This is a genomic window from Nocardia arthritidis NBRC 100137 (genome assembly GCF_001612765.1).
GTDB lineage: Bacteria > Actinomycetota > Actinomycetes > Mycobacteriales > Mycobacteriaceae > Nocardia > Nocardia arthritidis.
Genome location: NZ_BDBB01000021.1, coordinates 1 through 55,996 on the forward strand (window position 1 = coordinate 1; position 55,996 = coordinate 55,996).

General features: G+C 68.5%; 55 protein-coding genes, 1 tRNA gene and 1 pseudogene (1 of these 57 cut by a window edge). 35 read left to right on the forward strand and 22 right to left on the reverse strand.

Features of this window, described 5'->3' with window-relative positions; all coding sequences use genetic code 11:
- Positions 1-5,920 (reverse strand): fatty acid synthase subunit beta domain-containing protein (locus NA8_RS16875; RefSeq protein WP_174550093.1); only part of this gene is annotated, 5,920 nt, incomplete at its 3' end.
- Between the two features lie 386 nt (positions 5,921-6,306).
- Here NA8_RS16875 and NA8_RS16880 point away from each other — a divergent pair.
- From NA8_RS16880 to NA8_RS35765, 3 genes are all read left to right on the forward strand, one after another.
- Positions 6,307-6,388, forward strand: a tRNA-Leu gene (locus NA8_RS16880).
- Entirely contained in the window at positions 6,350-7,504 is a 1,155-nt protein-coding gene (locus tag NA8_RS16885; protein WP_218019475.1) for an IPT/TIG domain-containing protein, read from the forward strand. The genes NA8_RS16880 and NA8_RS16885 overlap by 39 nt, the downstream gene beginning before the upstream one ends.
- Positions 7,505-7,722: 218 nt before the next feature.
- On the forward strand, positions 7,723-7,914 hold the full coding sequence (locus tag NA8_RS35765) for an IPT/TIG domain-containing protein (protein ID WP_084466873.1): 192 nt from the start codon (positions 7,723-7,725) through the stop codon (positions 7,912-7,914).
- 288 nt (positions 7,915-8,202) lie between these two features.
- Here the strand turns inward: NA8_RS35765 and NA8_RS16890 are convergent, their stop codons facing one another.
- The 4 genes and pseudogenes from NA8_RS16890 to NA8_RS16905 form a co-directional block, all read right to left on the reverse strand.
- Positions 8,203-8,457: an ESX secretion-associated protein EspG gene (locus tag NA8_RS16890; protein ID WP_063051355.1), complete on the reverse strand. Its 255-nt coding sequence runs from the start codon at positions 8,455-8,457 to the stop codon at positions 8,203-8,205.
- Positions 8,458-8,567: 110 nt separating this feature from the next.
- Positions 8,568-8,783, reverse strand: a pseudogene (locus tag NA8_RS32915) (transposase); the annotation flags it as partial.
- 122 nt (positions 8,784-8,905) lie between these two features.
- On the reverse strand, positions 8,906-9,103 hold the full coding sequence (locus NA8_RS16900) for a ferredoxin (protein ID WP_063051357.1): 198 nt from the start codon (positions 9,101-9,103) through the stop codon (positions 8,906-8,908).
- Positions 9,104-9,115: 12 nt separating this feature from the next.
- Positions 9,116-10,300 carry a cytochrome P450 gene (locus NA8_RS16905; RefSeq protein ID WP_063051358.1) on the reverse strand — a complete coding sequence of 395 codons (1,185 nt, stop codon included), beginning with the start codon at positions 10,298-10,300 and terminating at the stop codon, positions 9,116-9,118.
- 229 nt (positions 10,301-10,529) lie between these two features.
- Between NA8_RS16905 and NA8_RS16910 the strand changes: the two genes are divergently transcribed.
- A complete protein-coding gene (locus NA8_RS16910; RefSeq protein WP_063051359.1) occupies positions 10,530-11,252 on the forward strand; it encodes a TetR/AcrR family transcriptional regulator in 723 nt (240 codons plus the stop codon).
- 586 nt (positions 11,253-11,838) lie between these two features.
- Here NA8_RS16910 and NA8_RS16920 read toward each other — a convergent pair.
- Positions 11,839-12,444, reverse strand: a complete 606-nt coding sequence (locus NA8_RS16920; RefSeq protein WP_084466875.1) for a TetR/AcrR family transcriptional regulator — start codon at positions 12,442-12,444, stop codon at positions 11,839-11,841.
- A gap of 201 nt (positions 12,445-12,645) precedes the next feature.
- On the opposite strand from NA8_RS16920, the gene NA8_RS16925 reads away from it, so the two are divergent.
- From NA8_RS16925 to NA8_RS16945, 5 genes are all read left to right on the forward strand, one after another.
- On the forward strand, positions 12,646-13,437 hold the full coding sequence (locus NA8_RS16925; RefSeq protein WP_169810517.1) for a fumarylacetoacetate hydrolase family protein: 792 nt from the start codon (positions 12,646-12,648) through the stop codon (positions 13,435-13,437).
- The gene (locus NA8_RS16930) at positions 13,437-14,210 is read left to right on the forward strand and encodes an MBL fold metallo-hydrolase (protein ID WP_063051363.1); all 774 of its coding nucleotides are present in this window, start codon (positions 13,437-13,439) and stop codon (positions 14,208-14,210) included. The genes NA8_RS16925 and NA8_RS16930 overlap by 1 nt, the downstream gene beginning before the upstream one ends.
- Positions 14,207-15,724 carry an amidohydrolase family protein gene (locus NA8_RS16935; protein WP_063051364.1) on the forward strand — a complete coding sequence of 506 codons (1,518 nt, stop codon included), beginning with the start codon at positions 14,207-14,209 and terminating at the stop codon, positions 15,722-15,724. The genes NA8_RS16930 and NA8_RS16935 overlap by 4 nt, the downstream gene beginning before the upstream one ends.
- A gap of 123 nt (positions 15,725-15,847) precedes the next feature.
- Positions 15,848-16,087 carry a hypothetical protein gene (locus NA8_RS16940; protein WP_063051365.1) on the forward strand — a complete coding sequence of 80 codons (240 nt, stop codon included), beginning with the start codon at positions 15,848-15,850 and terminating at the stop codon, positions 16,085-16,087.
- 565 nt (positions 16,088-16,652) lie between these two features.
- Complete coding sequence (locus NA8_RS16945) at positions 16,653-17,156, forward strand: hypothetical protein (protein WP_157106750.1); 504 nt, start codon at positions 16,653-16,655, stop codon at positions 17,154-17,156.
- A 285-nt stretch (positions 17,157-17,441) separates the two neighbouring features.
- Here NA8_RS16945 and NA8_RS16950 read toward each other — a convergent pair whose 3' ends face one another.
- Entirely contained in the window at positions 17,442-17,780 is a 339-nt protein-coding gene (locus NA8_RS16950) for a hypothetical protein (RefSeq protein WP_063051367.1), read from the reverse strand.
- Between the two features lie 582 nt (positions 17,781-18,362).
- On the opposite strand from NA8_RS16950, the gene NA8_RS16955 reads away from it, so the two are divergent.
- The 6 genes from NA8_RS16955 (at position 18,363) to NA8_RS16975 (ending at position 22,204) form a co-directional block, all read left to right on the forward strand.
- The gene (locus NA8_RS16955) at positions 18,363-19,652 is read left to right on the forward strand and encodes an FAD-dependent monooxygenase (protein WP_218019476.1); all 1,290 of its coding nucleotides are present in this window, start codon (positions 18,363-18,365) and stop codon (positions 19,650-19,652) included.
- Between the two features lie 128 nt (positions 19,653-19,780).
- Positions 19,781-20,179: a GlcG/HbpS family heme-binding protein gene (locus NA8_RS16960; protein WP_063051369.1), complete on the forward strand. Its 399-nt coding sequence runs from the start codon at positions 19,781-19,783 to the stop codon at positions 20,177-20,179.
- Complete coding sequence (locus NA8_RS16965; protein ID WP_063051370.1) at positions 20,179-20,433, forward strand: hypothetical protein; 255 nt, start codon at positions 20,179-20,181, stop codon at positions 20,431-20,433. Before NA8_RS16960 ends, NA8_RS16965 begins: the two co-directional genes overlap by 1 nt.
- A gap of 72 nt (positions 20,434-20,505) precedes the next feature.
- Positions 20,506-21,066 (forward strand): putative immunity protein, encoded by a 561-nt coding sequence (locus NA8_RS16970; RefSeq protein ID WP_063051371.1) that lies wholly within the window; start codon positions 20,506-20,508, stop codon positions 21,064-21,066.
- A gap of 104 nt (positions 21,067-21,170) precedes the next feature.
- On the forward strand, positions 21,171-21,317 hold the full coding sequence (locus NA8_RS33835; RefSeq protein ID WP_157106751.1) for an NIPSNAP family protein: 147 nt from the start codon (positions 21,171-21,173) through the stop codon (positions 21,315-21,317).
- A 245-nt stretch (positions 21,318-21,562) separates the two neighbouring features.
- Positions 21,563-22,204: a class I SAM-dependent DNA methyltransferase gene (locus NA8_RS16975; protein WP_063051372.1), complete on the forward strand. Its 642-nt coding sequence runs from the start codon at positions 21,563-21,565 to the stop codon at positions 22,202-22,204.
- Positions 22,205-22,409: 205 nt separating this feature from the next.
- On the opposite strand, the gene NA8_RS16980 is transcribed toward NA8_RS16975, so the two are convergent.
- Positions 22,410-22,631, reverse strand: a complete 222-nt coding sequence (locus NA8_RS16980; protein WP_063051373.1) for a DUF6011 domain-containing protein — start codon at positions 22,629-22,631, stop codon at positions 22,410-22,412.
- 76 nt (positions 22,632-22,707) lie between these two features.
- Positions 22,708-23,349, reverse strand: coding sequence for a maleylpyruvate isomerase family mycothiol-dependent enzyme (locus NA8_RS16985; protein WP_063051374.1), 642 nt, complete (start codon positions 23,347-23,349; stop codon positions 22,708-22,710).
- Between the two features lie 71 nt (positions 23,350-23,420).
- Here NA8_RS16985 and NA8_RS16990 point away from each other — a divergent pair, with 71 nt between their 5' ends.
- The 4 genes from NA8_RS16990 (at position 23,421) to NA8_RS17005 (ending at position 26,679) form a co-directional block, all read left to right on the forward strand.
- Positions 23,421-24,347, forward strand: coding sequence for a MerR family transcriptional regulator (locus NA8_RS16990; RefSeq protein WP_063051375.1), 927 nt, complete (start codon positions 23,421-23,423; stop codon positions 24,345-24,347).
- 256 nt (positions 24,348-24,603) lie between these two features.
- A complete protein-coding gene (locus NA8_RS16995; RefSeq protein ID WP_157106752.1) occupies positions 24,604-25,020 on the forward strand; it encodes a hypothetical protein in 417 nt (138 codons plus the stop codon).
- 166 nt (positions 25,021-25,186) lie between these two features.
- The gene (locus NA8_RS17000) at positions 25,187-26,143 is read left to right on the forward strand and encodes a serine/threonine-protein kinase (protein WP_169810518.1); all 957 of its coding nucleotides are present in this window, start codon (positions 25,187-25,189) and stop codon (positions 26,141-26,143) included.
- A gap of 113 nt (positions 26,144-26,256) precedes the next feature.
- Complete coding sequence (locus tag NA8_RS17005; protein WP_063051378.1) at positions 26,257-26,679, forward strand: hypothetical protein; 423 nt, start codon at positions 26,257-26,259, stop codon at positions 26,677-26,679.
- 114 nt (positions 26,680-26,793) lie between these two features.
- On the opposite strand, the gene NA8_RS17010 is transcribed toward NA8_RS17005, so the two are convergent.
- Positions 26,794-27,717, reverse strand: a complete 924-nt coding sequence (locus NA8_RS17010; RefSeq protein WP_063051379.1) for an SDR family NAD(P)-dependent oxidoreductase — start codon at positions 27,715-27,717, stop codon at positions 26,794-26,796.
- A 141-nt stretch (positions 27,718-27,858) separates the two neighbouring features.
- On the opposite strand from NA8_RS17010, the gene NA8_RS17015 reads away from it, so the two are divergent.
- Entirely contained in the window at positions 27,859-28,722 is an 864-nt protein-coding gene (locus NA8_RS17015; RefSeq protein ID WP_084466877.1) for a helix-turn-helix transcriptional regulator, read from the forward strand.
- Positions 28,723-28,827: 105 nt separating this feature from the next.
- Here NA8_RS17015 and NA8_RS17020 read toward each other — a convergent pair whose 3' ends face one another.
- Positions 28,828-29,439, reverse strand: a complete 612-nt coding sequence (locus NA8_RS17020) for a TetR/AcrR family transcriptional regulator (protein WP_063051380.1) — start codon at positions 29,437-29,439, stop codon at positions 28,828-28,830.
- Between the two features lie 77 nt (positions 29,440-29,516).
- Here NA8_RS17020 and NA8_RS17025 point away from each other — a divergent pair, with 77 nt between their 5' ends.
- The 4 genes from NA8_RS17025 to NA8_RS17040 all read left to right on the forward strand — a co-directional run bounded on the left by NA8_RS17025 (position 29,517) and on the right by NA8_RS17040 (position 33,098).
- Entirely contained in the window at positions 29,517-30,524 is a 1,008-nt protein-coding gene (locus tag NA8_RS17025) for a GlxA family transcriptional regulator (RefSeq protein ID WP_063051381.1), read from the forward strand.
- Positions 30,525-30,626: 102 nt separating this feature from the next.
- Positions 30,627-31,349, forward strand: a complete 723-nt coding sequence (locus NA8_RS17030; protein WP_063051382.1) for an alpha/beta fold hydrolase — start codon at positions 30,627-30,629, stop codon at positions 31,347-31,349.
- 41 nt (positions 31,350-31,390) lie between these two features.
- Positions 31,391-32,356, forward strand: coding sequence for an alpha/beta hydrolase (locus tag NA8_RS17035; protein ID WP_063051383.1), 966 nt, complete (start codon positions 31,391-31,393; stop codon positions 32,354-32,356).
- Positions 32,357-32,375: 19 nt separating this feature from the next.
- Positions 32,376-33,098, forward strand: a complete 723-nt coding sequence (locus NA8_RS17040; RefSeq protein WP_063051384.1) for an alpha/beta fold hydrolase — start codon at positions 32,376-32,378, stop codon at positions 33,096-33,098.
- A gap of 182 nt (positions 33,099-33,280) precedes the next feature.
- Here the strand turns inward: NA8_RS17040 and ilvD are convergent, their stop codons facing one another.
- Positions 33,281-34,987 (reverse strand): dihydroxy-acid dehydratase, encoded by a 1,707-nt coding sequence (gene ilvD / locus NA8_RS17045; RefSeq protein ID WP_063051385.1) that lies wholly within the window; start codon positions 34,985-34,987, stop codon positions 33,281-33,283.
- 130 nt (positions 34,988-35,117) lie between these two features.
- On the opposite strand from ilvD, the gene NA8_RS17050 reads away from it, so the two are divergent.
- On the forward strand, positions 35,118-35,498 hold the full coding sequence (locus NA8_RS17050; protein ID WP_084466886.1) for a helix-turn-helix domain-containing protein: 381 nt from the start codon (positions 35,118-35,120) through the stop codon (positions 35,496-35,498).
- Here NA8_RS17050 and NA8_RS17055 read toward each other — a convergent pair.
- The 4 genes from NA8_RS17055 to NA8_RS17070 form a co-directional block, all read right to left on the reverse strand.
- A complete protein-coding gene (locus NA8_RS17055; RefSeq protein WP_063051386.1) occupies positions 35,495-36,088 on the reverse strand; it encodes a ClpP family protease in 594 nt (197 codons plus the stop codon). The genes NA8_RS17050 and NA8_RS17055 overlap by 4 nt on opposite strands.
- Positions 36,089-36,158: 70 nt before the next feature.
- Positions 36,159-36,764, reverse strand: a complete 606-nt coding sequence (locus NA8_RS17060; protein WP_040865262.1) for a ClpP family protease — start codon at positions 36,762-36,764, stop codon at positions 36,159-36,161.
- Between the two features lie 200 nt (positions 36,765-36,964).
- Positions 36,965-38,551, reverse strand: a complete 1,587-nt coding sequence (locus tag NA8_RS17065) for a hypothetical protein (RefSeq protein ID WP_063051387.1) — start codon at positions 38,549-38,551, stop codon at positions 36,965-36,967.
- A 420-nt stretch (positions 38,552-38,971) separates the two neighbouring features.
- Entirely contained in the window at positions 38,972-39,562 is a 591-nt protein-coding gene (locus tag NA8_RS17070) for a TetR/AcrR family transcriptional regulator (protein WP_063051388.1), read from the reverse strand.
- A gap of 106 nt (positions 39,563-39,668) precedes the next feature.
- Between NA8_RS17070 and NA8_RS17075 the strand changes: the two genes are divergently transcribed.
- Positions 39,669-40,877, forward strand: coding sequence for an acyl-CoA dehydrogenase family protein (locus NA8_RS17075; RefSeq protein ID WP_063051389.1), 1,209 nt, complete (start codon positions 39,669-39,671; stop codon positions 40,875-40,877).
- 53 nt (positions 40,878-40,930) lie between these two features.
- Positions 40,931-41,929, forward strand: coding sequence for a phosphotransferase family protein (locus tag NA8_RS17080; RefSeq protein ID WP_063051478.1), 999 nt, complete (start codon positions 40,931-40,933; stop codon positions 41,927-41,929).
- Between the two features lie 16 nt (positions 41,930-41,945).
- Here NA8_RS17080 and NA8_RS17085 read toward each other — a convergent pair whose 3' ends face one another.
- Positions 41,946-43,211: a lipase family protein gene (locus NA8_RS17085; RefSeq protein WP_157106753.1), complete on the reverse strand. Its 1,266-nt coding sequence runs from the start codon at positions 43,209-43,211 to the stop codon at positions 41,946-41,948.
- 121 nt (positions 43,212-43,332) lie between these two features.
- Positions 43,333-43,917, reverse strand: coding sequence for a DUF8176 domain-containing protein (locus NA8_RS17090; protein WP_245663878.1), 585 nt, complete (start codon positions 43,915-43,917; stop codon positions 43,333-43,335).
- Positions 43,918-44,352: 435 nt separating this feature from the next.
- On the opposite strand from NA8_RS17090, the gene NA8_RS17095 reads away from it, so the two are divergent.
- Entirely contained in the window at positions 44,353-44,676 is a 324-nt protein-coding gene (locus NA8_RS17095) for a YbjQ family protein (protein WP_217999093.1), read from the forward strand.
- Between the two features lie 6 nt (positions 44,677-44,682).
- Here NA8_RS17095 and NA8_RS17100 read toward each other — a convergent pair whose 3' ends face one another.
- Positions 44,683-45,492 carry an APH(3'') family aminoglycoside O-phosphotransferase gene (locus NA8_RS17100; protein ID WP_084466879.1) on the reverse strand — a complete coding sequence of 270 codons (810 nt, stop codon included), beginning with the start codon at positions 45,490-45,492 and terminating at the stop codon, positions 44,683-44,685.
- A gap of 134 nt (positions 45,493-45,626) precedes the next feature.
- Between NA8_RS17100 and NA8_RS17105 the strand changes: the two genes are divergently transcribed.
- Positions 45,627-46,127 carry a MarR family winged helix-turn-helix transcriptional regulator gene (locus tag NA8_RS17105; protein WP_063051391.1) on the forward strand — a complete coding sequence of 167 codons (501 nt, stop codon included), beginning with the start codon at positions 45,627-45,629 and terminating at the stop codon, positions 46,125-46,127.
- Between the two features lie 9 nt (positions 46,128-46,136).
- Positions 46,137-48,707: an MFS transporter gene (locus tag NA8_RS17110; protein WP_063051392.1), complete on the forward strand. Its 2,571-nt coding sequence runs from the start codon at positions 46,137-46,139 to the stop codon at positions 48,705-48,707.
- A gap of 213 nt (positions 48,708-48,920) precedes the next feature.
- Here NA8_RS17110 and NA8_RS17115 read toward each other — a convergent pair whose 3' ends face one another.
- On the reverse strand, positions 48,921-49,940 hold the full coding sequence (locus tag NA8_RS17115; RefSeq protein ID WP_063051393.1) for a crotonase/enoyl-CoA hydratase family protein: 1,020 nt from the start codon (positions 49,938-49,940) through the stop codon (positions 48,921-48,923).
- A gap of 107 nt (positions 49,941-50,047) precedes the next feature.
- Between NA8_RS17115 and NA8_RS17120 the strand changes: the two genes are divergently transcribed.
- Both NA8_RS17120 and NA8_RS17125 read left to right on the forward strand, forming a co-directional pair.
- Positions 50,048-50,647, forward strand: a complete 600-nt coding sequence (locus NA8_RS17120) for a TetR/AcrR family transcriptional regulator (RefSeq protein ID WP_063051394.1) — start codon at positions 50,048-50,050, stop codon at positions 50,645-50,647.
- A 221-nt stretch (positions 50,648-50,868) separates the two neighbouring features.
- The gene (locus NA8_RS17125; RefSeq protein WP_063051395.1) at positions 50,869-51,771 is read left to right on the forward strand and encodes a cutinase family protein; all 903 of its coding nucleotides are present in this window, start codon (positions 50,869-50,871) and stop codon (positions 51,769-51,771) included.
- Between the two features lies 1 nt (position 51,772).
- Here the strand turns inward: NA8_RS17125 and NA8_RS17130 are convergent, their stop codons facing one another.
- A complete protein-coding gene (locus tag NA8_RS17130) occupies positions 51,773-52,222 on the reverse strand; it encodes a MarR family winged helix-turn-helix transcriptional regulator (RefSeq protein ID WP_245663879.1) in 450 nt (149 codons plus the stop codon).
- Between the two features lie 94 nt (positions 52,223-52,316).
- Between NA8_RS17130 and NA8_RS17135 the strand changes: the two genes are divergently transcribed.
- Entirely contained in the window at positions 52,317-53,099 is a 783-nt protein-coding gene (locus NA8_RS17135) for a dioxygenase family protein (protein WP_063051396.1), read from the forward strand.
- 240 nt (positions 53,100-53,339) lie between these two features.
- Here NA8_RS17135 and NA8_RS17140 read toward each other — a convergent pair whose 3' ends face one another.
- Positions 53,340-53,708: an Rv3235 family protein gene (locus NA8_RS17140; protein ID WP_063051397.1), complete on the reverse strand. Its 369-nt coding sequence runs from the start codon at positions 53,706-53,708 to the stop codon at positions 53,340-53,342.
- Positions 53,709-54,069: 361 nt separating this feature from the next.
- On the opposite strand from NA8_RS17140, the gene NA8_RS17145 reads away from it, so the two are divergent.
- A complete protein-coding gene (locus tag NA8_RS17145) occupies positions 54,070-55,317 on the forward strand; it encodes an alpha/beta hydrolase (protein ID WP_169810519.1) in 1,248 nt (415 codons plus the stop codon).
- A 102-nt stretch (positions 55,318-55,419) separates the two neighbouring features.
- Positions 55,420-55,996 carry the 5' portion of an LLM class flavin-dependent oxidoreductase gene (locus NA8_RS17150; protein ID WP_063051399.1) on the forward strand. Its footprint extends 518 nt past the window's final position, so 577 of the gene's 1,095 nt are visible here — the first part of the coding sequence; the start codon lies at positions 55,420-55,422; its stop codon lies off the right edge, out of view.

Below are 55,996 nucleotides of genomic sequence, written 5' to 3' on the forward strand. Positions count from 1 at the left end.
CGGCCTGCACGGCGGCGTCGATGGCCGCGTCGACCGAGGCGGCGTCGCCCAGCGCGCCGGAGACCAGCCCGCCCAGATCACCGCCGCGCACGCTGGTGCCTTCCCTGGTGCCCAGCGACACCTCGGCGGTCACGTGGCTGGCCCACCCGTCACCGAGTTCCCAGACCTTCGTGACCCGATCCGCGATGGCGGCCGGACGCTTGCCGGACGGGCCGAACACCTTGCGCAGATGATCGCCGATGGCGTCGGTGAGCACCGTGCCGAAGGGACGGTAGGTGCGGGCGAGCCGCTCCACCGTCGCCGACAGCGCACCCATGTCGGCGTCGGCGGCACCGTCGATCGCGCCGAGCGAGAGCTCGGAGCCGAGGTCGACCAGCAGCTGGTTGCGCCGGGAGGACACACCGTCGCACAGGCCCTCGATGGTGTCCACGGGGCCGATCTGGTCCAGCCGCAGCTTGGTCCACAGCGCGATCAGCACGCGGGTGGCGTCGGCGGCGGTGAACGCGATGTCGTCCGGACGCGGACCGCCCGAACTCGGGGCGGGCGCGGCCACGGGAGCGGCGGCGACGGCCGCTGCCGGAGCCGCGGTGGCCGCCTGCTCCTCGACGGGCTCGTCGACCGGCGCGGGGTCGGTGTCGGTCGCGTAGACGATCGCAGCCTCGCGCTCGAGGTTGAGCACCTCGACCGTGGCGTCGCCGAACGCGGGCAGCTTCAGCGTCTGGCTGGCCAGGTTGGCCACCGTCGGCGTGGCGCCGAGACCGATCTCGACGAACCGCTCGACGCCGAGACCGCCCTGCGCGGGATCGGTGAACAGCAGATCCTGCGTCTCGATCCAGCGCACCGGGCTGGCGAACTGCCAGGCCAGCAACTCGACCAGCACCACGCGACACAATTCGGTCGGCCGCGCCGCCCAGCTCTCGAAATCGGCCAGCACGGCGGCGAGTGGCTCGGACGGCACCAGGTCCGCGATCTCCTGGACGAACGCCCGCTCCAGCGTAAACAGCCGGGGCACCAGGTTCGGGATGTAGCGGCCGACGAGGACCTCCGGGCGCAGATCCACCGGAAGCAACTGCTCGAGCTTCTGCCGGAACTCCGGAACGCCCTTGCGCAGCACCGTCGAGTGGAACGGCACGTCGATGCCGGGAACAAGGATGAACGCCCGCTTGCCACCGAATTCGGCGCGGCGGCGGTCGATCTCCTCCTCCAGCGCGTCCAGTCCGGCCACCGTGCCCGCGATCGCGTACTGCGACCCGCGCAGGTTCAGGTTGACCACCTCGAGGAACTCCCCGACCCGCTCGCTGACTTCGTTGACGAAGCCGACGACCTCCGCGTCGGGCAGCCCGATCTGCGAGGGCCGGATCGCGGCCATCCGGTAATCGCTGCGGCCCTGCGCGTCGCGCGGCACCAGCTCGTGCATCGCGGAACCGCGCTGGAACACCACCTCGAGCACCGCCTCCAAGGGAAGCACCCCGGCGACGGCGGCGAGCGCGTTGTACTCGCCGACCGAGTGGCCCGCCAGCAGCGCGTCCTCGACGAATGCCCCGGCCTCGCGCAGTTCCGCCACCTGGGCGACACCGAGAACCGCCATGGCGACCTGGGTGAACTGCGTCAGGTGCAGCACGCCGTCCGGGTGCCGGTGTTCGACGCCCCGCGCCTTCAGATAGGTCGGGTTGTCGCGCACCACAGCGAGAATCGAGAAGCCGAGCGCCGCGCGGGTGTGCTTGTCCGCACGGTCCCAGATCTCCTTGGCCGCCTTCGACCGGGAGCGAGCGTCCAGCCCCATCCCCTTGCGCTGAATGCCCTGTCCGGGGAAGGCGTATACGGTCTTCGGCGCCGCGGTGCGACCGGTCGCGGTCATCACCAGTTCGCCTTCGGTCCGGCAGGAGACCTCGACGATCTCGCTGCCCGCGTCGACCGCGACGCGCTCGACGCGCACATCGATCTGCGCGCCGGGGCGGACCATACCCAGGAACCGGGTGGTCCACGCGGTCAGCGACCGCGCCGGAGTCGAAGCGGCCGGATCGACCGCAGACACGACGTGCTGCGCGGCGGCCGACAGCCACATGCCGTGCACGATCGGGCTGCCGAGCCCGGCGAGCTTCGCGGCGGAATCGCTGGTGTGGATCGGGTTGTGGTCACCGGAGACGGCGGCGAAGGCGTGCATGGTGCGCGGCGCCACGATCGTGACGTCGCGACGACGCCTGCGCGGGGTGTCGGTGGCCGCGTCGGACACCGTGCCCGCCGCGCGCGGCGGATCGGTCAGTTCGCCCGCGCCGTTGCGCCCGCGGATCGCGAAGCGCTCGGTGAGCGTGGCCAGCACCGGCATCGACATCCCGGTCTCGGGCTTGTCCAGCATGGCGGTGATCCGCACGTGCACTTCGACGACGCGGCCGAGGTCGGTGTCCAGGGTCTCCCCGGCCTCCGCGCGCACCGCCAGCACGCTGGTCTCGGCGGGCAGCTCACCGGCGAGGTGCACCTGGTGGTCCAAGTGGACCAGGTCGAGCATGCCCTCGATGACGCTCTCACCCTTCGCGGTGCGGGTCGCGCCGAGCACCGCGAACACGGCGGGCCAGCAGGCGCCGACCAGCACGTCGGGCACGGTACGGCCGAGCGTGCTCAGGGTGGCGGGCAGGCCGGAACCGGTGACGCCGGCGTGGTCGGCGATCAGATCCGGCATCCAGGCCAGGTTCACGTGCGCGACCTTGCCCTTGACCTCGGGAAGATCCTGGCCCGCGGCGACCGCGAGCAGCGCGGCCATTGCCTCGTGGGCGTCGGCCTCGGTGACCACCGGGGCGCCGCCGTTGTAGACCGAAGTCGGCACGGTGATCCGGATGCGCACCGCGTTGTCCGCCAGCAGCGGGACGGTCAGCTCCAGATAGCTGTTCTCCGGCTCGGGGCCGGTGGTCTCGGCGAGTGTCGCGCCGCTGGGCGGATGCACCGCGCCCTTCCCGTCGACGATCCACTCGGACAGGTCGCCGAGCCGGTGCACCGGGCTGATCGTGGTGCGCCCCGCCCACTGGACGTCCGGGGCGGCCAGCACAGCGTCGATCGGGCCGCTGGTGACGCCCGCCGTGCGGCGCGCGTCCACCGCGGCGGGCGTCACGCCCGCACGCACCAGCGAGTACGCGGTGTCCTGTTCGAAGCGGTCGAGCAGCTCGCCGACCGGCTCGTCGACCCGGGTGATGCCCGCCACCGCGACGGTGCCGGGAATGACGCACACCTGATCGGCCGAGTAGCGCGGATCGTGCGCCTGCCACAGCGAATCCGAGCGCCACCAGCGGCGCACGTCGCCGTCGACGACCGGCACGAAGTTCACCGGCTTGCCCGGCGTCTTGCACAACGCGATGAAGAACGGGATGTCGGCCGGGTGCAGCACGGTCTGCGCCGCCGCGGGGTAGGCGTCCTTCAGGGTGCACAGCGCCGCGACCGGGTCTTCGAAATCGTCGTCGGCGGAGAACAGCGTCGCGATCTCGCCGCGGTCGGCCGGGTGCAGCCGGGCCTCGGTGCGGCGCATCATCTCCGCGAACCGTTCGCGCCACGTGATGTCCAGCCACACCGAGCTGGTGGCCTCCGCGATCGCGTCGCCCAGGTCGCTGCCGCAGTCGAAGTCCTTGCGGCGGTCCAGCCCGACCGCGAGCTCGACGTAGCGCTCCAGCCAGTCCTGGTAGGTCATGGTGGTCAGATCGCCGAAGTACGGCTTGGCGGTGGCGTTCAGCGCCGCGATGATCTCCGCGCGGCGCGCGGCGACCGCGTCGGCGTCGCCTGCCACCTCGTCCAGCAGGCGGCCGGTGCGTGAGGCGGCGTTGTCGATCTCGTGGATGTCGGCGCCCAATTGGCTACGGCCCGAGGCCATCCCGCCGGACGCGGTGCCCGCGCCGACCCACTCGGGGGTGCCGGGGGTGTCCACCAGCAGTTGCTTGACCTCTGGCGCGGTGGTGGCCTCGAGCGTTGCCATCGCCGCCGTGCCGACCAGCACGCCGTCCAGCGGCATCACGGGATAGCCGTGGCGGACAGCCCACTGGCCGGTGAGATACTCCGTCGCGCGCTCGGGGGTTCCGATGCCACCGCCGACGCACACCACCACGTTCGCGCGGTTGCGCAGCTCGGCGTAGGTGTCCAGCAGCAGGTCGTCCAAGTCTTCCCAGGAGTGGTGGCCGCCGGCCTTACCACCCTCGATGTGCATGATCACCGGGTAGTCCGGCACCTCGTCGGCGATTCGCAGCACGGCCCGGATCTGGGCGACGGTGCCCGGCTTGAACGCGACGTGGGAGATTCCGACCTCGGTGAGTTCCTGGATCAGCGCGACGGCTTCCTCCAGCTCGGGGATGCCCGCGGTCACGATGACGCCGTCGAACGGGGCGCCTGCCGCGCGGGCCCGCTGCACCAGCCGCTTGCCGCCCAGCTGCAGCTTCCACAGGTAGGGATCGAGGAACAAGGAATTGAACTGCACCGAGCGACCCGGGTGCAGCAGCTTCTTCAGCTCGGTCACCCGGTCGGCGAAGATCTGCTCGGTCACCTGTCCACCGCCGGCCAGCTCCGCCCAGTGGCCCGCGTTCGCCGCGGCCGCGACGATCTTCGCGTCGACCGTGGTCGGGGTCATGCCCGCGAGCAGGATCGGCGAGCGCCCGGTGAGCTTGGTGAAAGCGGTCTCGACCACGATGCGCCCGTTGGGCAGCCGCACCGGGCGCGGCGCGAACGCCGACCACGGGGTCGCGGGCTCCGGCGCTGCCCCCGGCGTGAGCAGGCTGCGCTGTCCGGCGCGGGTGGCGGCCGCGACCATGCCGAGGCCGGTGCCCTTCAACGTGCCCGATGTGACGCGCGACAGCAGATCACCCGGGCCGAGGTCCAGAATCCATTGCGCGCCCGCGGAGATCACGCCCTCGACGACCTCCACCCAGTCGATCGGATCGACCAGGATCTGCCGCGCCAACCGGCCCGCCAGCTCGGCGTCCAAGCCGCACTGGGTGGCCCAGCTGCGCACCAGGTCGACGGTGTCGGACAGCGCCGGGTGGTGGAACGCCACGTCGACGGCCACGTCCTCGAAGACCGGAGCGAACACCGAGCCGCCGCGCACCTTGGCGTCGCGCTCGCGTGCCTGCTCGTCGTGCATCTGCGCGCACCGCTGACGCACCCGCTCCAGCTGCGCGGGAGGGCCGGAGAGCACCGCGCGCCGACGTCCGTTGCGGATCGAGACCACCACGGACGCGGCGGGATCGGCCCCCTCGCACACCTCGGCCACCACGGTGCGCAACTGCTCGGGATCGACATTCGACACCGCGACCATCGGCGAGCGCTCGCCCACCGGCATCAACCCACGCCGCCGCGCCACCAGACCCGCTGCGGCGCCGATCATCTGGGCCACCGCGAGCAGCTCCGCGTCACGGGCGCCACTTGCTTCGACCGCCGCGGCGGCGAGCAGGCCCTGCGAATGCCCGACGACCGCGACCGGCGCGTGCTCGGCCGGATCCAGGCCTTGCAATCGCAGCGCCCGCACGGCCGCCACCTGGGTCAGCATCACGCCGGGCATCGACACGGCGGCAGAACGCAGCACATGCTCGGGCGGAGCCGCGGAGGTCTCCCCCTCATCGGTGTCGGCCAGCTCGTTCTCGAGCATCCAGCCGATCGGGTCGAAGCCGACCGGACGCACCACCAGCATCTGCGCGGCCACCGGCTCGAGCAGCGTGGCCGCCTCGTTGACCAGCGCGGTCAGCTCCGGCTCCAGCGCGCTGTCGCGCCCGATCTCCTCCAGCTCGCTCAACCACTGCGCACCCTGCCCACCGAAGGCGAGCGCGTACGGCACGCCGTCGAGCAGACGATCCAACAGCGGCGACCGCGCCCCGCCCGACGCGGCCTTCCCGGCGGCGGCTACCGCCTTCGTGCTCTGTCCGGACTCGGTCTTGGTGCTCTCGTTGATCGTCAAGACGCTTCGACTTCCTTCTCCATGCGACATGCCTCGGCGACACGCCGGTCCCTACCGGTTCACGAGTGATCGCGGGTGATCGGCCTGATACGGGCGAGAATGGCACAAAATCATGAGGAAATCCTCACGTTTGCCTCCACGGATAGCCGCTACTTAGGAGTATTCGTGCACGTACGTACCAGAATAGCGGTGAACATGACCCTCCCTCATGTTTGAACCCGCTGGTCCATCGCGTTACCAACGCGTACGAAACATGAGCGCCCCTCATGTTGGCGTTGTCCAAATCGTTATAATCCCAGGTAAGGTTACTGACGAGTACGCCACACCCTCCCAATGCTTCGTAATGGGCGAATCGCCCGGTAGAGTTTGGACGGTCGTACCATCAAGCGCGAGTGGCGAAATTGGCAGACGCGCCAGATTTAGGTTCTGGTGTCCACGGACGTAGGGGTTCAAGTCCCCTCTCGCGCACAGATCTCCGTCGTTTCGTTCACCGTCGACTCCGCGACGCAGATCACCGCGGTCTCTCCCGCCGGAACCGGGACGGTGCAGGTTACCGCCACCACCACGGGCGGCACCACCAACGGCGTCGCATACACCTATATTCCGGTTCCCGCTCTGACCACAGTGGTCCCGAATTCGGGGACCGCAGCGGGCGGAACGACGGTCGTCCTCACCGGAACTGACCTGACCGGAGCGACCGCAGTCGATTTCGGTGCGACACCGGCAGCTTCGTTCACCGTCGACTCCGCCACCCAGATCACCGCGGTCTCTCCGGCGGGCACGGGGACGGTACAGGTCACCGCCACCACCGCGGGTGGGACCAGCAACGGCGTCTCCTACGACTACGTCCCGGCCTTGGTTTCGGCGTTCCCCTTCCAGGGGCCGGAAGCAGGCGGAACTCAGGTCTTACTCACCGGGAATGGCCTGACCGGAGTCACCGCGGTCACCTTCGGCGGCACACCGGCTACCTCGTTCACCGTCGACTCCGATACGCAGATCACGGCCATCGCACCCGCGGGGACGGGCGCCGTACAGGTCACCGCCGCTGGTCCGAATGGCGCCAGCAACGGTGTGTCCTACACCTATATCCCGGTTCCCACCCTGACCTCGGACAGCCCGACTTCCGGGCCCGAAGCGGGCGGAAACACGGTCATCCTGACCGGAACGGGTCTGTCCACTGGGTCCGCGGTCATGTTCGGCGGCACACCGGCCACATCGTTCACCGTCGACTCCAACACGCAGATCACCGCGACCGCCCCAGCGGGGACGGGCAGCGTGCAGATCACCGTCATCACGGCGGGTGGAACCAGCAATGGTGTCGCGTACACCTATATTCCGGCTCCCACCCTGACCAGCGCGGCCCCGAATTCCGGGGCGGCAGCTGGTGGCACGACGGTCGTTCTCACCGGAACGGATCTGACGGGAACTACCGCAGTCGATTTCGGTGCGACACCGGCAGCTTCGTTCACCGTCGACTCCGCGACGCAGATCACGGCAGTCTCGCCCGCCGGAACGGGCACCGTGCAGATCACCGCCACGACAGGAGGTGGGACCAGTAACGGCGTCGCCTACACCTTTGTCTGACAGGTGATTCGGCTGGGCCGTCGGCACAATGTGCTGGCGGCCCGGTCTCGTATCTGGTTCCTTGGCCTCTGCTCGGCCACGCCACCTGCGGTGGGATGCGGTGAACCGGACGCGTTGCTCAGAAACCGGTTCTAGGGCGTAAATGGAAAGGGCGGGCCGCCAACAAAACTCGGGCACCACACGGTGCAGAGGAACATTCAGCAATAAGGGGCAGCGCCATGCCTACCATCAATTCCCTCTCCCCAACGTCTCGCCCCGCGACAGGGGGTACCAGCGTCACGATCACCGGTACCGGCTTCGCCGGCACCACAACCGTGTGTTTCGGTACCACCGCAGCCAGCATCAGCATCGATTCCCCCACTCAAATCACTGCCATCGCTCCCCCGGTTCGGCCGGAACGGCGCAGGTGACCGTCACCGGCCCGGGTGGAACCAGTAACGGCGTCAACTACACCTACATCTGACAGCTGATGCCGCTGGGCCACCGACAAGTTATTGTCGGCGGCCCGGTCTCGTTGGGATGCGGCCGAGCGACATGCCGACGCACAGGTCCAGGCTGGGCGGCGATGTCGGCTGGTCGGCCCTCGATTCGTCCCGCAATTGGGGGTCGTTGGCCGCAGCGCTCAGCGACTCCGACCGTGGCTGTGGTCAATACGGTAAGTGGACGCCGTCTCGCACTTCCGTAAACGGTCCGGCTGATCATCTGAAGAATTGCTCGAACTGCTCGCGTGGTGTCGGCCGCCAAGCGTCGCGGACCGGCGGGCGTGGCCGCGTCAGCTCCTCGGCTGTGGCCTGCACTTGCTTGCCCCGCCCCGCGCCGCATCTGGGGAACACGTCGACCACCGTGCGCGCCACCTCTGCGGCGGGCAGCAAGGTCAACACCACATCGCCGTGTTCGTGGCCGGGACCCGGTTCCTGCACCGCGACCGCGCCATGCTGACTGCAACCCGGCATGCGCACGCAGCTTGCGGTCGCGGCGGGCGCCGGCGAACCCGACCAGTTCCACTCGGGCCTCCGGCGCCAGCAGCACTTCGACCGCACGCAGCAGATCGTCATCGACCTGCGGGCAGCGCCCGCCGCACGGCCTCGGCGTAGGTGGTGGAGCCGTCGCGGGCGACGATCTCGACGCCGGGTTGTTCGCGCAACCAGTCGGCGAGGGTGTCGGCCTTGCGGTCGGGCAGCACGTCGATGCGAGCGTGGGTGTCGGCGTCGATCACGACCGTCGAATACGTGTGCCTTCGGCGCAGCGCGAAATCGTCGACCCCGACCGCTTTCGGGATCGGACATGACGAGGATTTCGGTCCAGAAGTAGTCCGACCTGTGTGTTCGAAGCAGCGCAGTTGCCGCACGGCGGTCATCCCGGCGGTGGATTCCCCGACGACGATGACCAGGCCGGACGCGCTCACGGTTGCTCTCGCAGGACAGCCACCGGGCAGGCACCGATGGCGGCTCGGGCGGCAGCGAGGTGTTCTTCGGGGATGTCGGCATCTTGGAACCGGTAGGTCAATTCCCCGGCGTCGCCGAGTTCGAATACGGCTGGGGCCTGCGCGGTACACATGCCGTGGCCTTCGCAGCGTGGGTAGTCGACGGAGATCTTCATGGCAGGTGTCTTTCAGGCTGGGACGAGTTGCAGGGGAAGGTGTTCGAGGCGGTGGATGATGTTGTTCACCGCCCACTGTGGTCGGCCGGTGATGTGCATGCGTTCGACACGGTCAAGAAGGGCTGTGAGGATGGCTTGGGTCTCCAGCCTGGCCAGGCCTTGGCCTGCGCAGCCGTGGGTGCCGTGGCCGAAGCCCAGTTGGCGGGACGCGTCGCGGCCGATGTCGAAGGTGTCGGGAGATTCCCATTCGAGGTGGTCGCGGTTGGCAGAGGCGTAGAGCACCACCACACGGGCTCCGGCCGGAATCGTGCCGCCGGACAGCTCGACATCACGGATTGTTTTGCGGGAGAACGCCCGCAGCGGGGAGTGGTAGCGGACGACCTCGTTCACCGCGTTGGCGAGCATGCTCGGGTCCTGCCGCAGCAGCTGCCACTGCTGCGGATGCGACGCGAACAGATACAGTGCGCTCGAGATCGCGCTGATCGTGGTGTCCAGCGACGGCGCCAGATAGTCGATCATCATGGCCGGACACTCGGTGTGGGCGATCTTGCCTTCGTCGGCGGCGTGCAGGATCTCCTCCCCCACGCTGCCGGGCAGCAGATCCCGGTCGCGGGCGAGGCGGCGGGTGAACCGGATCATTTCGAAATTGGCCGCAACGGTGCGGACCGATTGACCGTTGATCGGCCCGAGCGCGTCGAAGGTCGCTCCGGCCCACCGCAACAAATGCTCGCGGCCGTGTTGGGGCCAGCCGATCAGATCCGGGACCACCGACATCGGCAGGGCGGTCGCCAGCTCGACGCCGTCGATCCGTCCCCGCGCCACGGCCGCGTCGACCGCCGCGGCGGCCAGCCGATCGATCGTCTCGCGCATCGCGCGCAGCGCCTTGGGCGTCAACCGGCGACCCAGCAGCGCACGCCGACGGCTGTGGTCCTGGCCGTCACTGTTGAGGGTGGTGCCGCGTGCGAGCCGGTTGGCGAACGGATTCAACCCGACACCGTTGCCGGAGATGAAGGTCTGGTCATCGAGGAGGACCTGCTTGCACTCGGCGTAGCGCGGTAACGCATACACCCGCTGCCGTGACAGCCACACGACCGGACCGAGTGCGCGCAACCTGGCGTAATGCGGGTACGGGTCCTCGATCGCCTGCCGCGAATAGATATCCGGCCGGTAACTGGGTGTACCAGCGGCATTGTGCATACGAACTCCTCAACGCCAACGATCGTCGCAAGGCCGGGTTCCGCCTGATGACCTGCTCGTCCCGCCACGTCCGTGCGCGAAGCGGGTGCTGAGGGCGGTCGCAGCGGATGTGTTCAGGATCGCAGCGTAACCATTTCATTGATTTCATGTCAATGACATGAAATCAACTTGTGTTCGCGCGGGTAGCGGCCCAGTATCGGACCAGGGATGGGTGGCAGAAGGGATACCGATGACCGCGACCACAGGCAAAGTCCGCGCGACGATGCGCGCCGCGCGGGCTGCCGAGACCCGCCAGCGCCTGCTCGATGCCGCGGTCGAACTGTTCTCCGAGCACGGCTACGACGAGGTGGCCGTGGCCGACATCGCCAAAAACGCCGGAGTCGCGCACGGGCTGCTGTTCCACTACTTCGGCAACAAACGCGGCGTGTATCTCGCGGCCTTGCGTGAGGCCTCCCACCGGATCGTGCAAGCGCAGGGGCTGCGTACCGACCTTCCCGCTGCGGGGCAGATCCGCGCCGGATTCCGCGCCCACCTCGACTATCTCGCCGCACATCGTGGGCTGGCGCTGCGATTGGTGTTGGGAGGGCGCACTGCCGACCCCGACGCGTTCGAAGCCTTCGAAGCAGGCCGGTGGCGAACGATCGAAGGGTGGTCGGCTTTGCTCGGGCTCGACCCCACAGTTCCCGCGCTGCGCATGATGCTGCGCGCAGCGGCGGGTGCAATCGATGAGGCCACTGTCTACTGGCTACAGAACGGCGAACCCTTCGACACCGAGTCCATGGTCGATTCCCTCATCCCGATGGTGGTGGCCGGATTGCGCGCCGCCGCCCAACTCGACTGCCGCCTGGACATCGACGGGGCGACTCAGGCATTGCTCGATGCTGTTCGTGGCACTGATCGCGACATAACCCGCACCGCGGGGCCGCGCATCCGAGGCACGTCACGGGCGTGATTTCTCCGGCGGCACAAGCAGACTGTGGGCCGGACTTGGTGGGCCAGCCAGCCGAGATCGATCGGAGCGACGGCGCTACCGACGCGGGCCAGGATGACGGTGTGCCGATCGGGCACCTAGAGGCCGTAGGCGCGGGGGTCGGCGAAAGCGATGGCCAACTGCTGGAGTTCGGGCTCGATGTATTCATCGAAGTAGGCGATGCAGGCGCCCAGCCAGGGGTCGCGGGAGACGTCTGTGCGATGGCTTCAGGCGTCAGGCACACGCAGCGCTACCGGCGGGCATCACCGCACCGAGGGTGCTGATCACCGAACTCTTCACCCCGCGCCCGCGGAACTCGGCGTTCACACGCCCCGCCCCCACTGTGTATGCGGCGGCGAAGCCGTGCCGCTATCTCAGCGGCTACTTCTCCGACCACGGTGCCCGGGATTTCACCGCGCACCGGGCAGTGCCCACGTCGCTCGACGTCGACACCGCCGATTCCGGTTCAGGTCCGGGCTGCCCGGCGGCGCAGGCGGCGGTCACTGTCCGCGCAAGCCGCCCGCGCGCCGAGCGGTTTGCCTCCAGCGACGGATTGCACAGGCCTGGATCAGTCCGTGGGCACCGCGTAGCCCGCGCTTTCGATGCATGCCACACAGGTCTCGAACAGGAGATCTCTGACCTGTTGCTTCTCGATCGACTCACTGCTGGCCCACCCCGAGGAACATTCGATGACCAGCGCACACCACCCTTGCAGGGCGAGCATCAGCAGCGGTGAGGGTTCCTCGATGCCCAGACCGGAGGTGATCCTGTCGATCTGCGTTCTGAGGTTGCGATCGACGATCGCTTCAATCGCCGGATCGACGCCTCGGCCTGGCCGGTAGAAGACATTCATCGCGTCCGAGGCGCGCGCGACGTGCTCGAGGTATGCCTCGATGCCGGCTCGCAGTTGCTCGCGCAGGGACAACTCGACCGGCCCCGCGGTCGCTTCCAGCACCCGGTCGGCCTCCATTTCCACGACCGCGGCCAGCAGCGCCGTCTTGCCCGGAAAGTAGTGGTAGACCAGCGCGCGGGAAATCCCCAGATCCGCGGCGATCGCTTCGAGAGCGGTGGCATCGAAGCCTTCTCGGGCGAAGTGCTCGGCAGCGGCGCGCACGATCTGCTCGCGCCGATCTCGAGTGCTCAGCCGACCGGACCGACCAGCGTTGTTAGACATGAGTCCAATACTATGCCTAGACTATTAGAATAAAGTCCAATAAGCGAGGAGGTCGCGATGAAGGTCGGACGCGCCGGGCCACTACTGGTGGGATTCGACGAGCAGCGCCAGCGATGGGTCGACATCACCGCGGTAGCGGGCAATGACCTGATCGCTTTCCTGGCAGGCGGCGCGGCCACGGCCGCCCGGGCGCGTGAGCTGATGCACGCCGCCACCGAGGCGGCCCCGACCCCCGGCGGTCTACCGTTCGAGCCCACCTCGCTGCGCGATTTCTCATTATGGGAAGAGCACATGATCGCCGGCGCGCGTGGACTGGTCAACAGCTTCGCTCCGCTGCCGGTCCGGGCACTGGTGCGTGCGTTCGAGACGATCACCCGCTCGGACTTTCCCCCGCTCAAACCCAAACGCAACTTCCGGGCCGAACCGCAATTCTATTTCGGCAACCATCACACGATCGTGGCCGATGGAAGCGTGATCTCCTGGCCCTCCTACAGCAACGCCCTGGATTTCGAACTCGAACTGGGCGTCGTTATCTCCCGCCCGGTGCGTGACTGCTCGCCGGAGCAAGGACGGGAGGCGATCGGCGGTTTCGTGGTTTTCAACGATTGCACCGCACGCGACACCCAGTGGCGAGATGTGCGCGGTAACAGCCTCGGCGGGATGGTCAAAGCCAAGAGCTTCGCCAGTGCGATCAGCGCCATCGCTGTAACGGCCGACGCCGTCATCGATCACTGGCAGGCGTTGACAGGACGGGTCCGGGTCAACGGCGAAACATTCTGCCAGACCTCCGCCGAAGGGCCGGTCCATGATCTCGGCGACATGGTCGCGTATGCCGCGCGTGGCGAAACACTCGAGGCAGGTGCACTGCTGGGTACCGGTACCTTCCCCGGCGGTTGCGGGCTGGAATCGTCGCGGTTCCTGCGCCGCGGCGACGTCGTCGAGTGCGAAATCGCCGAGATCGGCTCGGTCACCGTCACCTACGGCAGCCTTTGATGACCGCTGAATGCGAACAGGTCGGCGACGGGACATATTTCGTGCGCACACCGCTGGTCAACTGGGCAATTCTTGTCGATGGCAGCGATGTGGTCCTGGTGGACACCGGTTATCCAGGCCAGCTACCGCTGGTTCTTGACTCGATCCGGGCCCTGGGTAAGAACCCCCGCAACCTGGCTGCCGTGCTCATCACCCACGCCCATATCGACCACCTCGGCAACGCCCAGCATCTTGCCGATACCTACGGCACACCGATACTGATGGCAACCGCCGAACTCGCTCACGCTCGTCGTGAAAGCCACCACGCCCTCACGCCGGCCGGGCTGGCGATGAATCTGTGGCGGCCACGGGTGGCGCGCTGGACCGCCGCGGCGTTGCGGGTCGGTGTGCACCACACCCATGGGGTCGACCAGCCACAACCGTTCCCGACACCCGGTGCCCTCGATCTCCCCGGCCACCCCGTTCCCGTCCTCACCCCGGGCCACACCCCTGGGCACTGCGTGTATCACCTCCCGCAGCGCGGTGTCGTGATATCCGGGGACGCGCTGGTCACCGGCCACATGGCTACGCGACACCGCGGGCCGCAACTGCTGCCGGCGATGTTCGACGACAACCGCGACACCACCATCGCGGCGCTCACACAGATCGGTGAGCTTCCCGGCGAGCTGCTCCTGCCCGGGCACGGGCCTCTGCACCGGGGTCCGCTCGCCGAGGCGGCCGAGCGCGCCAGGACCCTCGCCCGCCCGCACTCGCACTGTGGAGCACACCGATGACCTCGATCCTGGTCCGCAACGGACATCTGCTGACGATGGACCCCGCCCTCGGTGAGCTGCCCACCGCTGATCTGCTGATCGAAGACGGCCTGATCCGCCGGATCGGCGCCATCGACGACACCACCGCCGGCACCACCATCGATGCGACCGACCACATCGTGCTGCCCGGCTTCGTCGACACCCACCGGCACATGTGGCAAACACAGCTCCGCGGAACCATGGCCAACGGCACCCTGCTCGACTACACCGCCATGGTGCGCGGAATCTACAGCGCCTGCTACGGCCCCGAAGACGTCTACCTCGGCACTCTCATGGGCTACCTGGATGCGCTCAACGCGGGCACCACAACCCTGATCGACCACAGCCACATCATGAACTCCGCCGAACACACCGACGCGGCGATCACAGCATTCGCCGACTCCGGCGCAGGCGGGGTGTTCTGCTACGGATTGTTCCCCAACCCCGAACGCGGCAAGCCCGACGACATCTCTCGCGTCCTCCATCCCCCGCCCCGGCTCTGGGAGCAGGCGCGCCGGGCGCGCCAGACCCATTTCTCCCCAGGCAACACCGGCCGCATCAAGTGGGGGATGGCGCTCACCGAACTGGAGTTCTTTCCACTCGAATACTGCCTGCGTGAGCTGCGCCTCGCTCGCGAACTCGGCTCCCACAAGATCTCCGCCCACGTCGGTTTGGGTGAGGCCAGTCGGCCCACCCGCTTCATCGAGCGGCTGGCCGCCGCCCGCGCGCTGAGTGACGACCTGCTACTCGTGCACGGGTGGAGTTTGACCGACCGCGAGCTGGAACTGATGGCCGAAGCCGGTGTCACCTTGTCGGTCACGCCCGAGACCGAACTTCAGATGGGCATGGGTTTTCCTGCACTCACCCGATTCACCCGGGCAGGCGGTCGAGCCGGGCTGGGCGTGGATATCGCGTCGAATCAAAGTTCGGACATGTTCACCCAGATGCGGCTCGCGCTGCAGGCCACGCGCGGACTGGACAACCTCGCTCTCGAGCAGCGGCGGTTGTTCCCGCAGCGGCTCAACATCACCGTCGCCGACGTACTGCGCTCGGCGACGATCGAGGGGGCGCACGCGCTGGGCCTGGCCGAGGAGGTCGGCAGCTTGTCGGTCGGCAAGCGAGCCGATCTGATCATGATCAGCAAGCGCGATATCAACATGGCCCCGGTCGGCGACGCCACCGCCGCAGTGGTTCTCTACGCCAACGTCGGCAACATCCGCACCGTGATGTGCGACGGCGTCCTACGCAAATTCAACGGTGTTCTGGTGCGCAACGACCTGGCGGATCTGACCGATCGGCTACTCGCCTCCAGCGAGCGAGTCCTTCGGAATTCCGCCGCCTTCGACATCGACGAACGGGTCCGAGCTGCGCGGCAGATTTTTCCCATCGACCGCCGCTCCAGTATCGAGCAGCGCCTCGCAGCCAGAATATTCCGAACACCATTCGAACGGCTCCACAAAAACCTCATCGAATACGCGCTCGACCGGAGCCATTGAACACATGCCCCCACCCTGTAGCACTCGACGATCCGCGGATCGAAAAATGAGCACGAACCCCGTGGCAGACCTCAGTAGGCGATCCCGGCTGACGATTGCGCCTCCTAGCGGGGGTGAACAGGCATGACGACCGACAGATGGTTCCCACCCCTCGGTGAGGTGCATATACGGATCTGGCTGGCCGGCCAGTCCTTCGACTACACGGTCGCCGCTACAGCAGTCCACAATTTGATCGAAGACTGGACGCAAAAGAGTTGGTGCACAATCGAACTGATCCGCGACACCATCGAAGTGCGTGGACCGCTGCCGCGCCTGCCGTGTGAACGTCTGTTCCTCGGGCCGTCGACGTCTCCTCAGGACTAAGAGATAACCCCTGAGTTTCCTCTGGCCTGTGTTCGAGTGTCCGGCTGGGAGCCGGGGGTTTCGTGTGTCCTGAGCTGGTTTTCGGATTTTGATCAGAACTCGGGACTCTGAAGTAGATTCGGCCGGTCCGAGGTTCTGCGGTCCGAGGTTCTGCGGTCCGAGGTTCTGCGTCCGAGGCGAGGGTGTCGAGCTGAGGCAGTGATGACGATCTCGTCTATGGACTCTGCTCCGTCGGAACGGAGGCCGAATCCTCGATGGGATCACCGTCACCACGCTGAATTGGCGTCCGGGCATATTCCTGGAGCTGACGCGGCTACGTTCTCCGGACTTGCCTGGTTGAGGGTCAGGGCGGTGCTGTGACGAAGCACCGCATCTACCGACCGAGCATCCGAGCTGAACGATTGGCGAGCGCGCGGTATGCGGCAGATCAGTGTTGGCCCGTCGAGCACCGAACGGGGTGGGAACTAGCCGGCACGTGCCCGGACCGTCCAGTAGGGTCGCGCCGGTGGGTAGCGATAGCCGTTACGCGGCATACGAAGCCGACCTGTGGGAACGACTGGCTGCGTTGCTGCGCTCGACCGAGGACGCCGAAAACTTCCGCGCCTGCCGCGAGTCCGGCCATCAGGAAGCAGGGCTGTGGATGCTGACGCACCTGCTGCTCGAGCAGCAGGTGCCCATCAGCGACCGAACACGCGCCGAGATCGAAGTACTCGCCGAGCAATGGGGTGAACGACTGGCCCGCCACGACGAAATCATCGCGTGCGTCCGGGGTTCCGATGATGGAGCTTCCATCCGGCTGCTCCCGGATGATCGGTCGGCGCCGGTCCATCCAGCCCGGATCGGCCTTACGGACTCTGCCCTGACGGGTCTGCTCGTCGTCCCGTGGCTCGAATGCCTGCGCTGCGGACGAGTGCTGGCGCGAGTCCACGCGCAGGAGCCGTGGGGAGATCTTCGATATCTGCCTGCTCATTACGTCGTTTGGCGTCACACCGCATCGGACGATGTACTCCAGGTCTTCGACGAGTCCGACCTGCACAACGCCTTCGAATCGCTGCTTTCCTGTAGCTGATCTCCTGAACCCGGCATCGCCGGAAATACAAGTATGGGGCGGCAACTGGACGCCGACCGCTCAACCCGGTGACAAATATCCTGCCGAAGTGTCGGATGCCACCTCGGCAGACATTCATCGCGATGTCGGCGTTGGAAGCTCGACCATTCTGGCCTGCTTGGACGAGACGATCTCCCGGCGGCACCCATCATCATGGCCAGCGAATGCGAGTAGCAGTACGAGACCGAGTCGGCAGGCGGCTGCGGGCGCGGGCGCGGGCGCGGGCGATCTTCGCCCCGCGCCCGCCTAGCCGTAGGTCAGACCGCTGTGCGAGTCGGCGAATCCGTCGGAGCCGGCGTAGCCGGTATGCCCCGAAGCGTGGACGCCGAGGAGCGGGTGCAGCAGGCTCTTGGCTTCGAGACCCAGCGTGTAGGGCGCCTGCGCGCCGCGCACCTGATCCGGGCCGCTGGAATGGATCGCGGAGACGGTGGCGATGGTTTCCAGCGACAGCAGCGGTGGCCGGCCGCCGACGCCCGTGACGGCCGCCGCACCAACAGCGCGTCGTCCATGGCTTCGCTCCGAAGAGCTTGTCTTTGCCTGCGCGCGCAAGCGCTGTTTCCAGTCGTAGCCGAGGTTGCGATGCAACTCGATCCTCCAGCAGCTGAGCCAGCCGTTGGTGTCTGCTTCAAACTCCGCAATCGCCCCGCAAATTACTCCAGAAAGAACACCGGGCGACGACCTCCCCGTTTCTGCGCGAATTTATCAACGCGCAACTTCTGGAGCGCAGCAAAGCAGCGTAGGATTCAACTAGGTCGGGACTGTATCTGGAGCCCTATCATGTTCGAGAGAAAGAATTCACACACGAAGTTCGCCCGGTTGGCGGCCGCCACCGGTATAGCCGCTGTTGCTGCGATTCCGGTCGTCGCAGCTGCGGCGCAAGCGCCCAGCGCCCGCGCAACGACGCCCACCTCTGCAACCCAACTCGTCGACAGCCCCGGCTGGGGTAACGGTGGCGGTTGGGGTCACGGCGGTGGCTGGGGTCACGGCGGTGGCTGGGGTCACGGCGGTGGCTGGGGTCACGGCGGTGGCTGGGGTCACGGCGGTGGCTGGGGTAACGGCCCAGGCTGGGGGAATCCCGGCTGGTGGAATTGGAATTGGTTCAACCCACCCGGATGGGGTGGCTGGGGCAGCTTCTAGCGCCGGTGACCGAGCCCGGACACGCACAGCGTGCCGGGCTCGGTCGCATCAAGTGCCGCTCATGTGAAGTCAGTTTCGACCAATCGGGCTGGAGCCGGTGACGAGATGAAGATTGTGTGTGTCGGTGGCGGGCCGGCCGGGTTGTACTTCGCCATTTCGATGAAGCGGCGCGACCCGGCGCATGACATCACGGTGATCGACCGCGATCCCGTCGGATCCACCTATGGCTGGGGCGTCGTGTACTGGGACGACCTGCTCGACATTCTGTATCGGAACGACCCCGACAGCGCCCGGGGGGTGCGCGCCGGCTCGGTTCTATGGCGTGAACAGGCAATCCATGTGCGCGACGACCAGACCGCGCACTTCGGGGGCTACGGGTTCAGCATGGGGCGCGCGGCATTGCTGGACGTACTTTCCCGCCGGGCGAGTGACTTGGGCGTCGATGTCCAGCACGGGCAAGAGGTCCACGATCTGTCCGGCTTCGTCGACGCTGATCTCATCGTCGCCGCCGACGGCGCGAACAGCCGGGTGCGGCAGCTGGGCGATCCTCGTTTCGGCACGTCCGTCACACTCGGCGAGAATCGATATATCTGGCTCGGTACGGACAAGGTTTTCACCCGCTTCACCTTCGCCTTCGAGCACACCTCAGCCGGTTGGATCTGGTTCCATGCCTACCCGTCGGTTGCCGGAAAAATCAGCACTTGCATCATCGAGTGCCAACCACAGACTTGGCATGGACTGGGATTCGATTCCCTGGACAACTCGGCGAACTTGCGTGTTCTCGAGAACATATTCACGCGCCTACTCGACGGTCACTCGTTGATCAGCAAGACGCGAGGCGAGTTCGCCAGGTGGAGCCGCTTTCCCGAGATAACCAACAAGACCTGGTATCACGACAACGTGGTGCTACTCGGCGATGCAGCGCACACGACGCATTTCACCATCGGCTCGGGCACCCGGTTGGCAATCGTCGACGCCGTCGTGCTCGCACAGAGCCTGTACGAACATGCCGAGGTCGCCGACGCGCTGGAGAACTACGAGGCGCAGCGGCGCGCTGCGCTGCGCCCGATACAGGCCGCCGCCCGTACCAGCATGATCTGGTTCGAACACGCCGACCGATATCTCGACCGCAGCGCCGTGCAGTTCGCCTATGCGATGGCGGCTCGGCACGGGCCACAAATGCCGTGGCGATACCAGCGACACCTGCTCACCCAGATACCCGTGGTGCGCAAGATCCGGCGTGGCATCGACTCCGGACAGCGGTGGTGGCGGGCTGCCCGCCGGGGGGAACTCGCGATGTACCAGGCGCGTCGGTCATGACGGCACTCCGGCAGGTTTCGTCACGGTGATCTCACTCGGGCGGCTGCTCGGGAGGGTTGCGGCCAGGGGCGCCGCTCAGGTCTCGGAGGCATTCCTTGTGTACGGGTTCGTACGGCATTCTGGACACCATGACGATCTCGCTCGAGCGGGCCGATTCCGTGGTTGCCGCCGCCCGCCGCGCTGCGGCCGAGCACCGGGAAACCGTCACGATCGCAGTGGTCGATGCCGCCGGCAAGCTGATCGCATTCGCACGGATGCCCGGCGCCTCGCTGCCTACCATCGACTCCGCCCAACACAAAGCTGCCGCCGCGATCGCGCTCGGCTTCGACACTATTCAGATGGCCCCACTCAACGACCCGGGTCATCTGTTGCCCGGGGCCGTGTCCTCTGACGATCCGTTCGTGCCACACGGTGGTGGGGTGCTCATACGCGCGGGCGTAGTCGCTATCGGCGCCCTCGGGGTATCCGGCGCGACAACCCCGATCGTCGATCACAAGATCGCGTCGGCGGCCGTCCTTTCGGACTGATGAATGGGGAACGTCGTCGGGAACACGGTCAGCGCGAAGAGTCGGAAAAAGACGAGCTGACCGGTGTGTTCGTCGGGGCAATTTCGACTGTGCTGCCGCAGCTGCAGGCGCTGGTCGATGACACCGGCGCCGACGAACTATTGGTCAAGACCGATCTGTACAGCCCGAGCGAACGATGCAGATCTTACGAGCTGCTGATGAACAACGAGGCATACCCGCTTACAGCGGTCAGATCATCACCAACGTCTCCTTGACACATCCGGTTCCACTCGAGTCCGAAGGCCAGGGGCTGATCGCTGTCCAGCACTGTGGTCGAAGATGGAGCCATGGCAGAGGAAGCGAGCGAGATTGCTCTGAGCGTGCAGGATCTTCGTGAGGTCACCGCGTTCGCCGCCAACTGTGCGCAGGTGGCAGTCGAGATATTCGAGGCGGATCAGCCGGGCGACTCGCGGCCTCGTGACGCGATCGACGCTGCGTGGGAGTTCGCTCGGGGTGGTAAGCGAGGAAAACTGCTGCGCGACACGGCTTGGGCGGCGCTGAAGGCATCCAAGGACGCGGATACCGCGGCTGCGCGGGAGGCGGCCCAGGCGGCGATGTCCGCGGCTGGCGCGGCGTACTTGCATCCGTTGGCCAAGGCCACCCAGGTCAAGCACATTCTCGGGGCAGGCGCTCACGCGGCGAGAGCGGCCGAGCTTGTCGCCGGTGACGATCGGAGCGTAGGCGCCCAACACGTCGAGCAAGCAGCACATCGTGCGACGCCAGCCGTGGTTGACGTGCTCAAACGCTTTCCGGCGGCCCCGGGTGGCGGTGGACGGGTCGGTGAGTTGATCCGCATGCTGGACGCCGCCCTTCGGCACGATGACCCCGAGGCCGAACCGGGCGAGTAGTTGCGGCGCCGGTCCGCCATCGGCAGACAGCCGATTTCCGCACCGACGGCTGGTGGTTCTCAGGTCACCGGCCTCGTTTCCTCGACCCGAACCACGCCGGCCGGATGGTGATCGTCGAGGAGTGGACCAGCGCGCAGGCACTCGCCGAACACTTCACGACCGCGCACTCCCGACACGTGAAGCAGGTGCTCGAATTCGTGCTCGCCGAGCCGATGATCATCCGCAAACTGGTCGCCGCCTCCACCGGGTGAACGTCGAGAGCCCCGCGCCGGAACCCCGACCGACAATTGCCATGTCACGGGTCGGGGTTGCGGACCGGGGCGAGACAACGGATTCGGAGTGGCCCGCAGGTCGGGAGCGATTCGCCGTCACAGGGCGGAGCCGAGGTTGCGGATATCTGACCTGGTGCGCCGCGGAACTCGGATTATGTTGCGAGACAGATGATTTGGCGTCCTACCTGAAGTCGTGGTGTTCGGAGGCCCTAGTGTGCTTGCTTGTGATCGAACCCTCCTCGCACCTTCGCGCGACGGCAGATGCCTACGATGCCGTCGCCGTCCGCTATGCCGAACTCCCCCGCGACGATCTCGAGGCCATCGCCCTGGATCGCGCGGTGCTCGCCGCGTTCGCCGAGCTCGCGCGGAGCACTGATCCCGGACTCGTCGCCGAACTCGGGTGCGGCCCCGGACCTGTGACCGCGCACCTGCGAGACCTGGGACTGGACGTCTTCGGCGTCGACCTGTCACCGGTGATGATCGAGCTCGCCCGCGAGACCTACCCGCAGTTGCGGTTCGAGGTCGGTTCCATGGACGCCTTGGACCTGGGTGACGGCGAACTGCGCGGCATCGTGTCCTGGTACTCGGTCATCCACGCCCCGCCGCAGGTCATCCCCTCGTACTTCGCCGAGTTCCATCGGGTGCTCGCCGCTGGTGGACATCTATTGCTCGCGTTCTTCGAATCGGAGAGCGAGCCGGTGACGGTGTTCGACCACAAAGTGACGGCAGCCTACCGGTGGCCGATCGACGACCTCGCAAGGCTGGCCCGCGCCGCCGGATTCGTCGAAATCGGCCGGATGCTGCGTGAACCGTGCGAGAACGAGCGGTTCCGCCGGGGCCATCTGCTGATGCGCCGAGGCGGGTAACCCGTCTGGAACACCGGTGCGAGCCGGTGGCCGATACAGCGGCTGCGATCGGCTCGACCGCTCCACCGTCGGAACGGCGACGGCGCACTGCGCTTCAGCGAGACCTTCTCCGATGCCACCCCTATCGCGGCCGCCATCATGCGCACCTGACCGGGGACCGATCAGCTGAGCCCGCCGAGGTTGCCGACTGGCGACCGCGTCGCACTCACGCCGCGACGTCGAACAACGTCAGTTCTTTCGGATTCCACTCTTTCGGATTCCACTCTTTCGGATTCCACGCGGACTCGGCGCGCAGTTCGGCACGCTCCCGGGCGGCGCAGGTCGGTCCGATTCCCTGGGCGACCGATTGCGGTGACAGGAGCCAACCGTGACAGCGACGGCAATGGGCGACCAGTCTCACCGTGGGGCGGTCATCAATGGTGGCCACTTCGTTCTCCTCTGGCCAGGCGACTACGTCGTCAGTCTGGCACGAGGCACCGACATGAACTCCGAATTCTCATCGGCTAGTGGGTGTTCAGCCGCGGGACGCCCTCGCCCGTGAGGTGTTCCTGCCCGGCGCGGCGACCGGTGACCAGCAGGAGCAGTGCGGCGGCCGGGCCTTCGACGAGAGGTCCGGAACCGGCGGCCCATCCGGCGTCGGTGGCGACGAGGTGATATCGCGACAGCTCGCGGGCTCGGAATCCATTCGTGGCCCAGGCTCTTTCTAGAGCCGATCGCGTCGCATCGACGGGCATCTGCCGGGTGATGCCGAGGGGCACCGCGATGTCCTGGCCGTGTACCAGCAGGTCCATCAGCCGATCGGCGGCAGTGGTGCCGATCGGCGTCGAGCGCAGAGTGATTCCCTCGCGCAGCGCGGCGAGCAGCTGTGCCGGAGTGGTGCGGTCGGCGAGACGGATCGCGGTCTCCCGGATGGCGCGGTCGAAGTCGCCACGGGCGCGCAGCACGTTGACCAGGATCCAGCCGAGGCCGGGGTTCGCGGAGAGCACGATGTGGGCGACGACATCACGAACCCGCCAGCCCTCGCACAGGGAACTGCGGTTCCAGTCGGACTCCGACAGAGTCTCCAGCAGTTCGATCAAACTCGCCCGTTCAGCGACGACCGCTCGCCACAGCTGGTCGGTCGTCATCGTCGCGCTACCGGTCATCAGCGTGCTCCTTCTCCGCAGGGGTGTTCCAGTACGGTAGGAACTCCACCCGGGTGGAGGTTCCAGCAATTGTGACCGACGACACACGACATACCGGCTCGGTGAGCATCGGGGAGTTGTCGCGGCTGACCGCCGTGCCGGTCCGCACCATCCGCTTCTACTGCGATCACGGGATCTTGGATTCGCACCGCACCACCGGGGGGCACCGGATCTTCGATCCCGGCACCGCGGTCGATCGACTGCTGCTGGTGCGCAGGCTGCGTGCGCTCGGCGTCTCTTTGACCGCGATAGCAGACGTCCTCGCAGGCACCGTCTCCCTCGCCGACGCGGTCGCCGCCGAACGTCGTGCGCTGGACACCGAACTGACCGCGTTGGCATGGCGGCGTGCCTCGTTGCGGGCTGTCGAAGACGCCGCGTCAACTCAACGGGCCGCTCGCTTGGAAGTGCTGGCCGCAGTCCAGGACCGCCACCGCACACACGACGCGATTGTGGCGTTCTGGCGACGCGTGCTCACACCCATTCCACCGGGCCTGCTCGACGAGTTCGTCACGATGAACGTGCCCGACCTACCGGACGACCCACCTGCCCATCACATCGCCGCTTACGCCGAACTGTTCTCTCTCACTGCGGATCCCGCGCTCCAGGCCGCTATGTCACGCCAGTTCTGGCGATCGAACCGGACCGCCATCCGCCACCGGAGTGAACTCCTCACCGGGGTCGCTGAGGCATGCCAGGCCGCCGGTCACCGGCTGCTCACCCACCAGCCGCCTCGGCCCGGCCCCGAGCTCGACCAGTTCGTCGACGCCCACGCCGCCGCCCGCGGCACCCGCGACACGCCACAGTTCCGCCACGAACTGCTCAGCGGCGCAACCGACGCCGATCACCGCATCCACCGCTACTGGCACCTCACCGACCGAATCACCCGCACCCCCACCGTCGGCGCCGCGCATCATTGGCTCTACCTCGCACTCACCCGATCCGTCGACGCACCCGGCTGACCGCGCGGCGCCGGGAGCACCTCGACGTCCGCGCCTCGACTCGACGCGGCCTGCCGATGTGCGCATCCCGGTGGAACCTCGGGGACCTGGAGAGCTGAGACGCGGCAGGCAGTGACGACCGCCGGACGCGGACGACACTCAGGAGGCCGCGGGATGGTGTCGCCCGGTCCTCCGTCTGCGCAGCTCCGGCCGCATAGCTGCCGATTGACCACAGCCGCATGAGATCCCGCACACGTCCTGAGGAAAGATGATGACCATGACCGCATCTCGACTGTTTCGTTCGTTGGTGGGTGCCGTGCCCGCGGTGCTCGCCGTCGTCAGCTTCACCGCGGCCGGAGGGGCCGCGACCGCCCAAGCCGCGCCCGGCATTCCTTCGGTCCCCGGTGTCGTGCAGCGCCTGCAGATCGCCCCTGGCCAGAACCACATCGAGGCCAGCGGCAACGTCGCCCAGGGCAAGGCCGACAGCTACTCCATCGCCACGGCGCCGGGGCAGCGCCTGAGCTTCGACGTCACCGGCAATGCCCGCGTCTCGGTGGCCCCGCTGATCGGGCCGCAGGTCGCCAACGAGGTCCCGCATGCCGATCTCGTCGCCGACGGCAACGACTACCAGGTCGTCGTCTCCTCCGCCGACGGCGGGCCGGCCGGCTACACCCTGACGATCACCGCCGTCTGACGCTCACCCTGCTGCCTGCCGGCCTGAGGTGTTCGCATCACGAACCTTCAGGTCGGCGGAAAGCGTACCCACCGGCTCCGACGGGCGCCTGCGACGACGCAGTGCCGTTGCGCACACGTGGGTGAACCGCGGCGTGCGACCCCTGGCGGCGAACTATGGTGAGGCGGTGCTGCTAGAACCAGGTGACCAGTTCGCGGGATTCGTCGTGCGGGGCCCGCTCGGACACGGGGGCAGCAGCGCGGTGTACCTGGCCGAGGATCCGGAATGGTCGCGGCCGGTGTCGCTGAAGATTCTGGGGCCCGAAGACAGCCGGTCGCCCGAGGCGCGCGCTCGGTTCGTGCACGAGTTCGACATCTTGTCGGCGCTGCGGCACCCCGACATCGTGCGGATGTACACGCACGGTGAAACCGACGGCAGGCTGTGGTCGGCGCACGAGTACGTGGCAGGCGCGACGGGCTCGACGCTGGTGCCGCATCGGCACCCGGATCTGCGGCAGGTGCTCCACGTGCTGCGGCATGTCGCGGCCGGACTCGACTTCGCCCACGCCAACGGGGTGGTCCATCTCGACGTGAAGCCGGCGAATGTGCTGGTCGGGACGGACGAGCCCGCGACGGTCAAGATCTCGGACTTCGATTCGGCCCGATGGCTGCACCGGCCCGAACCGCCTTTGGCCTCCAATGGTTTCGTCGTCGTGTCGGTGCCCTACGCCGCGCCGGAGCTGCTACGAGCGGACACCGTGTTCCCGGCGACGGACCAGTACGCACTGGCCTGTTCGGCCGTCGAACTGCTCACCGGTCACACACCGTTCGCTCGCGCGAACCTCATGGCCACCGCCGAGGCCCAGGCGCACGAGCCGCCTCCCCCGCTCTCCGCGCGCCACCGCTGGATCCCGCCCGAAGTCGACGCGATCCTGCACCGGTCGCTCGCCAAGGACCCCGGTGACCGCTACGACTCGTGCGGCGAGCCCATCCGCCTGCTCACCGAGGCACTCCGCGACATCGATCCCCGGCCCCTCGCTCCCATACTGAACCGCTTGAAAGTGACGTTCACACGATCGCAGCTGAGGAATGTCACCGTCGGACGGATCGGTGGCAAAGCGTTCAGCAATCGCCTCATGCACTGAGGAAGGTAGTGCCATTCGCAACCATCCGCTCGACCCGTAGCCTCGCCCCCATGTAGTGCGCTGGTTTTGCCGGTTCCCTTGCGAGCAGCCGGTGCGGCGGTCACGCTGAAAGTATGCGGACCCGCGATATCGAGGTCGGGTGCACCTATATGGTGCTGGTCCCGCAGCGCCTGCCGCGCAGTCGATACCCCGATTGCGACCAGCCGGGCTCGCTCACGTGGGCGTGGTCGTGGCTGCGCGGCGGCCGGTTCCGGCTCACTGTCACCAGGGTCGATCACACCAGCGATCCGACCACCGTCGAGGGCCTGCGGATCACCGCGAACTCGCGCATCGCCGTGATGCTGACTCCCGAGCAAGCCGATGCCCTCGGATTGCCGGACGGAGTGTTCCGGGTGCGTGGGACCTTGTTCGACGGCGAGGACCGGCCCGTGCGCCTGCCCGAGGTCGAACCGCTGCGGGTGCCGGCCCGCTGGCTGCGACCGGTCGAGCAGCCCTGCTTCACGCACCGCGACATCGATTGCTTCCCCTATTTGTGAACTGAGCCGCGATCGGCGGGTCACTCCACGCCGGGACTGCCTGCCTGCTTGCTTCGCGGTCGGCCGGCGGTCCCACCGGCCAGGAGTCCCTGGCGAGTCGGACGGATTCTCGGCTCACGCGGCGTAGGGCGCGATGAAACGCTCCAGGGCGTCCCAGAGTTCGGCTTCGCGCCGCGGGTCGTACGACTCCTCCGACGAGCGGGTCACCCGGTCGCGGTCGACATAGGCGCCGGTCGGCGCGGCGGTGGCGCCGAGGACGACGTCCGCGAGACAGCGCCCGGCGGCAGCGGGGCTGGTCGCGAACCGCGTGCGGGTCAGCACCGGCAGGACACGGCGCATCGCGAACCGGGACGCCGGACCGGCGTTGCGGGCGAGGTCGGTGCCGGGGACGAATCCCGGGTTGAAGCCGACGACATCGATCCCGGCCCGCAGGCGGCGCGCGTACTCGTGGACGAGGTAGATGGCGGCGAGTTTGCTCGTCGAGTACGCGGTGCGTCCGGCGGCGGTGCTGCGGGGCTCGGGAAACCCGCCAGGACGGGCGAGGACATCGGGCGACCGCCAGACCGGGCCGGGCACCATTCCCAAGTTGTGCGCGAAGTCGCCGAAGTGGGTGTCGCTCACCGTGATCACGATCCGGGCCGGGGTCTGGAAGCGATCCTCGAGCAGACGGACGAACAGATGGTTGGCGAGCACGTTGACGGCGAAGGTGGACTCGAATCCGCCGGGCCCCTCGGTGAGCGCGTTCGTGTACTGGATCCCCGCGTTGCCCACGAAACCGTGCAGCGGCGGCAGCTCGCCCCGGTCGAGCCTGCCGCGGATCTCGCCCGCCGCCGAACGCACACTGTCCGGTGCGCCGAGGTCAACGGCGACGTGCGACACCCCGCGGCCGGTCCCGCCGAGTTCGGCGGCCAGTCGTGCGCCGGTGGACCCGCGGGCGGCGACGACGAGATGCGCCTGCGGCGCCTCCCGGAGAATGCGCTCCGCGGCGACGCGGCCGATACCGCGACTCGCCCCGGTCATCACGATGGTCGACGGCATGGAACCTCCCGTATCGGTCTCCGACTGCCCGGTCGGGCGTCTCCAGAGTCGCCGCCGCGGCCCTCGGCAACCAGTGCCACGCCCGTCACCTGGACTGGCGGTACCCAGGCTGATCCGGCGCGCGGCGGCGAGAATGAAAGCGTGACTTCCGCTCGCTCCGGTTTCGGCGAACTCCTGCATGCCTGGCGGGATCGCCTGTCGCCTGCCGACGCAGGCTTCGCGGTGACGGGCGGCCGCCGCGCTCCGGGCCTGCGCCGGGAGGAACTCGCTCAGCTGGCCGGGCTCTCGGTGGACTACATCTTGCGCTTGGAGCAAGGCCGGGCGCGCAACCCTTCGGCGCAGGTGGTCGGCGCCCTCGCGCGAGCCCTGCAGCTGTCCCGGGCCGAGCGCGACGAGCTGTACCGCAGAGCCGGGCTCCTGCCGCCCCAGGACGGGACGATCGGCACGCATGTGCCCCCGGGCATCCAACGACTCACCGCGCGTCTCGGCGACGTCCCGATCGGGGTGTTCGCCGCCGACTGGACGCTCGTATGGTGGAACGGCATGTGGAGCGCCCTGCACGGTGACCCCTCGATGGTCCCGGCCGGTGAGCGCAACCTCGCGCGTGCCGTTTTCGGCGCGGGCGCGGCGCGCGCCTCGATCCGCCCCTTCCGGTCCGATCGCGCGGAAGGCGCGTTCGCGGCCTCGATCGTCGCCGATCTGAAGGACGCGATGTCTCGCTACCCCGCCGACGCCCGGCTCGATCGCCTCGTCCACGATCTGCGGACCACGTCCGAGGCCTTCGCCCAGCTCTGGACGAGGGCGACCGCGTCCCAGCACACGAGCGACCGGAAGACGATCCGGCACCCCGAGATCGGCGACATCACCCTCGACTGCGACGTGCTCGTCGTCCCGGGCGCGGACCTCCGCATGGTCACCTACACGGCCGCGGCCGGAAGCGACGACGCGGGGAAGCTCGATCTGCTCCGCGTCACGAATGGCCGGGCGGCGGGCACGCTTCCCTGAACCAGGCGCGCCCGCCTCCAACGCAGGTCGGAGCAAGCCGACGCGCAAGGCGCCCACCCGCACTCGGGCGGAGAGACAGAGGGCGGCCGATGTCCTCGACCCGGGTCAGTGCACGGGCTGGTCGGCCCAGGCCGGTGGCAGGGCGGCACTCGACACATCGGCGATCTCGTGCAGCCGCTGCGCGGGGAATCCCAAACGGCTCAATTGGATCAGCCCTTGGGCGACGACCACGACATTGGCGCTGACAGCCGAGAGCGCGGCTTCGTCATCGCCGCCGGCCTCGCGCATCGCGGGTCGCAGCCGGTCGGCGACGCCCTGTTCCATCTCCGTGGTGGTCCGGCTGCCGATGGTGGCGACTTCGGGGATCCGGCCGGCGAGCTGGGCGATGCTGTTGATCATCAGGCAGCCGCGCCGATCCGGCTGCGCGGCGCAGTCTTCGATGATCGCCTGGTACAGCGCGCGCACCGCGGCGCGCGCAGAACCGCCCGCCGAACCGATGGCCTCGCAGACCAGACGCGCGCGGCGCTGGCAATAACGTTCGAACGCGGCCAGGAACAGACCCTGCTTGCTGCCGTAGGCGGCGTAGATGCTTCCGTTCCCGACGCCGGTCGCCAGCGAGACGTCCTCCACCGATGTGCTGTCGAAACCCTTCGACCAGAACAGCTCGGTCGCGGCGTCGAGCAGGTTCGATTCGTCGAACTGGCGCGGCCGTCCCATGGGCTCACCGTACCAATCGGTGTGCGAGGTCCGGCACATCACTTGTTCTGGAGCCGCTCCTCCATAATACTGTTGACATGTCCCACAACTTCGCCACTCCGCCCAGCAAACGCGTGGGCATCCTGGTCTTCGACGGCGTGAAGATGCTCGACTTCGTCGGACCCGCGGAGGTGTTCGTCGAGGCGAATCAGTCGGTGGCGGGGTATGAGGTGGTTTTGGTCTCGGCCGATGGCAAGGACGCGCAGACCTCGATCGGCGCGCGGGTCGAGGTGAGCTGCGCGGCGGAGGACTCGGGCCGTTTCGACACGGTGGTGATCCCGGGCAGCGAGCTGCCACCCGGCAAATTCGTGACTCCCCAGGTTTTGGTTGCCGCGCGGCATCTCTCCTGCAACACGCGGCGGCTGGCATCCATCTGCAGTGGCGCGTTCGTGCTGGCCGATCTGGGCCTGTTCGACGGCAGGCGGGCGACCACCCACTGGAAATTCGCGGCCGAACTGGCGCGGCGCTACCCGTCGATCGAGGTGGATCCGGACGCGATCTTCGTGCGGGACGGCAATCTGTACAGCTCGGCGGGCGTCGCGGCGGGCGTCGACCTGGCGCTGGCGCTGGTCGAAGAGGACCACGGCGCCGACGTCACCCGGCTCGTGGCGCAGTCGCTGGTGGTGCACATGCAACGCGCGGGCGGTCAATCACAGTTCTCCGCGTCGCTGAGTGGACCGGCGCCGCGCAGCCCGCTGGTTCGCGGAGTCGTGGACCTCATCTGCGCCGACCCGGCGTATCCGCACACCGTCCAGACACTGGCCGCCCACGCGCGGGTCAGCGTCCGGCATCTCACGCGGCTGTTCCGGGCGGAACTCCAACGCTCGCCCGCGGAGTACGTCGCGTTCATCCGTTTCGGAACGGCCCGGGACATGCTGCACGCCGGATACAGCGTGACGGAGGCCGCCATGGCCGCGGGCTACGGAACCAGCGAGGCGTTGCGCCGCGCGTTCGTGACCCGTTTGGGCATCTCCCCGCGCAAGTACCAGCAGCGCTTCCGATCGACCGCCCGCACGGATCTGGTGATGGAGCAGGCCGTGTCCTGATCGGAGGCTTTTGTGGCCCGTGGGGAGGGGCGCGAAGCGGGGCGTGCGGCCGAGACTGAGTCGGCCACAGCGCCACATGCGAGCGCTGGAGAAAGGAACACCATGTCAGCCCCGGCAAGTCCCACCATCGTTCTGGTGCACGGCGCCTTCGCCGACGCCGCGAGCTGGGCCCCCGTCACCGAACGGCTGCTCGACCAAGGCCATCGCGTTCTGGTCCCCCCGGTGTTCAATCGCAGCCTGTCGGCCGACGCGGCCTACATCAAGTCGTTCGTGGAGCAGATCGACGGGCCCGTGCTGCTGGTCGGGCATTCCTATGGCGGGGCGGTCATCACCGTGGCCGGCGTCGCCGACAACGTCGTGGGCTTGGTCTACGTGTCCGGCTACGCCCTGGAGGAAGGCGAGAGCCTCGGGCAGTTGCAGAGCGGGTTCCCGGATTCCGACCTGGCGGCCGACCTCGTCTACGCGCCGTACCCGATCGAGGGCGCCGAGCCCGGCACGGACGTCTCGGTCGACATCGCCGCCTTCCCCGCGATCTTCGCCGCGGGCCTCGATCCGGCGAAGGCCGCGGTCCTCGCGGTCTCGCAACGGCCGCTGTCGGCGATCGCGTTCGGCGAGCCCGCCTCGGCGGCCGCGTGGAAGACGAAACCGGCCTGGGGCATCGTGTCCAGCGCCGACCACACGATCAATCCCGACGTCGAACGATTCGGCTACAAGCGAGCCGGATTCCGCGCCGTGGTCGAGATCGACGGACCACACCTGGTGATGCAGACCCACCCCGACGACGTCGTGGCCGTCATCACCGAGGCGATCGCCCACTCGGCCTGAGCCACAACAGTTCCCACCACACTTACCAGAGAGGCACGATCATGTCAGGAAACCCGCTGGGCATCTCGCTCGAACAAGCGGCGCAGGAGTTCGTCGACGCGACCTCGCAGCCGCCGTTCCTCTACCAGCTCCCGCCCGAAGAGGGCCGCAAAGCGGTGGACTCCGTGCAGGACGCGCCGATCTTCAAGCCCGAGGTCGACGAGGAGTGGATCACCGTCGAGGGCGGGCCGACCGGCTCGGTGCGGGCCCGGATCGTCAAGCCGCAGGGCGTCACCGAGATGCTGCCGGTGATCGTCTACACCCACGGCGCGGGATGGGTGTTCGGCGACGCGCACACCCATGACCGCCTGGTGCGCGATCTCGCCGTCGGCGCCGACGCCGCCGTGGTGTTCCCCGAATACGATCGGTCGCCGGATGTGCGCTACCCGGTGGCCAACGAGCAGTCCTATCGCGTCGCCCAATGGGTCACCGCCAACGGCGCGGAGAAGGGCCTCGACTCGTCCCGGATCGCGATCGCGGGTGACTCGGTCGGCGGCAACATGGCCATCGCGCTGACCCTGATGGCCAAGGAGCGCGGCGACGTCTCCTTCGCGCAGCAGGTGCTGTTCTACCCGGTGACCGACGCCAACTTCGACACCGGCTCCTACCAGCAGTTCGCCGAGGGGTACTTCCTCACGCGCGAGGGCATGAAGTGGTTCTGGGATCAGTACACCACCAGCGCGGACGAGCGCGCGCAGATCACCGTCTCGCCGCTGCGCGCGACCACCGAGCAGCTGGCCGGGCTGCCGCCCGCGCTGGTCATCACCGCCGAAGCCGACGTGCTGCGCGACGAGGGCGAGGCCTTCGCGGGCAAGTTGCGCGCCGCGGGCGTGCCGGTCACGCAGGTGCGCTACGGCGGCATCGTCCACGACTTCGTGATGGTCAACTCGCTGCACGACACCCATGCCGCCAAGGCCGCGGTAGCGCAGGCCGTCGCTACGCTGCGGTCCGCCCTGCACCCCGCCTGACCCGGAAGGAACCACACTCGTGAGCACCGATACTTCCGCGCCGACCATCGTGCTGGTCCACGGGGCGTTCGCCGACTCCTCCAGCTGGAACGGGGTCGTCGAACGGCTGCGCGCACAAGGGCATTCCGTGATCGCGGCCGCCAACCCGCTGCGCGGACTCGACAGCGACGCCGCCTATGTGGCCTCGGTTCTCGACTCCGTGGAAGGGCCGTGCGTTCTGGTCGGCCATTCCTACGGCGGGAGCGTCATCACGGTCGCTGCCGCTGGGAAGACGAATGTCGAAGCGCTCGTCTACATCGCCGCATTCATCCCGGACGAGGGTGAGAGCGCACTGCAATTGACGGACAAGTTCCCCGGATCGACGCTCGGCCCGACCACCCGGCCCGCCTCCTACCCGCTTCCCGACGGGGGCACCGGTACCGAGCTCTACATCCGGCAAGAGGAATTCCACCAGCAGTTCGCCGCCGACGTGCCCGCCGCCACCGCCGAACTGATGGCCGTGACACAGCGGCCGGTGGCCTTGGACGCCTTGCAACAGCCCGCGACCGCCGCCGCCTGGCGAGGCATCCCGTCGTTCGCGCTGATCACCGGCGAGGACAAGAACATTCCGGTGGAAGCGCAGCGATTCATGGCGCAACGCGCGGGAGCCGATGCCGTCGAGGTCTCGGCCTCCCACGCGGTCTCGGTGTCCGCGCCCGACGTGGTCGCCGCGCTGATCGCGCGAGCAGCGGCAGGCGGGTAGTACAGCCTCAGCAGCTCCGCGCGGCAGGGATTTCACCTCCGCGCGGGACTGCTGAGACCGTCGTCGGTCCAGGCATTCGTCGCGGGGAACCACAGCCATCCGCCTTTCAGGTCTCAGGCCGTGGCGAAGCCGCCGAGCGAGGATTCGGTGGGATCGGATCTGCTCGACGGCGATCGGGGCCCTCAGTCGCAGACGGCCCCGATCGAGGCCGAGCCCACCAGCTTCGTGTACTTGGCCAGGACGCCGCGGGTGTAGCGGGGCGGCACGGGCTTCCAGCCTTCGCGACGGCGGGCGAGTTCGTCGGCGTCGACCAACAGGTCGAGGGTGCCCGCGGCGACGTCGAGGCGGATCGGGTCGCCGTGGCGCACGAAGGCGATCGGGCCGCCGTCCACGGCTTCCGGTGCGACGTGCCCGACACACAGGCCGGTGGTGCCGCCGGAGAAGCGTCCGTCGGTGAGCAGCAGGACGTCCTTGCCCAGTCCCGCTCCTTTGATGGCGGCGGTGATGGCCAGCATCTCACGCATCCCGGGACCGCCTTTCGGGCCCTCGTACCGGATGACGACCACGTCACCCGCCGCGATCGTGCCGTCCTCGAGCGCGTCCATCGCTGCTCGTTCCCCGTCGAAAACGCGGGCCGTGCCGGTGAATACGTCGGAGTCGAAGCCCGCCGACTTGACGACGGCGCCATCCGGCGCGAGCGAACCGGACAGGATGGTGATGCCACCGGTCGGATGGATCGGCGACGCCATCGCGCGGATCACCTTGCCGTCGGGATCCGGCGGGGCGATGTGGGCCAGGTTCTCCGCCACCGTCTTTCCCGTCACGGTCAGGCAGTCACCGTGCAGCAAGCCGGCATCGAGCAAAGCCTTCATCATGACCGGCACGCCGCCGATCCGGTCCACGTCGGTCATCACGTGCTTACCGAAGGGTTTGACGTCGGCGAGGTGCGGCACGCGGCGACCGACGCGCGCGAAATCGTCCAGCGACAGATCGACGTTCGCCTCGTGCGCGATGGCCAGCAGGTGCAGCACCGCGTTGGTGGAGCCGCCGAACGCCATGACGACCGCGATCGCGTTCTCGAACGCGGGTTTGGTCAGGATGTCGGAGGGGGTGATGCCCTGCCGGATCAACTCGACCACTGCCTCGCCGCTGCGGCGGGCGTAACCGTCGCGGCGACGATCGGTCGCGGGGGGTGCCGCGCTGCCGGGCAGCGACATGCCCAGCGCTTCGGCCGCGCTGGCCATGGTGTTGGCGGTGTACATGCCGCCGCAGGCGCCCTCGCCGGGGCAGATCGCCCGTTCGATGGCGGCGACGTCCTCGCGGCTCATCAGCCCGCGGGCGCAGGCGCCGACCGCTTCGAACGCGTCGATGATCGTCACCTCGCGCTCGCTGCCGTCGGAGAGCTTGGCGATGCCGGGCAGGATCGACCCCGCGTAGAGGAACACACTCGCCAGGTTCAGCCGGGCCGCGGCCATCAGCATCCCGGGCAGCGATTTGTCGCAGCCGGCCAGCAGCACCGAGCCGTCGAGCCGCTCGGCCTGCATCACCGTCTCGACGCTGTCGGCGATCACCTCACGCGAAACCAAGGAGAAATGCATTCCCTCGTGACCCATGGAGATGCCGTCGGAGACCGAGATGGTGCCGAACTGCATGGGGAAGCCGCCGCCGGAGAAGACGCCGTCCTTGCAACCTCGGGCGAGCCGGTCCAGGGACAGATTGCAGGGAGTGATCTCGTTCCACGAGGAGGCCACGCCGATCTGCGGCTTCTCCCAGTCGTCGTCGCCCATGCCGACCGCGCGCAGCATCCCTCGGGCGGCGGTCTTCTCCAGGCCGTCGGTGACGTCACGGCTGCGCGGCTTGAGATCGGAGACCTTCGAATTCTCGGGCATGGTTTCCCATCATGCTCGCCTCCGCTCGGATTACGGCGGCGACCACGCCGAATCCGCCCATATCGCCGCACTCGTCCGCCCAGAGCGTAATGCCGGGCAGACCCACGCTCCGGGACCGTACGCTCTGCTCATGAGCGAGCACCCGAGACTTCACTCGATTCCCGGTGGACGCGACGACCGGCCGCAGGTTCCGCCGACGCCGCCGGAACCCCTGTGGCGCGAGGTGCTCGGCGAACAGTTGCGCACCCTGCGGCAGGACCGCCGCGAGACACTGGTCGAAACCGCCCGGCGGGCAGGCATTTCCCCCCAGTACCTGTCCGAGGTGGAGCGGGGCCGCAAGGAGCCGTCGAGCGAGATGATCGCCGCCCTGGCCGGATCTCTCGGCACCACGCTGGGTGACCTCATCGGCCAGGTGGCGGACGATCTTCGCGCCCGGCGCCGGATCGCCTTCTTGCAGCGGTCGGTGCCGCGTTCCGGCGCCGGGCCCACGCTCATGGCCCTGGCGGCCTAGTCCCGCCGCCCCAGGACCTGATCGACGAGGCCGTATTCCACCGCGGCCGAGGCGGTGAAGACCCGGTCGCGGTCGGTGTCGCGCCGGAGCCGCTCCACCGTCTGCCCGGTGTGCCGCGACAGGATCGACTCGATCTCCGCCCGCATCCGCACCAGCTCGTCGGCCTGCAGGATCAAATCGGGGATCGTTCCCTGCCCGCGCGCGGCGGGTTGGTGCAGTACCGCCCTGGCATGCGGGAGCATGGAGCGGCGGCCGGGCTCGCCGCCTGCCAGCAATACCGCACCGACCGCGATCGCCTGGCCGACGCAGGTGGTCTGCACGGGTGACTGGATGTGCTGCATGGTGTCGTACACCGCGAGCATGGAGGGCAGATCCCCGCCCTCGCAGTTGATGTAGAGGTTGATCTCCTGCTCGGGACTCTCCGATTCCAGGTGCAGCAGCTGCGCGATTAGCGCGTTGGCCACGCCCGAGTCGATGGGCGTGCCGAGGTAGACGATGCGCTCGGCGAGCAGGTGAGAGTAGATGTCGGTGATCCGCTCGCCGCCCCGCGGATGCTGCGCGATCACATTGGGAATGGTGTAGGTGCTCATAATGTGTCCCTTCCGGCACGAGCGGAGCCCTGCGTGGTCACGCTGCGCTGCCTCCTCCGGGCCTGACCGCTCATGCCGAGATCCCGATTCGCTGGCGTTGGGGGACGATCTGCCCGAACGAGTCGACGATGTGGTCGATGAAGCCGTATTCCTTGGCTTGCGTTGCGGTGAACCAGCGGTCGTGCAGCGAATCCTCGTAGATCCGGTCGAACGGCTGGCCGGTGTCCTCGGCGATGATGCCGAGCACCGTGTCGACGGTGTAGCGCAGATCGTCGGCCTGGACCTCGACGTCGACGGCGGTGCCGCCGATGCCCGCCGATCCCTGGTGCATCAGCACCCGGGCGTGCGGCAGGGCGAAACGCCTGCCCTTGCTCCCCGACGACAGCAGGAACTGTCCCGCGCTGCAGGCCAATCCGAGCGCGAGCGTGGAGACTTCACACGGCACCAGCCGCATCACGTCGCGGATGGCGAGCATCGAGGGAACCGATCCGCCCGGCGAATGGATCCACAGCGAGATGCCCGCGTCCGGATCCTCGGCGGCGAGCGTGAGCAGCTGGGTCATCAGCAGTGTCCCGTTGTCGTCGTCGAGCGCGCCGTCGAGCACGACGATGCGGCGGCTGAGCAGTTGTTCTCGCGCCCGCCAGCTGAACATCGGGGTCTTGTCATCGTGAGCCATGGCTCCACGGTGCCGCACGCACGGCCTCGGACCGCTCCCTCGCTGCCCTCGGCAGATCCGCTCTCAGCAGTCGAGCGACCGTCGGCCGACGCCGTGATCGGCCTCTCGGCGACAGCGGCAATCCGATCCCGAGCGGTGCCCCGAAGACGCGATGCCCGCCCGCGGAGTGCGCGGGCGGGCATCGGCGAAGACGGGGCTCGCTAGGACTCGCGGCCCGCTGTCGAGGCGGAACGCTGCCTGCTCGCCGCCCGAGCGCGGCGGCGTTCGGCCTGCAGTTCGGCGAGTTCCTGCTCCAGGATGTCGGCGACGCGGAACGAGCCGGTGTCGTAGATGTCCGGGGTGCGGGCCGTCGGCGGCTGCGCGATGTCGGGTTTGGGAGTGTCCTTGCCGTTCTTGGGCTCCGGCGCCGGAGGGTCGCTCTTCACCTCGGCCAGCGGACGCCGGGTGACTGCCGGGATTTCGGCCGTCGGGACCTCCGCCTCGGAGACCGTGGTGTGCGGCTTGGCCGCGGACGGCTGCCGGACGACCACCTTCGCCGCGGCGGGCTCTTCGACGGGCACCCGCACGGCCGGCCGGTCCTCGGACTTGGCCGCCGGAACCGCTGCGGGCGCGACAGGCTCGCTCGCGACGAGCTTCTTGCCGTTGGTCGAGGGCGCGTGGCCGTTGGCGGCGATCGTGGCGTCGGCGTCCTCGACCTTCACCGGCGTCGTCGGACGCGTCTCGAAGACTTCCATCGCGTCGAGGTCTTCGATGGACTCGGGCAGCACCGGCTTGCGTGGCGCCTCGACCGGCGGCCGCTTCTTCTCGACCTGCACCACGACCTCGGGCTGCTCTTCGAATTCCACCTGTGCGCCGTTGGTTTCGACGGCCTGCACCGCTTCCGGCTCGACGACCTCCGCCGGGGGCGCGACCACGACGGGCTGCGGTTCGGGGGTCACGTGCTCATGCGGAATGCCCGGAGCCTCCGGCGCGACCGGCATCCGGTATCGGGGCAGCGTGAGCCGGATCTGCTCGGCCGGGTCGGGCAGGTCGCGGACCTGCTCGGTGGCCCTGGCGATGGCGAGGCCGTAGCGGGCGCTGGCCGCGTCGTGGATGAGCAGCGCGACACCGATCATCACCGGCGCGATGGCGTGCACGGCCGCGTCGTACCAGGCGCCGGCGCGCAGGTAGGGGTAGGTGTTGAGGCTGACGGTCAAGGCCAGCAGGGCCATTTCGGCGGTCGCGACCTGGCGGCGGTTGTCCACCACGCCCCACTCGGCGACCTTGTTGGTGCCGATCATGATGATGATCAGGCAGACACTGATCATGCCTTCGAGCAGGTAGCTGAACCAGTACAGCGGATCGGTCGCGCCACCGGGAGCGATGTTGTGCTGGACGTTGACCGCCGACCACAGCATGCCCGCCGCGACGACACCGGCCAGCGCGCGCAGTGACCAGGACCGATGCCGGTAGAGCGAGGCCAGCTTCGCGTGCGGGCTGGATTCGCGTCGTTGCGCGGCAATCGCCTTGCGGGCGAGCAGGAGGTCTCGCATGTCGGCCTTCTCGATCGCTTCGGTGGTCTGCCTGGCACGGTCGGATGCCGCGGCGGCAGCCTGCGCCTCTTTCCAGCGCTGTCCGCGCTCCTGGGTGCGAATCCGTTCGGCGAGCTCACGTTCGGCATACAGTTCGTCCTCCGACAGCGCCTCTGTCAGCGCCGGATCGAACTGGTAGGCGAGCCGTCCACGGGCCTTCTCGACCCGCCTCGCCAGCTGTGTAACCTCGTCCTCGATGGGATGTTCGATGACCATCAGCGCTCCCCGCACGGGAGAGTCGATGGCAGACAAGTGATCACGTATGGCAACGGCACGTTTCATTCATAGTCGATCCACCGCTACTGGCGAAACTGTTCATTTGCCATCTCACCCAACTATTCGGCGTGCCGCGGCCGACACACGCGCCGCGACGTGATTTCCCGCGGGTCGCAGGCACTTCTTCGCCACCGCGCACCAGACCATTGATCGCTCTATGCTGGAGGGGCGCGCTCTCCCTTCGCGGCGGCGCGTGCGCTCCCGCAGCGCGTTCGGATACGCCGGTGCCGCCGAGATTCGCCCCTCGGCGGCACCGGGCCGGCCACTCTCCGCACCAGCCCCCAGGCCATGGGTATCTCGGTGCACGCCACCGAATCGCGGATGAGTTTCGCAGGGCAATTCCCGGGGCAGGTGAACCGCTCAGCTTTCGGCGTCCACCGAGTCGAGCACCCGGGTCAACGTGTCGTACAGCAGCCGGTCCAGCCGGTCCTGGTCTACGTCGTCGCGCGACAACCACTGCACCGTGAGGTCCTCGGCCATGGCCCACCACGATCGCACCACCAGGCGCTCGGCGGTCGACCGCGCGGGCCTGCCGAGCGCGGCGAACACCCGATCGGTCAGCTCGTCGTGCATCCGCTCCATGATCGACTCGAGCACCGGATCCTGCCCGGCGGCGCGAAGCAGTCCCACCAGCGGTCCACTGCGCCTGCGCATGTAGCCGACGAAATTGGCGATCATCGACGCGAGCGGGTCGGCGGCGTCCGGGTCCGGGCCGGTACCGCGCAGGAATCGCTGCGACGCGGCGTGCACGAGCTGCGCGTAGTAATCCTGCTTGGTCGGAAAATAGTGGAAGAGCAGCCCGCGAGAGATGCCCGCCTGCTGCGCGACCGCGTCGATGGTGATCTGGTGCCAGGGGCGATCGATCAGCATGCCCAGACCGATGCCGATCAGTTGTCTGCGCCGGTCGTCCGCCGAGCGGCGGCCGCCGGCCTGCACGGCAACCTCGGTCATCCACCCTCCTCTATTGAGCCCTCCCCTATTGAGCAATGCTCAACAATATGCTACCAATGAACTCGACCGGAAGTTGAGCAATGCTCAGCGAGCCACGAGGATGGGTATGGATTTCACGCATTCCGACCGAGCCGTCCGCCTCACCGACCAGGTGCGGCAGTTCGTGCGCGACGAGATCGAGCCGCGCGACGAGGAGCACGCCGCCGCCCTGCGGGAATCGCCATGGGCGGTGCCGCCGGTGGTCGAAGAGCTGAAGCAGAAGGCGCGGGCGGCGGGACTGTGGAACCTCTTCCTCCCCGATCCGGAACTCGGCGCGGGCCTGAGCAACGTCGAGTACGCGCCGATGGCCGAGGTGATGGGGGCCTCCGGCTGGGCGTCGGAGGTGTTCAACTGCAACGCGCCCGATACCGGTAATGCCGAGGTCCTGCTGCACTACGGCAGCGCCGAGCAGCGGGAGCAGTGGTTGCGGCCGCTGCTGGACGGCTCCATCCGCTCGGCGTTCTGCATGACCGAACCCGAGGTCGCCTCCTCGGACGCGACGAATATGGCCGCGACCGCCGTGGTGGACGGCGAGGAGATCGTGCTCAACGGCCGCAAGTGGTGGAGCACCGGCATCGGCCATCCGAACTGCGCGTTCGTCATCTTCATGGGCCTGACCGACCCGCAGGCACACCCGTATCAGCGGCACTCCATGGTGCTGGTCCCGCTGGACACACCCGGCGTGCGGGTCGAACGGATGCTGAGCACCTTCGGCTACCTGGACGAGCCCTTCGGCCACGGCGAGGTCTCCTTCACCGACGTGCGTCTTCCGCTGGACGCCGTGATCGCCGGGCCGGGGCGCGGATTCGAGATCGCCCAGGGCCGCCTCGGCCCCGGCCGCATCCACCACTGCATGCGCGCCATCGGCCTGGCCGAGCGCGCGCTCGAACTGGCGTGCCGTCGCGCCCTGTCGCGCACGGCTTTCGGCAAGCCGCTGGCCAACCTGGGCGGAAACCGGGAGCGGATCGCCAACGCGCGCGTCGCGATCGACCAGGCGCGGTTGCTCGTCCTGCACACCGCCTGGCTGCTGGACACCAAGGGACTGGCCGGCGCGCGCAGCGAGGTCTCCCAGATCAAGGCGGTCGTGCCGCGGATGACCCAGGAGGTGCTGGACATGGCGATCCAGCTGCACGGCGGTGCAGGACTTTCCGATGATTTCCCGCTGGCCCGCGCATTCGCAGGCATTCGTTCGCTGCGTTTCGCCGATGGCCCCGACGAGGTGCACCTCGGCGTGATCGCCCGGCAGGAGCTGCGCAAATACGGAACCGACCGGTGAACGCTGCGGACGCCGCCGTCGTCCGCGCGGAGGACGCCTTCGACGTCGCCGCGATGCACGCCTGGCTCGCCGAGCAGGTGCGGGGTCTGAGCGAGCCCCCCGAGGTGCGCCAATTCTCCGGAGGCGCGTCCAATCTGACGTATCTGCTGCGCTACCCGGATCGCGACTTGATCCTGCGCCGCCCGCCCGGCGGCACCAAGGCGGCTTCCGCGCACGATATGGGCCGCGAATTCCTGGTGCAGCAGCGGTTGCGCCCGCACTACCGCTACGTGCCGCGGATGGTGGCTCGCTGCGCCGATCCGGAGGTGATCGGCAGCGAGTTCTACGTGATGGAGCGCGTGGCGGGCACCATCCTGCGCGGCGATCTCCCCGCCGGCACCAGCCTGTCCCCGGACCAGGCGCGACGGTTGTCCACTACGGCTTTCGACTGCCTGATCGAGCTGCACGAAGTGGACCCGGTCGCGGCCGGTCTCACCGAAATCGGCAAGGGCGCCGGTTACGTCGCCCGCCAGGTCGCCGGCTGGTCGCGGCGTTTCGTGGACGCCCGCACCGACAATGTCAGCGATTTCGCCGCGGTGATGGCCTGGCTCGACGCCAACCAGCCCGCGGACGTCGCCACCACCGTCATCCACAACGACTTCCGGCTCGACAATCTGGTGCTGGACCCCGCGGGCTCGGGCGCGATCGTCGGCGTGCTGGACTGGGAGATGGCTACCCTGGGCGATCCGCTGATGGATCTCGGCGGGGCGCTGGCCTACTGGGTGCAAGCGGACGACGACGAGGTCATGCGTGCTTCCCGCCGCCAGCCGAGTCATCTGCCGGGCATGCTGACCCGCGCGCAGATCGTCGAACACTATTGCGCGCGCACCGGCCGCTCGGCCGGGAACTGGCCGTTCTACGAGGTCTTCGGATTGTTCCGCCTGGCCGTCATCGCCCAGCAGATCTACTACCGCTACCACCACGGCCAGACCACGAACCCGGCCTTCAAAGACTTCTGGACGCTGATCAACTACCTGGACTGGCGCTGCCGGAAGGTCGCCGGGCTCGAGTAGAGCGATTCGGAGACCTTCATCGCCCGAGCGCGATGGAACCCATATCGGTGACGGTGCAGTTGGCCTGCACCGGCCCTCCCGCGAACCGGTCGCGCAACCAAGCGATCACGCGGTTCTCGGCGAGTGTGTTGAGGGTCAGGTGTTCACTCGCATGGTCGCGGATATAGGTAACTCGCGCGGCGGGATCGCGGCAGTAGGTGGAGGCGAGCGCGTCGGCGGGGCCGATGGGGACGAGCCAGTCGGCGGTCGCGTGGTAGAGGAAGACCGGGGTGTCGGGGACCGACTTGCCCATCCTGGTCCGGTCGAAGGCGGCGCGCAGCACCGGCGTGTGCAGTATGCCGCCTTGCACCAGGCTGTCTATGTCGAGGAATGGTTCCAGCGCGGCTTGGTGCAGCACACAGCCGCGGTCCTTCGCGGTCAGCAACTGCCGACCGCGCGGTGTGGCGTTCGCCCGCAGGTAGGCGTCCAACTCGGGTTCCTCGCGCGAGAGACCGATGATGGCGGCCGCGACGAGACCGGCGCCGGGCCCCTTGTTCGCCTCGCGCGACAGAATCTCGAGGTCGACATCGGTACCGCCGGAGACGACGCCGACGAGATTCACCTCCGGCGCGTAGGTGCTGCGCAGTTCCGCGCCGTGCAGCGTGGGGATCGACCCTCCCGAGTATCCCCACATCGCCACCTCGGTGTCCGCTCCCGGCAGGTGCAGCGGACCGAAACGCTCCGCGGCGCGGATGCCGTCCAAGGCGATCCGCGCGGCCAGCGGGCCGTGGGCGAATGCCGAATTCGGGCCTTGATGGTCCGGCACCACGACCGTCCATCCCTGCGCCAGTAGCGCCGGGGCGCTGCGCAACGGGTCGATCTGCCCGTCCACCAAACCGGCCTGCGCCGACCGGCGCACCGTGTAGGACGGGGCGCAGAACAGTCCGGTGGAATCCTCGGCGGCGTGCAGAGACACCAATTTGCCGTTCCCCGCAGAGGGTTTCAGCAATGTCGCGACGGCGGCGATGGGCTGGTCGGCGCTGTTGGCGGACCGATAGGAAACCTGCCAGGCCTCGGCCTCCAGCGCCCCGCCGAGCTGATTGGCGATGGTGACCGGCCGCGCGGCGAGGATCTCACCGGGCCGCCTCGACGCGACCAGATCGGCGGACGGCCGATAGAAAGGGTCCTGCTCGGGCGGCGCCACCACCGGAAGTTCCGGCTCCGCCGCCGACGGTGCGACCGGCAGCGCCAGCAGCATCGAAAGAGCCGTACCGGCAAGCACACACCACCGGATGAACACCACCGACGACCTCCCCTGGAATCGACCGCAGATGCCATGCGCTTCGCGCCGATCGACCGCCCCGGCAGTGGCATCGTAGCGAAAGCCCACCTGCGCGAACGGCACAACGGAAGATCGGCCGAACTCAGTTCGGCGCGGCGATCTTGATGATGGTGGCCTTACCGTCGGTGGTGGCCACGGTGACGAATTGTCGATAGGTGCGATTGGCGGAGTCCGGGCGCAGCTCGGTGATGACCACGTCGTAGCGTCCGTCGAGCATGGGGGTGACCATGACGCAGTGCTGCGTTCCCGTGGGTACGGAGGCGATGCCCGCGTCGATCACGGCGACCGGCGGCACCGCGGCGTCCGGCACCGTCAGCGATCGCGCGACCGCTCCCGAGCGGGTCACGTAGTAGGCGTGCTGGAACGCCAGGATCACATCCGGCCCCGAGGCGGTCGAGCCGGTTCCGTTGCCGCGCACCAGTTGTCCGCCTCGGGTCGGCTCGCAGCCGGGGCCGCCACCGAGCACCGGGTCCGCCACCGTGGCCGATTGCCGTGGCGCGGAGGCCGCGTCCGTGTACACCAGGACCAGCGCGGCGGCCGCGAGCGATGCGGCGAGACCGACACCGCCGACCAGCCAAGCGCGGCGTGGGCCGCGACGAGCGCGGCGCCGATCACGGGACGCCCGATGCCGCTCCCTGCCGGGCGGCGGCTCCTGCCCGGAGATCATTCCCGGCCACGTGGGCACGCGTCCGGTCCGGACCTGGCCTCGGCCGGCGCGTCGGCCGCCGGGCTCGGACGTGTTCGACGACATGATCTCGCCGCACCCCCTTTTACCGGTGCCTACTCGGCCACCGTGGGTTCCCTCTCAATGCCGTTGCGCAATAACAACATTGCATATCTCTTCGGATTCTGTCGGTCGAATGCTCAACAGAAAAGCCCGAATCGCGGCGCAGCGGTCACGGAGCGCGCGATTCCGCCTGATCAGGACCGGGCGGTCGGTGCGGTTCCGGACCGGCGGGCACACCTCGGCCGCGACGGAATCGCCGCCGCCCGTAGCATCCCGCACATGAGCCAGCCGCCGCAGCCGTACCCGCAATATCCCGCGCACCAGCAGCCACCCCAGCCGTATCCCCCGCCCCCGCCACCCGGACCGCAGTTCCCGATCCTGGTCTCCACCATGAACGACGTGCCCGGCCAGGAGATCGTCCGGGTGTTCGGCGAGGTCGCCGGACTCACCGTGCGCAGCCGCAGCTTCGGGTCGAACTTCAGCGCCGGTTTCCGCTCGCTGGGCGGCGGGGAGATTCCCGAGTACACCCAACTGCTCTACCAGTCCCGGCACGAAGCGATCATGCGGATGTGCCAGCACGCGATGTCGTTCGGCGCGAACGCGGTCATCGCCATGCGCTTCGACTGCAACGAGATCGCGGGCACCATGAGCGAGGTGGCGGCCTACGGCACCGCGGTACTGCTTCAGCCCGCGACGTGACTCGGGCTATCCCCAGGTGAGCGGATCCAGATGGAGGAAGAACCGCTGCCGCTCGGCATCCAGATCGATGCCGTAGCGGTCGGCGAAGGCGCGGTCGGCGTTTCCGGCGCGCCGCTCGTCCTGCCATGACTCCCGAGCATTGGCCAGCAGCAGAGCGAGATCGGCGTACGGATCAGCGATGCCGAGGCGGCCGAGATCGACGAATCCGGCGACCGTCTGCGTTTCCGGATCGAGGATGATGTTCGGCAGGCACAGATCGCCGTGGCAGACCACCGCTTCGGCGGACTCCTGCGTCATCCTGGGCTCCAACTGGGTGGCCAGCCTGGTGAGCAGGACGGTGGGCGGAGTGTCCTGCTGCTCCTCGGGAAGGAACTCGGTGTGCACCGCGCCCCGGACCACCACGTCCTGGGCGATCGCGAACATCCGCGCCAGGCCACGGTCGAACGGGCACTCCGCGGTGGGTAGATCGTGCAGGCGCCGCACCGTGTCCGCGATGGAATCCCATGCGAGCGCGAGATCTTGCGCGGAAACGGCGTTCGCGGGCACACCGGGCACGGCGCTGGTGACCAAGCAGGCGCCGTCGACATCGGGCCGCCAGTCCAGCACCCGCGGGCCGGGTATATCGTGGCCGTCGAGCCAGGTGATCTTGTCCCGCTCCAGCGCGAGGGCGGCGACCTCGCCGGGGGCGACACACTTGGCGTAGCGGGAACCTTCGGCGGACCGGAATACCCGGGCGCCGGACTCCCCGCCGCCGACCGGCTCCCATCGGCAATCGGACGGCAGGGCTGCGCAGAAGCGAACAAGCGGCTCGGACACGCCATCGACGGTAGCAACGCGACCCGCGCGTGGCCCACCGCGCAGACCTCTGGCAACCCGGATGTATAGTTGCTCAAAGCAACTAGTTGTGGTTGCTAATCAAATCTGCTGGTGGGGAACTTCGAGGTGGTGTCATGTCCGCAACCGCTCGCGAGCGCCGGGTCACGGCGGCCGAACTCGCGACCGCCGACGAACTCGGTCAGCAACTGGTCCGATTCATGCGCGCGGTCAACCGGGCGAAGTGGCTGCCCGCTCGGCCCGGTCCGGACGGTCTGGAACGACTCGCCTACTCCGTGCTCTTCTGCCTGGTGCACGAGGGACCGCAGCGTGCGGGCAGGCTCGCCGAATTGCTGCACACCGAGGCATCGACCATCAGCAGACAGAGCAGATCACTCGTGGCGCACGGCCTGGTGGAGCGCCGGGCCGACCCGGTCGACGGCCGCGCGTGCGTGCTGGCGGCCACCGCGGAAGGCGTTCGCGTCTTCGAGGAGAACCGCGCGCTGCGCAACCGGTGGCTGGCCGACATCCTGGCCGACTGGCCCGCGACCGACCGCGACACCTTGACCGCACTGCTCGACCGGCTCACCGCAGGAATAGAGACCACCACTCCCCGACACCATGCCGATCCGAAATAGGGCTCATTCATGACGAATTCCACCACCCAGGCTCCGCGGAACCTGGACGCAGGCGCGGACACGTCACTGTCGCACCGGCAGATCCTGACCATCCTGTCCGGGCTGTTGCTCGGCATGTTCCTGGCCGCGCTCGACCAGAACATCGTCAGCGTCGCGATCGTCAAGATCGCCAACGACCTGCACGGTTTCGATGAGCAGGCGTGGGCGACCACCGCTTACCTGATCACCGCGACGATCACCACGCCGCTGTACGGCAAGCTGGCCGACATCTACGGCCGTAAACCGTTCTATCTCACGGCGATCGGGCTGTTCGTCATCGGCTCGGTGGCGTGCACATTCGCCGGCTCGATGTACCAGCTCGCCGCGTTCCGCGCGTTCCAGGGCCTTGGCGCGGGCGGACTGATGTCGCTGGCGTTCACCATCATCGGCGATATCGTCCCGGTGCGCGAACGGGTGCGCTATCAGGGCTATTTCATGATGGTCTTCGGCACCGCGACGGTGCTGGGCCCGGTGCTCGGCGGCTTCTTCTCCGATTACGAAGAGCTCGGCGGCATCGAAGGCTGGCGGTGGGTGTTCCTGGTGAACGTCCCGGTCGGCGTGCTCGCCCTGCTCGTGGTGGCCAAGGTGCTCAACGTGCCGCACCAGCGCCAGCACCACCGGATCGACTGGTTCGGCGCGCTGACGCTGACGATCGGCGTGGTGCCGCTGCTGATCGTCGCCGAACAGGGACGCCACTGGGGATGGTCGTCGGAGAAGTCGCTGCTCTGCTACGGCATCGGGGCGGCGGGGCTGGCGCTGTTCGTCCTGGTGGAGTTCCTGATGAAGGACTCGGCGCTGATCCCGTTGCGGCTGTTCCGGAACTCGACTTTCAGCGTCACCATCGCCGGTGGGTTCATCGTCGGTGTGGCCATGTTCGGCGCGATCACCATGGTTCCGCAGTACTTCCAGGTCGTGCGCGGCTACTCGCCGACGAAGGCGGGCCTGCTCATGCTGCCGTTGGTGCTCGGCATCACCATCGGCTCCCAGGCGGCGGGACGGATCACCAAGCAGACGGGGCGCTACAAGATCCTGCCGGTGGCGGGCACGTTCATCGTCGCGCTCGGAGCGGCCCTGTACGCGCAGGTGCGGTACGACAGCCCGCTGTGGCAGCCGCTGGCGATCGGCGCGGTGATCGGGCTCGGGCTCGGCTGTTGCATGCAGACGCTGATCATCGCGGCGCAGAACGCCGGACCGCGCTCGGACATGGGAGTTTCCACCGCCACGGCCACGTTCTTCCGGCAGATGGGCGGCACGCTCGGCGTGGCGGTGTTCCTGACCATTCTGTTCAACCTGCTGCCGAACCGGATCATCGACGCGTTCGGCGGCGCGCTGCCGCCTGGGTTCGGCGCCGACCAGCTCAGCGGCATGCAGTCCAACACCAGTGGCATCGCGGCGCTGCCCGACGCGCTGAAGGTGCCGATCCTCGCCGGCTTCACCGACTCCATGCACGGCGTGTTCTACGCGGCGGCCGGAGTCGCACTGCTGGCCTGCGTGGTGCTGATGTTCATGAAAGAGATTCCGCTGCAGGACGTTCCAGCGGCCGTCGCGCGGACGTCGGTCGAGGAGCCGGACGCCGCCGAGTCGCACTGGGACGCGGATCAGATCTGGGAGGGCGCCGCACAGGCGCTGTCGGAGCCGGAACCGGTGCTCGCCGCGGCCGCGGGCGGCCACGGCGCGGGCGATCCCGCGAGCAACGGCGCGTACCGGCGCGAACCGCGGGCGAGCCTCGACGGCGCGGAGCACGAAGGCCGTTCGCTCAGCGGCTATGTCCATCGCGGGGACGGCCGCCCGGTGCCCGCCGCCGCGCTCACGCTGATCGACCAGCACGGGCGGCAGGCCGCGCGCACGGGCGGCGGCGCCGACGGCGGTTACCTCCTCGGCGCGCCCGACGCGGGCGGTTACGTACTGATCGTGTCGGCCGCCGGGCATCAGCCCGCCGCGGTGAATGTCACTGTCGGCGACTGTCCGCAGCAACTCGACATCACCCTGCTCGGCTCCGGCGAGCTGTCCGGCGTGGTCCGGTCCCGCACGCACGGCGAACCGCTGCCCGGCGCGACCATCACGCTGACAGACCTCGACGGCGAGGTGGTCGGCTCGGCCACCGCGGCGGCCGACGGCGCTTACCTGTGCCATGGCGTGGTGCCCGGCACGTACACACTGGTCGCGGTCGCCGAACACATGCGTCCCAGCGCGACCGCGCTGACCGTGCCGGACAGCGGGCTGCTGCATCACGACATCGAACTCACGCCGATGGCGGTGCTGGCCGGGTCGGCGTGGTCGGACGGCGGCCGGGCGGTCTCGGACGTGCAGATCAGCGTGCTCGACGCCACGGGCGCGCTGACCGCGACGACCCGCACCGACGAGAGCGGGCGTTATGTCGTCACGGATCTCGCCGAAGGCGACTACACGGTCGTCGCGCGCGGCTATCCGCCGGTGACCAGCCAGGTCACGGTGAGCGGCGGCGAAGTCGCGCACGATGTGCGGCTCGGCTACAACAGCATCGAGGAAGAGGCGACCGGGAACGTCCCGCCCGCCCGCTGACGGTCCAGCGGCGCACTCGGACGGGGCGGTGGCGATGCGGCCACCGCCCCGTGCCGTTTCCTGCGCGCGGATCCAGGACCTCGCAGCTCGCACTCGATCCGCGATCCCGAGCCGACCGGCGCTGAGGATCGCAGTGTCGGCGACCATGGTCGGTAGAGCCGGGGCCCGATGCGTCGGCCGCTGTGCAGATTCCCGTGCGGGCTCAGCAGGGGTTCACGCCTGCGCGCGAGGCCGTTTGTGATCGCCGAACGGTTCGTCGCGTTCCCGGACCGCCTCGCGGAAACCGGTTGTGGCGGCCCGCGTCTGGAAGGCGTACCCCTCGCTGGTGTGCCGGGAGATGCCGTCGAAGACGGTGCTGATCATGCCGGAATTGGCCACCCCCTGTGCGTACAGCGCCGAGTTGAGCGCCAGCTTGGCCATCATCAGCTGGTTGACCGGCATGCGCGCGATCCGGGCGACGAATTCCTCGGTGCGCGCGTCGAGTTCGTCGGCGGGCCAGGATTCGATGGCCAGGCCCCATTCCACCGCCTGCTTCCCGGTGAGGCAGTCGCCGGTGAACAGCAGGCGCTTGGCGCGCTGGTCACCGAGGCGATGCGCCCACATGCCCGCCGCCGGGACACCCCAGACCCGGGTGGGCGGATAGCCGATCTTCGTGTCGTCGGCGCAGATGATCTGGTCGGCGAACAGCGCGATGTCGCTGCCGCCCGCCACGGCGAAGCCGTGCAGCTTGGCCACGGTCGGCTTGTTCGCCTGCATCAGGCTGGCGAATCCGCGGTTGAACCGGCTCATCATCGCGTAGTCGATCATCGGGTCCCAGGTCCGCGCCGGATCGTGATTGCGGCCCTGCACCACCGGATCGACGACCGTTCCCGCCACCTCATCGGGCCCGCCCGCCACCACGAAACTCTGCTCCGCGAACATGCTCAGGTCGTAGCCGCCGCAGAATCCCTTGCCGCGTCCGGACACCAGGATGACGTGCACCCGCGGGTCGAGATCCGCGCGTTCGACCGCGTGCGCCAGATCGTGCGGCGTATCGGGCGTGATCGCGTTGCCTTTCTCCGGCCGGTCGAAGGTGATGCGGGCGATGCGGCCGTCCCGCTCGTAGGTCAGCGTCCGGTACTCGCGGGCGTCGTCCGGTTCGGGGCGTCCGGCCCACGGGGTGTCCGGTGTCTCGGTCCAATTGCGATACCACGCACCCGCCCCGCTGTCGGCCTGGCTGTCACTGTCGGTCATCGCATTCCCTTCGACGCTGGTGCGAACCGGTCTCCGCAGTCTGGCGCACCCATCATTTGACAGTCAACCTTGACTGTGAAAATGTCGCGGCGACAGGAGGAACGGGCATGGCAGGACGACGCGAGGAACAGAAGCGGGCGACCCGTGTGCGCATCCTCGACGCCGCCGCCGACCTGCTGGCCGAGCAGGGCTACCGGGCGCTGTCCACGTTGTCCGTGCAGCGGGCCGCGAGCGTGAGCCGCGGGGCGCTGCTGCATCACTTCCCGACCCTCGGCGCGCTGATCGGCGAACTGGTCGGACATCTGGTCGCACGCAACGAGGCGGCCGTGCGAGAGGTCGCGGCTGGGCTCGGCACGGGCGCCGATCCCCTACGCCGCGCCTTGACCGCCCTGTACAAGTCGATGGCGCGCCCGGCGGCGCAAGCCGAGTTCGAACTGTGGGCGGCCGCGCGGACCGACCCGGCGCTTGCCGAGGCGTTGCGCGCGGCCGAACGAAAAGCCGGGCGCGACTTGCGGCGCGTGGTGGACGCACTGTTCGGTCCGGACCTGGTCGCTCATCCGCGCTACCCGGCCGTCCGCGACCTCACCATCGCGATCCTGCGCGGCACCGCGATGTCCCGGCCGCTGCGCACCTCCGAGCGCGCCGCCGCGGCAACCATCGATCGATGGGCGGAGGCCATGACAGTTCTTCTCGCACAGGGCGAATAGCAATCGGCGAGCGTCGACGTGGCCGAATGGACTGTGATACGCGTCACTTCGGACGTCGATTGTGCACTCTCCCACACTGTCGCTATCCTGGCTGCACTTTGAGACCACCGAGTCTCAATGCAGCCTTCGACGGGGCCGGGTCCGACCACCGCGCGGCGCCGGCGGAGGCCGATTCCTGCCGGGGAGCGCCTGCGGCGCCTGTACTACCAGGAGCGAACGCGATGCGATCGAAGTTGATCTCGGCGGCCATCGGTTTCGCGGCGATGGCGCTGTCGTGTGCGGGACCGGGCAGCGGGACCGCCGTCGCCGCACCGGATTGCCCGAGCCTGTACGTGGTGGCGATCCCGGGAACATGGGAGACCACCGCGGACGGTGAGCGCCCCGGGCCCGGGATGCTGGCCGGAGTCACCCGCGGCCTGCCGCCCTCGGCGCGGGTGGACTACGTGAGTTACGCCGCGACCGCATTCCCCTGGGAGAGCGAGGTGTACGGCGCCTCCAAACGCGAGGCCGTCGACAACGCGCGCGGCATGATCGCGGCGATGGGCCGGGAGTGCGGCGCGACCAGGATCGCCCTGCTGGGCTACAGCCAGGGCGCGGACGCCGCCGGCGATCTCGCTGCCGAGATCGGCACCGGGCTCGGCGTCGTGCCGCCGCACCGGATCGCCGCGGTCGGGCTCATCTCCGATCCCCGCCGCTCCCCCACCGACGCGCTGGTCGGTCCACCGGTCGGCGGCGCGGGCGCGGGCGGTCCGCGCATCGGCGGGTTCGGCCTCCTCACCCCGCAGACCCGCACCATCTGCGCGATCGGCGATCTGTACTGCACCACGGCCTCGGACGATTTCGTGACCCGCTTCGCGGGCTTCCTGGCCCAGACCTCCCACCCCGACCCGGCCTACCTGTGGCGCTACCAACTGGAAATGGGCGCCATCGTCGGCGACCTGATGTCCAACGGCGGAATCCCCCTTTTGCAGAGCCAGCTCTCGGAATCGGCCAACCAAGAACGGGCTCGGCTGTTGGACGAGTTCTATCGCTCCGAAGCGCACACCGCCTACGGCAGCTACCCCGTCGGAGGCGGAGCGACCGCGCTGTCGTGGATGCACGACTGGCTGGCGTCGCTGGCCTGAGTCAGGGAGCCAGCCGCCGCGCGACCTCGCCCAGGCTCTCCGCGACAGCGCCCCGCTGGGCGTCGGTGAGCACGTCGACGAGGACGCGGCGGACGGTCGCGACATGGCCTGGCGCGACCTGGACCAGCCTTTCCCGGCCCGCGACGGTGAGCACGGCGATGACCCCGCGCACGTCGGTCGGACAGGCCTCGCGGACCAGCAGCCCGGCCTTCTCCAACTGCGTCACCTGATAGGTCAGACCACTTTTGGAGGTGTAGAGCGCCTCGGCGAGTTCGGTCATCCGCAGGCGGCCCTCCGGCGCGTCCGCGAGCCGCACCAGGACCTCGTACTGGGTGTGCGACAACCCTTCCCGCTTGAGCTGCCGTTCCACCTCGCGACCCACCAGGGCGCCGGCCGCCAGGAAGTTCTGCCACACCGCCATCTCGCGGGCGTTCAGCCACGTGGTCTCCACGGCTCTACCCTATCCCTATTGTTCAAATTTGAACAACGCGCTAGAGTTGAGTTCGAATTTGAACTACCTGGGCGACCGAGTCGGGAGGAGCACTATGACCGTGGCTGCCGAGAGAATGCCGGTGCTGTATCTCTCGCATGGCGCTCCGCCGCTGGCCGACCACGAGAGGTGGCCCGCCGAACTGGCGGCGTGGTCGCGCGCGTTGCCGCGTCCCCGCGCCGTCCTGATCGTCTCCGCGCACTGGGAGGCCGCGCCGATCGCGCTCGGCGCCACGCAGACGGTGCCGCTGATCTACGACTTCTGGGGCTTTCCGGAGCGGTACTACCAGGTGCGTTATGCCGCGCCGGGCGCGCCCGAGCTGGCCGGCAAGGTGCGAAACCTGTTGCGCGGACCGGGCGCCGCGGTGGCGGACGTCCCGGATCGCGGGCTCGATCACGGCGCCTACGTGCCGTTGAAGGAGATGTATCCGGACGCCGACATCCCGGTGTTGCAGCTGTCCATGCCGACGCTGGACCCGCAGGCCTTGCTGAGCGTCGGCCGGAAGCTGGCGCCGCTGCGCGACGAAGGCGTGCTGATCGTCGGCAGCGGATTCTTCACCCACAACCTGCGCGCGCTGACCGCCGACGACGAGCACGTGCAGTCCTTCACAGCCGAATTCGACGCGTGGGGCCGCGAGGCGCTGGCCGCCCGCGACCTGGACACACTGCTCGACTTCGAGCGCACCGCACCCGCGGCTCGCCTGGCCCATCCACGCGCCGACCACTTCGCGCCGCTGTTCGTCGCACTCGGCGCGGGCGAGGAGGACTTCGGCACGCTGCGCACCGTCATCGATGGTTACTGGTTCGGCATGGCACGCCGATCCATCCAGCTCGGCTGAGCGCCAGCGCCGCACCACCCGACCACGCCCGAGGCGACGCGATCCGGCCCAGTCGGGGTCGCACCGGACCCGGGTAGCGGGAGCCTCCGGAGTCGCGGTCACGCGTCAGCACCCCGCCTGCCCAGAACCTGCCGCCGGAGAGCATCAGCTGGATCGCGCTGCTCCCGGCGTGCCGGTGAACGGTCCGCGAGGCAGCGGCACCGCCACCGCGACCGAGGTCGCGAGCCCTCTACGGCCGCATCACCGGATGCGCAGCGCCGTCAGCCGCCAGCCCGCCGAGCGGGTCCGCACGATGCGCGCCGCCAAGGCGAAATGACGCCTGCCCCGGCCGTAGGTGGCGAAGACCTCAGCGGTCTTGGCGTCTACCAGGACCACGTTCACCCGCATCGGCACCGCGACGCCGAGATCGCGGCCCGGCACGAGACCGGCGCCGATCAACGTGCGCACCGCGGCGACGACCGTGGCGTCGGCGACCGCGGCCAGTTGCGGCACGGGCCTCCTGCGGTCGAGCACCTCGAGGACGACTCGCACCGCCGACTCGGCGAATCGGCGTGCCGCCGACCGTGACTCGTCCTCGGCCCGCGCGGTGCAGGCATGACTTCGCGCCACCGCGCCGCGTATCCCGGCACGGGACCGACTGGAGGTCGCGTGCGGTCGCGGCCGGCACGGTAGCGCCCGAGCGGGTGCCGGATCGGGCGCCATCCGGTCCGCCTCGGCGCGGCGGCGACTGTCCAAGGGCGGCTCCGGATTCGGAGCAGGCGCCAACCAATCCTGATAACCAGCCATGCACATCCCTTCGAAAACCCGGTGGTCGAAACCTGGTGGGGACCGATTCTGCGGACGAGCCACCGGAAGTCGCGCGTAGTCGGCTACCCGAATCCGTCCCGGCATGCCACCACCGGAAACCGGCGGCCCCGAAGACCGACCTATGTTGGAGCCGGCGAACCCCGACCCGGAACCGGAGATTTTGATGACCGACGAGCGAGGAGCGGACGTGACCGTGCCCGGAAGGTCCGCGATCGCGCGTCGCCTGTTGCGCATCGGCCTGCTCGCGCTCGCCGGAGCGCTCGCCACGTACCTCACGCTCGCTCAACTGATCGCGATACTGCCGGTGTCCTGGGTGATGCCGTTACTGGGCAACGCGGTCGCGCAGTCGGCAGTGCTCTTGCTCGGTGCCGTCCGTGACGCGCTGGGCTCGTGGAACATGGTGCTGGCGGTGGTCGCGACCACGCTCGCGCTGACGGTGTTTCGCGGCGACCAGCGCGGGCGGCGCCTCGCGAGCACGGTGACCGGCGTGGCCGCCGTCGGCCTGATGCTGTCCGTCGTGACCAGCGCGACGCTGGTGTTCGCGGCGCGTGACGCCGCGGGCGTCTGGATTCCGTTCGCCCCGGCCGTGCCGTTCAGCACCGTCGGCGAGGCGCCCGACGAGACCGTCACCTACGCGACCGTCGACGGACAACCGATCCTGGCGGACCTGTACCTGCCCGCCCCGGCGTCGCGACCGGCGCCGCTGGTGGTGAGCATTCACGGCGGAGCTTTCGTCACGGGCAGCCGTGGCACCGACGCCTACACGACCTGGCTGGCCGACAACGGATACGCCGTCCTCGATGTGGACTACCGCCTCTCCGACGAAGGCGACCACCGTTGGAACACCGAGGACGCCGACGTCGCCTGCGCGCTGAGCTGGGCCGCCGCGAACGCGCAGCGGTACAACTGGGACATGCGGCGGGTCGCGACGTTCGGCGAATCGGCGGGCGGCAATCTGGCCGTCAACGTCGCGAACAAGATCAACGCGGGTGTCCTGCGGCCCAGCTGCGGCAGCGCCGCCGAGCTACCGAAGGTGCGCGCGGCGGTGGCGCTGTACCCGGCGGTCGACCTGGCCGCTTCGGGCACCGAGACCGCGCTCGGCGTCGACGCCGCCCGGCAGTACCTCGGCGGGACGCCCGAGCAGTACCCCGACCGCTACACCGCGACCGGCGCCGCCGCACAGGTCACCGGCGACTCCCCACCCACCCTGCTGATCCAGGGCGCCAACGATCACCTCGTGCTCGCCGCGCACACCGCCGCCTACGCCGCGGCCCTGGAGGGCGCGCGCGTTCCGCACCGCTACGTGGAGCTGCCCTTCCTCGATCACGCCTTCGGCACCACTGAACTCGACACCGGCGCGCTGGTCACCCGCGAACTCACCCACACCTGGCTGACGGAATACCTGCCGTAACCGACGCCACATCGCCCGAGCGGGAATATCCGCGTACCCCACTTCGTTCCTTTGGTTGCCATATCCACCAAATTGAGACAGACTGGGAACGAAGGAGGCGTCGTGCAGTTCGGAATTTTCACGGTCGGTGATGTGACGACCGACCCCACGACCGGCCGGACGCCGAGTGAGCACGAGCGCATCACGGCCATGGTGACGATCGCCCGCAAGGCCGAAGAGGTCGGGCTGGACGTGTTCGCCACCGGCGAGCACCACAACCGGCCGTTCGTGCCGTCGTCGCCGACCACCATGCTCGGCTACATCGCGGCGCGGACCGAGCGGCTCCAGCTCTCCACCGCCACGACGCTGATCACCACGAACGACCCGGTGAAGATCGCCGAGGACTTCGCCATGCTGCAGCACCTCGCCGAGGGGCGGGTTGACCTGATGCTCGGCCGCGGCAACACCGGGCCGGTCTACCCCTGGTTCGGCAAGGACATCCGCGACGGCATCCCGCTGGCGATCGAGAACTACCACCTGCTGCACCGGCTCTGGCGCGAAGACGTGGTCGACTGGGAGGGCAAGTTCCGCACGCCGCTGCAGTCGTTCACCTCGACGCCGCGCCCGCTGGACGACGTACCGCCGTTCGTCTGGCACGGCTCGATCCGCAGCCCCGAGATCGCCGAGCAGGCGGCCTACT

Excerpts from the sequence above, each read along its gene's own strand:
- NA8_RS17060 (WP_040865262.1), bottom strand. The coding sequence starts at position 36,764 with ATGGCTCACGATGACAAGACCCCGATGTTCAGCTGGCGGGCGCGAGAA.
- NA8_RS16905 (WP_063051358.1), bottom strand. The coding sequence starts at position 10,300 with ATGCACAATGCCGCTGGTACACCCAGTTACCGGCCGGATATCTATTCG.
- NA8_RS16995 (WP_157106752.1), top strand. The coding sequence starts at position 24,604 with ATGACCGCATCTCGACTGTTTCGTTCGTTGGTGGGTGCCGTGCCCGCG.
- NA8_RS35765 (WP_084466873.1), top strand. The coding sequence starts at position 7,723 with ATGCCTACCATCAATTCCCTCTCCCCAACGTCTCGCCCCGCGACAGGG.
- NA8_RS16920 (WP_084466875.1), bottom strand. The coding sequence starts at position 12,444 with ATGTCTAACAACGCTGGTCGGTCCGGTCGGCTGAGCACTCGAGATCGG.
- NA8_RS17075 (WP_063051389.1), top strand. The coding sequence starts at position 39,669 with ATGGATTTCACGCATTCCGACCGAGCCGTCCGCCTCACCGACCAGGTG.
- NA8_RS16935 (WP_063051364.1), top strand. The coding sequence starts at position 14,207 with ATGACCTCGATCCTGGTCCGCAACGGACATCTGCTGACGATGGACCCC.
- NA8_RS16960 (WP_063051369.1), top strand. The coding sequence starts at position 19,781 with ATGACGATCTCGCTCGAGCGGGCCGATTCCGTGGTTGCCGCCGCCCGC.
- NA8_RS17145 (WP_169810519.1), top strand. The coding sequence starts at position 54,070 with ATGACCGACGAGCGAGGAGCGGACGTGACCGTGCCCGGAAGGTCCGCG.
- NA8_RS17025 (WP_063051381.1), top strand. The coding sequence starts at position 29,517 with ATGTCCCACAACTTCGCCACTCCGCCCAGCAAACGCGTGGGCATCCTG.
- NA8_RS17055 (WP_063051386.1), bottom strand. The coding sequence starts at position 36,088 with ATGAGCACCTACACCATTCCCAATGTGATCGCGCAGCATCCGCGGGGC.
- NA8_RS16965 (WP_063051370.1), top strand. The coding sequence starts at position 20,179 with ATGAATGGGGAACGTCGTCGGGAACACGGTCAGCGCGAAGAGTCGGAA.
- NA8_RS16940 (WP_063051365.1), top strand. The coding sequence starts at position 15,848 with ATGACGACCGACAGATGGTTCCCACCCCTCGGTGAGGTGCATATACGG.
- NA8_RS16930 (WP_063051363.1), top strand. The coding sequence starts at position 13,437 with ATGACCGCTGAATGCGAACAGGTCGGCGACGGGACATATTTCGTGCGC.
- NA8_RS16890 (WP_063051355.1), bottom strand. The coding sequence starts at position 8,457 with ATGCCGGGTTGCAGTCAGCATGGCGCGGTCGCGGTGCAGGAACCGGGT.
- NA8_RS16925 (WP_169810517.1), top strand. The coding sequence starts at position 12,646 with ATGCACGCCGCCACCGAGGCGGCCCCGACCCCCGGCGGTCTACCGTTC.
- NA8_RS16970 (WP_063051371.1), top strand. The coding sequence starts at position 20,506 with ATGGCAGAGGAAGCGAGCGAGATTGCTCTGAGCGTGCAGGATCTTCGT.
- NA8_RS17090 (WP_245663878.1), bottom strand. The coding sequence starts at position 43,917 with ATGATCTCCGGGCAGGAGCCGCCGCCCGGCAGGGAGCGGCATCGGGCG.
- NA8_RS16900 (WP_063051357.1), bottom strand. The coding sequence starts at position 9,103 with ATGAAGATCTCCGTCGACTACCCACGCTGCGAAGGCCACGGCATGTGT.
- NA8_RS17135 (WP_063051396.1), top strand. The coding sequence starts at position 52,317 with ATGACCGTGGCTGCCGAGAGAATGCCGGTGCTGTATCTCTCGCATGGC.
- NA8_RS17020 (WP_063051380.1), bottom strand. The coding sequence starts at position 29,439 with ATGGGACGGCCGCGCCAGTTCGACGAATCGAACCTGCTCGACGCCGCG.
- NA8_RS17010 (WP_063051379.1), bottom strand. The coding sequence starts at position 27,717 with ATGCCGTCGACCATCGTGATGACCGGGGCGAGTCGCGGTATCGGCCGC.
- NA8_RS17120 (WP_063051394.1), top strand. The coding sequence starts at position 50,048 with ATGGCAGGACGACGCGAGGAACAGAAGCGGGCGACCCGTGTGCGCATC.
- NA8_RS33835 (WP_157106751.1), top strand. The coding sequence starts at position 21,171 with ATGGTGATCGTCGAGGAGTGGACCAGCGCGCAGGCACTCGCCGAACAC.
- NA8_RS17065 (WP_063051387.1), bottom strand. The coding sequence starts at position 38,551 with ATGGTCATCGAACATCCCATCGAGGACGAGGTTACACAGCTGGCGAGG.
- NA8_RS17110 (WP_063051392.1), top strand. The coding sequence starts at position 46,137 with ATGACGAATTCCACCACCCAGGCTCCGCGGAACCTGGACGCAGGCGCG.
- NA8_RS16985 (WP_063051374.1), bottom strand. The coding sequence starts at position 23,349 with ATGACCGGTAGCGCGACGATGACGACCGACCAGCTGTGGCGAGCGGTC.
- NA8_RS17030 (WP_063051382.1), top strand. The coding sequence starts at position 30,627 with ATGTCAGCCCCGGCAAGTCCCACCATCGTTCTGGTGCACGGCGCCTTC.
- NA8_RS17005 (WP_063051378.1), top strand. The coding sequence starts at position 26,257 with ATGCGGACCCGCGATATCGAGGTCGGGTGCACCTATATGGTGCTGGTC.
- NA8_RS17105 (WP_063051391.1), top strand. The coding sequence starts at position 45,627 with ATGTCCGCAACCGCTCGCGAGCGCCGGGTCACGGCGGCCGAACTCGCG.
- NA8_RS17125 (WP_063051395.1), top strand. The coding sequence starts at position 50,869 with ATGCGATCGAAGTTGATCTCGGCGGCCATCGGTTTCGCGGCGATGGCG.
- NA8_RS16910 (WP_063051359.1), top strand. The coding sequence starts at position 10,530 with ATGACCGCGACCACAGGCAAAGTCCGCGCGACGATGCGCGCCGCGCGG.
- NA8_RS17035 (WP_063051383.1), top strand. The coding sequence starts at position 31,391 with ATGTCAGGAAACCCGCTGGGCATCTCGCTCGAACAAGCGGCGCAGGAG.
- NA8_RS17070 (WP_063051388.1), bottom strand. The coding sequence starts at position 39,562 with ATGACCGAGGTTGCCGTGCAGGCCGGCGGCCGCCGCTCGGCGGACGAC.
- NA8_RS17115 (WP_063051393.1), bottom strand. The coding sequence starts at position 49,940 with ATGACCGACAGTGACAGCCAGGCCGACAGCGGGGCGGGTGCGTGGTAT.
- ilvD (WP_063051385.1), bottom strand. The coding sequence starts at position 34,987 with ATGCCCGAGAATTCGAAGGTCTCCGATCTCAAGCCGCGCAGCCGTGAC.
- NA8_RS17080 (WP_063051478.1), top strand. The coding sequence starts at position 40,931 with ATGCACGCCTGGCTCGCCGAGCAGGTGCGGGGTCTGAGCGAGCCCCCC.
- NA8_RS17050 (WP_084466886.1), top strand. The coding sequence starts at position 35,118 with ATGAGCGAGCACCCGAGACTTCACTCGATTCCCGGTGGACGCGACGAC.